We start from the raw sequence: 44,867 nt of genomic DNA on the forward strand, positions 1-44,867 counted from the left end.
CCTAGGACGTTGCCGAACGGGTCGGCCACCGAGGCGGTGACGAACCCGGGGCCGTGCTCGGTGAGGGGCAGGTACGGCGTCGCCCCCATGGACAGGAGCCGGTCCAGGGCAGCCCGCACGTCGTCCACGTGCCAGTGGAGGATGGCGCCGCCGGGCGTCCGGGACGCGCCCGGCGGGGCGTACCGGCGGTCGATGAGGCCGAGCTCGGCCTGGTGGTCGCCGATCCTGAACTCGTAGTAGGCGGCCGGCAGCCCTCCGCCCGGACGTTCGAAGTACGGCTCGACGCCCAGCAGGTCGGCGTACCACTCCTTGGCCGCCTCCAGGTCGTCGGCGAAGAAGTTGACGGTGGCGGGTCCTCGAAGCATTTCGGGCTCCCCTTCCTCCAGTGGGACTCGGTCGTATGACCATCCTCCGGCTCAAAGTGCTCACCGATTGAGCACTTTTCCGGAGAAGATGAGGCATGCGCGCCGACCGTCTCGTCGCCGTCCTGCTGCTCATGCAGACCCGCGGCCGGGTGACCGCGGCCGAGCTGGCCGAGGAGCTCGAGGTGTCGGTCGCCACGGCCCGCCGCGACCTCGAGGCGCTGTCGGCGGCCGGGGTGCCGGTGTACCCGCAGCCGGGACGCGGCGGCGGGTGGTCACTCGTCGGCGGCGCCCGCACCGACCTCACCGGCCTGTCGGCGGCGGAGGCGCGGGCCCTGTTCCTGCTCCTCGGCCCGGCCACGGCTGTGTCGGACGAGGTCAGGTCGGCGCTGCGCAAGCTCCTCAGGGCGCTGCCGCCGACCTTCCGGGCCGACGCGGAGGCGGCCGCCGGAGCGACCATGGTCGACCCCGCCGGCTGGGGCGAGCGGGACCGCCCGCGGCCCGGCCTTGTCGCCCTGCTGGAGACCGCCGTGATCCGCCGGCGCAGGGTCCGTCTCGCGTACGTGGACGACGCGGGCAGGCAGAGCGAACGCCTGGTCGACCCGTGGGGGCTGGTCGACAAGGACGGTGTCTGGTACCTGGTCGCCGGGACCGACCGGGGACGGCGGACCTTCCGCGTCGACCGGGTCGCCGGGGCCGAGCCGACCGACCTGCCCGCCGAGCGCCCGGAGGACTTCGCCCTCGGCGCCGCCTGGCGGCAGGTCGTCGGCGAGGTGGAGGAACGCCGGTCGGGCACCTGGGCGACCGTGCTGATCGGGGCCCGGTTCGCGCCGATCCTGCGCGACCGGTTCGGCCGCCACTTCCGCTTCGAGGGCGAGCTTGCCGACGGCCGCGTCCGGGTGCGCGTGGCCGCGCCCGCCCCGCTGGACCTCGCGCGCACCCTCGCCGGCTGGGGCGCCATGATCGAGGTGGTGGAGCCCGGGACGGTCCGGGACGAGCTGGCGCGGATCGGCGCCGAGCTCACGGCCCGTTACTCCTCCCCCTGATCCACGGGCCCGCACGGCGTCCGCGTACGGGCAAAGGTCTTGCCCCGGCGGACGCGGAAGCCGGAGGGCGTGCCTACCATGAGACCCGGGGGGGTTCCGTGGGGGATGTCAGGACCAGGCGATCAGGTAGGTGGGCGCGCCCGCGGGGTGGTGGCGGCGGGTCGTTCGCCCTGTCCTGCCTGCCCCGCATGCCCCGCCTGGCCGGGCGCCCGGACGCCGTGGGCGGGCAGGGGCCGCTCCGGTCGAGGTGCCTGCCCGTCCTGCTGGGCCTGACCGTCGCCGTCGCGGTCACCTGCAAGCTCACGGAGCGGCGCACCCGCCGCGTCATGGCCGCGATCAGCACCGCCCTGTCGCACGCCGGCGAGGAGGGGCGGGAGGTCGCCCTCGCGGACCGGTCGTACGGCGAGGAGGTCGAGGACCTGCTCACCGCCACCGAGGCGACCCTCGACGTGTGCCGTCGCATGCGCTGGTTCGCGGCCGACCTGTCGCACGAGCTGCGCACGCCGCTCACCGCGCTGCGCACCGAGCTGGAGGAGGCCCAGCTCCATCCCGGGCACGTCGACGTGCCCCGCCTGGTGGACATGGGCCTGCGCAGCATCGAGCGGGCGGACGCCGTGCTCGCCAACATGCTCATGCTGGCCCGGCTCCAGTCGGCCGGCAGCGACCCGGAGCGGTTCGACCTGCTGGAGCTGGTGCGCGAGGAGACCACGTCCGCGATCGGGCACCACGCGGTCCACCTGCGGCCGTCCGAGGCCGTGACGGTCAGCGCGGTGCGCGAGCAGATCCGGCAGGCGCTGGCCAACCTGATCGACAACGCCCAGCGGCACGCCGCCGGCCGGGTGGACGTCGAGGTCCGCCACGACGACGGCATGGCCTGCCTGATCGTGGACGACGACGGCGACGGGATCGCGGTGGACGACCGCGAGCGCGTGTTCCAACGCTTCACCCGGCTGGACGGCGACCGCCGCCACGACGAGGGGGGCGCAGGTCTCGGGCTGAGCGTCACCCGGGTGATCGCCGAGGCCCACGGCGGCACCGTCCAGGTCGAGGACTCCCCTCAGCGAGGCGCCCGGTTCGTGTTGCGCCTGCCCGCCGGTTAATTGACCGATCGATCTCGAATAGCTACAGTCCTGCCCGTGGCGAGGACCAAGGAGTTCGATCCCGACGCCGCCCTGGAGCGGGCGCTGGAGCTGTTCTGGGAGCGCGGCTACGAGGCGACGTCGATGGCCGACCTGGTCGAGCGTCTGGGCGTGGCCCGGGCCAGCCTGTACGCCACCTTCGGCGGCAAGCACGACCTCTACGTGAGGGCGCTCGACCGGTACACGGAGAGCCGGGACCGCCGGGTCGTGGAGGCCCTCTCCCAGCCCGGCCCCGCGCTCCCCGCCGTCCGCGCCCTGGTCGAGGCGTACGCCGAGGAGTCCGTGCGCGACGAGCGCAGACGCGGCTGCATGGTGGTGAACGCGGCGGTGGAGGTCATGTCCCGCGACCGGAAGGCGGCGCGCCGGGTCGAGGCGAGCTGGGACACCCTGGAGACCGCCCTGACCTCGGCGCTCACCCGGGCCCGGGCCCAGGGCGAGATCCCGCCCGGCCGCGACCCGCGCGCCCTGGCCCGGCTCCTCCTCGTCGTCCTGCAGGGCATGCGCGTCCTCGGCCGGGCCCATCCCGAGCCCGGCCGGCTGCGCGACGCCGCCGAGCAGGCCCTGGCCGTCCTGGGCTGAAGACGCGCTCACCGTGACCAGACGCGTTTTCGCCTGCCCGAATACGAGAACGATCGGTCTTGAAAGTTCCACGTGAACCCCCGTACCGAGAAGGAGCAGACGTCATGACCGCACGTTTCGCCGGGAGGGTGGTCCTCGTCACCGGCGGCGGATCCGGCATCGGCCGGGCCGCCGCGCGCGCCTTCGCCCGGGAGGGCGCGGCCGTGGTGGTGGCCGGGCGCGGCGCCGGGCCGCTGGAGCGGACCGTCCGGCTCATCGCGGACGAGGGCGGCACGGCGAGCGCCGTGACCGCCGACGTCTCCTCCTCCGGCGACGTCGCCCGGCTCGTCGCGACCGCCGTGGAGCGCCACGGGGGGCTGCACGTCGCGTTCAACAACGCGGGAGTCCTGGAGGCCGGACCGCTCGCGGACATGGAGGAGGACGCCTGGCACCGCCAGCTCGCCGTGAACCTGACGGGGGTCTTCCTGAGCATGAAGCACGAGATCGCCCACATGCGCGCGAACGGCGGCGGCGTGATCGTCAACACCGCCTCCAACCTGGGCGCGCACATGCGGCTGCCGTTCCTCGGCGCGTACGCGGCCTCGAAGGCGGCGGTGAGCGCGCTGACCCGCGCGGCCGCGAGGGAGTGCATCGGTTCCGGCATCCGGATCAACGCGATCAGCCCGGGCCCCTTCGACACGCGGATGTCCCTGCGGCCCGGCGAGGCCGAGGCGGACCGGGCCGAGCGGGTGAAGGGCGCGCTGCCGATCGGCCGGGTCGGGACGCTCGACGAGGCGGCCGCCGCGGTGCTCTGGCTCGCGTCCCCCGAGGCGGGCTTCACCGTCGGACACGACCTCGTCGTCGACGGAGGCGCCACGGCCTGAGCCATGGGACTCCGGGCCTGACTTATACTTGGACAAAGTACAAACAAGCCGGAGGACGACACGGTGGCGGGCGAGGCCGGGACGCGGATGCGGGAGGCCGGGCTGCGGGTCACGCGGCCGCGGGTCGCGGTGATCGGCGCGCTGGAGGCGATGCGCGGGCACCACACGGCCGACGAGGTGCACGCCCACCTGGCCAGGAACGACGTCGCGCTGCCCCGGACGAGCGTCTACAACTCCCTGACGGCGCTCGCCGACGCCGGTCTCGTGATGCGGGCCGACGTGGGGCGCGGCGCGATCGTCTACGAGGTCGCGGAGACCTGGCACCACCACTTCGTGTGCGGGCGGTGCGGCGGAGTGAGCGACGTTCCCTGCCTCGCCGGGGCGCGTCCCTGCCTCACGCCGGGCGAGGACGTGGGAGCCGTCGACGAGGCCCAGGTCGTCTTCCGGGGCACCTGCCGCCGGTGCCTGGACGCGGACGGAGGAGGAGACACAGCTCATGAGCACTGAGACCCGCGACATCCCCGCCGGGCGCGACCGGCGGACGGCCGCGCGCTACCGCGACCTCCTCCGGTCGGAGCGGCGGAGCGCGGCCCTCTACCGGGGTCTCGCCGCCGGGGCCGCGGGCGAGCGGCGGCGCATCCTGACGGAGCTCGCCGCCGTCGAGGAACGGCACGCCGCCCACTGGGCGGCCAAGCTCGCCGCGCTCGGCGAGCACGTCCCCGGGGCCGGGCGTCCCGGGTTGCGCGTCCGGCTGCTGTCCGCGCTGGCCCGCCGTTTCTCGGCCGACATCGTGCTGCCGCTCGTCGAGCGGGCCGAGCACGCGGACGCCGGCCTCTACGACGGCGACCCCGACGCCGCGCCCGGCATGGCCGTCGACGAGCGGTCCCACGCGCGGGTCCTCACCCGGCTGCGCGACGCGAGCGGCGCCGGAGGCCGCGAGATCGCCCGTCACGAGCGATGGCACCGGGGCGACCGCTCCGGGACGCTGCGGGCCGCCGTCTTCGGCGTCAACGACGGCCTGGTCTCCAACACCTCGCTCGTCATGGGCTTCGCCGGGTCGGGGGCCGCGGCCAGGACGGTCCTGTTCGCCGGGCTCGCCGGTCTGCTCGCCGGGGCGTTCTCGATGGCCGCCGGGGAGTACGTCTCCATGCGCAGCCAGCGGGAGGCCTACGAGCGCGAGATCGCCCTGGAGTCGGCCGAGCTCCGCGACGACCCGGAGGCCGAGGCGGAGGAGCTGGCGCTGATCTACCGGGCCAAGGGCCTGGACGCCGACGAGGCCGAGCGCGTCGCCACGACGATCATGAAGGACCGCGAGGCGGCCCTGGACACGATGGCCCGCGAGGAGCTCGGCCTCGACCCCGACGACCTCGGGTCGCCCTGGGGGGCGGCGCTGTCCAGCTTCGCCGCGTTCGCCGCCGGGGCCGTCGTCGCCGTCCTGCCGTACCTGTTCGGCGCGGGCCCGGCGGCGCCCGTCGTGGCGATCGGCCTCGCGGCGGTCGCCCTGTTCGCGGTCGGCGCCGCCCTCGGCCTGCTGAACGGCCGCGGCCCGCTGCGCTCCGGCGGTCGTCAGCTCCTTGTGGGGGGAGGCGCCGCCCTGGTCGTGTACCTCGTCGGCCACCTCATCGGGACCACCGGCGCCTGAGCTCCCGAAGGCGGGTGGTCGTATGCCGCGCCGACCCCCGCGCCGTCAGAGGCGCGGCAGCCGCACCACCTGGACGAAGAACTCGTCGATCTGCTGGACGGCGGAGATGAACCGGTCGAGGTCGACCGGCTTGGTGACGTACGCGTTGGCGTGCAGCTTGTAGCTGCGCAGGATGTCCTCCTCGGCGGCCGAGGTGGTCAGCACGACGACGGGGATGTGCGACAGGTCCGGGTCGGACTTGACGCGCTGCAGGACCTCCCGGCCGTCGTACTTCGGCAGGTTGAGATCGAGGAGGATGAGGCCGGGCCGCGGCGCGTCGGCGTGCTGTCCCCGCCGGTAGAGGAAGTCGAGCGCCTCCTCGCCGTCGCGGACGACGTGCAGCTTGTTGCCGATCTTGTTGTCCTCGAACGCCTCGCGCGTCATGAGCTCGTCACCCGGGTCGTCCTCGACGAGCAGGACGTCGATGGGCTCGGTGGGGGCCGTCATTCGGATGTCCCTTCGATGCCGGCGGCCGGGGGGCGGGCCTGTGCTGTGGTCACGCTGGCGGTGGTGGCTGCTGTGGTGGCTGCGGTGGGCGTGGTGGTGGGTGCGCTGATGGGCATAGTGAAGCAGAAACGGGTGCCGCCGGTGTAGCCGGTGTCGATCCAGATGCGGCCCCCATGGTGCTCGACGATCTTCTTGCACAGCGCGAGGCCGATGCCGGTGCCGCTGTACTGGTCGCGGCTGTGGAGCCGCTGGAAGATGACGAAGACCTTCTCGTTGAACTCCTCGGGGATGCCGATGCCGTTGTCCGCGACGCCGAACACCCAGAAGGCCCGCTCGGCGTCGGGCTCGCAGTCGACGCGTACGACGGGCGGACGCTCGGGGTGCCTGAACTTGACGGCGTTGCCGATGAGGTTCTGCCACAGCATGGCGAGCAGGGCGGGGTCCCCGACGACGCGGGGCAGCTCGTCCGGCCGCTCGATCCGGGCGCCGGACTCCTCGACGGCCGCGGCGAGGTTGGTCAGCGCCTTGTCCACCACCTGGTCGAGCGCCACGTCGGCCTGGGCGTCGTTGAGGCGGCCGACCCGGGAGAAGGTGAGCAGGTCGTTGATGAGGACCTGCATGCGCTTGGCGCCGTCCACGGCGAAGTCGATGTACTGGACGCCGCGTTCGTCGAGCTTGTCGCGGTAACGGCGTTCGAGCATCTGGCAGAAGGACGCCACCTTGCGCAGCGGCTCCTGCAGATCGTGGGAGGCGACGTAGGCGAACTGCTCGAGCTCGCCGTTGGAACGGCGCAACTCGGCCGCCTGGGCGTCGAGGTCCGCCGCCTGGCGGGCCAGGGCCTCCTGCTGCGCCTGCGACGCCTGGAGTTCGGCGACGATGCGCCGCCGCATGTTCTCCACGTCGTCGGCCATTGCCCTGAGGTCGGCCGGTCCCTGAGGGGTGATGCGGTGGGTGAACTCGCCGTCCGCCACCCGCCGGGACGCGACGCGCAGCCGCCACAGCGGCCGCGCGACCAGCAGGTGGAGCAGCACGCCCAGCACGATCGCGGCGAGGACGAACACGGCGACCAGCGCGCCCAGCACGTAGCTCCGGACGGTGCGGATGTGCCGGAGCTGCTCCACCCCCCGGGTGCGCGCCTGGTCCAGGTGGGCGGTCTGCGTGTTCAGCAGGACGCGGATGCGGTCGAACGCGGCCTTGCCGCGGTCGGCGGTGGCCGTGTCGATCGGCCGGGGCGCGCCCACCGTGACCGAGGCGATCAGCGGCTCGGCGTACGACCGCCGCCACCCGGCTCCCGCCGCCTCGATCGACTCGAGGTCGGCCAGCAGGGACGACTGGCCGCCGAGCAGGGCCCGCAACCGGGCCGCCGCCTCGGCCTCGGCCTGCTTGCCCGCCGTGTACGGCTGGAGGAAGGACGGCTGGGCGGCGATGGCGTAGCCGCGCGCCCCGGTCTCCTGGTCGAGCAGCGCGGTCTGCAGCCGGTACGCGTCGACCCTGGCCGGTCCGAGCGTCGAGATCACGTAGTCGGACACCCGGGTGGTGTCGGCGAGCAGGCGCGCCCCGACCACGGTGCCGGCCACCACCAGCAGGATCATCAGGCCCAGGACGATCTGGAACCAGCCCTGGACCGTGGTCCGCCGGAGCAGCGGGACCGGCCCCTGGGCGTCATGGGGCGCGGCGTCCGGCGGCGAGGCCGGTGGCGGGGACGCCTCCGGGCCCGTCGGCGCGGCCGACGTCGCCGGCGTCGAGGGTGTCAGGGGTGTCGATGTCGAGGGTGTCGTCATCGGGTGATGTCCGCTTCCTTGCTCCACTGCAGATGCACGAGGGCCACGTCGTCAGCCAAACCGCCGTAGTCCTCCGACAGCGCCTCGGCCCGGCGGAGCAGCGTGTCGACGAACTCCTGCGGGGGCAGCCCGGCCGCCTCCCGCGCCAGGGCCAGCAGCCCGTCCTCGCCCAGCCGCTCCCCCGCGGGGCCGACGCGTCCCTCGTACAGGCCGTCGGTGAACAGGACGATCTCCGCGCCGGGCGGCAGCTCCATCTCGTGGACCGCAAAGACCTCGGCGCCGGGGAGCAGCCCGAGGGCCGGGCCACCGGGAGGGATGACGAGGTCCACTCCCGCCGGTGAGCGCACGAGCATGCCGGGGTGGCCCGCCCGCAGCACGGTCGCGGCGTGCCTGTCGGGTGACAGCACGAGGCTGGTCACGGTGGCGAAGACCTGGCCGCCGGGCCGCTCCGCGATCAGCAGCTCCTGCAGCATGTCCAGCTGCCGCGGGCCGAACGTCCCGTTGATCACGAGGGTGCGCCAGGCGATCCGCAGCCCCACGCCGAGCGCCGCCTCGTCGGGGCCGTGCCCGGACACGTCGCCGATCAGCGCGTGCACGCTGCCGTCTGCCAGCTGGACGACGTCGTAGAAGTCGCCGCCCAGGAGCGTCTGGGCGCGGCCCGGCCGGTAGCGCGCCACCACGTCCACGTCTCCGGCGCCGCGCAGCAGCGGCACGGGCAGCAGGCCGCGCTCCAGGCGGGCGTTCTCCTGCGCGTGGATCCGGCTGGCCTGCAGGGCGGCGGACACCTGCTCGGCCTGCTTGCGCTGCATCGCGTACCGCACGGTCCGGCCGAACAGGTCGGGTTCGACCTTGCCCTTGACCAGGTAGTCCTGCGCGCCCGCGGCCACCGCGTCCAGCCCGGCCGACTCCTCGGCGAGGCCGGTGAGCACGACGACGGGGATGTGGGCGGCCTGCTGCCGCAGGGTGCCGAGCGCCTGGAGGCCGTGCGCGTCGGGCAGGTGCAGGTCCAGCAGGACGCAGCGGGGCGAGTTCGCGGCCAGCAGGTCGCGTGCCTGGTCGAGGCTGCGCGCCCAGAGCAGGCGCATCTTCAGCCCGCTGTCGGCCAGAAGCTCCTCCACGAGGAGGGCGTCGCCGGCGTCGTCCTCGACGAGCAGCAGCGGCGGCGGCTCGTCCGAAGGGGGTGGCTGCGGCTCCTCTGTCACGGGCAGGCGCGGGCTGATGGACACGTCCAGACGGCCCGGGCCCGCGTGCCCGCGCGCCTCGGGAAGGACGGGCAGCACGCTCGCGCCGCGCGGATCGCGGGGCTCGGGTCTCACCGAGAGTGACACCTTCCCGCCCCTCATTCCGCCGGCCCGATAACACAAGAACAATACCGGCGAACGTGAGTAGGGCCACACGCCGTCCCGCCGGCATCGGGGCTTTCGCGGGTGCGGCGCGCGCATCGGACCGTTCGCGAGGAGCGCGGGGTGACGGTACGGCCTCCGCACGCCCGCCGGGAACCGGCCTCACCCGAGCGGAGGCGGCCACGCCCTCCCTCAGTCGGCGGTGCCGGCAGCATTCCCGAGCGGGAACGGGGACTTCCTCCCTCAGACGTGCGGCGGCCCGGGAACGCCCGCTCGTGCCATGTGCGGGACGGCGGCGCCCGCCGGGGTCGTGGGGTACACGACCTCGGCGGGCGCGCCGGCCTTGGTCTGCGGAACGCCCCGGCGGGCGCGGCGGCCTGGCATGCGATCTCCTAACCCTGGCCCGCCTTCTTCTTCGCCGCTCCGGTGTCCAGCTTCTTGGCGGGCGGCGGAGCGGCGTTCTCCTCGTCGTCGCTCTCGTCGTCCGAACCGTTCGAGTCGTTCGAGTCGCTTGAGTCGCTTGATTTGATCTCGACGACGACCCGCCTGGGGCGAGGGCTGGGAGGAATCGGGGGCCCAAAAGATCGGCCTCGACCGGGTCGATCAGAGGGGACGCGGGACGTTCTCGACGTACCGGCCGATGACGTTGCCCCCCGGGGCGTACACGGCCACGGCGTACCAGCCGCCGTGGGCGCTCCTGGCCAGGCCGACGCCGAGTCGGGTGCTGCTCTTCCACACGACCTGCGTGAACGGGCCGGACATGCGGTCGTAGCCCGGCTTGCTCCAGTCGTAGGAGGCGATCCGGTCGTACCAGGCCTTGACGATCGCGGCGGGCGTGGGCTGGGCCGGCGTCCCCCAGTAGAGGTTCTCGCCGTAGCCGAGCTGCGGGGCGTTGGAGTGCTTCAGCGTGCCGGCGGCCGCGATCGTCCTCGCCCAGTCGGCGGCGAAGGCGGTCAACGCCGGGTCGAGCGACAGCGGGGGCGAGCCGTGCCGGGCCCGGTACGCGTTGTGCTGGGCGAGCATGCCGGCCGCGAAGGCCGCGTCAGCCGAGGCCGGCGGCGGCGCCGTCGAGGGCGCGGGCGCGGGCGCGGGCGCGGGCGACGGCGTCACGGTGGCGCGCGCCGAGGGCGACGGCAGCGGTGTCATGATGGCGGGCGTACGGGACGACGCCCAGACCGGTGCCGTACCGGATGTCGCCAGGCTGAGTGCGGCGGCGAGCCCCGCGACGGCCGTGACCGGAATCCCCATGTGCGCATTCCCCCGAAGACGCGGACGACGCGAGCACGATCGGCCCGCGCTGGACGCACCCCATGATGCGGTGCGACCTGCGGATTCCGGATCGGTGACACGCCGGAGGCGCAGGAGGTGCTCCTGACCCGGGATGAGGAGCGTTCGCCGACGCCGGCCCGGAACACTAACTAGATCGACATCTTGTGGACCGGGATGTCAGACTTCCCTACCGGAGATCGGACCCGGGACACGTAGTGGGGAGCGTGCCATGGCGCAGGTGAATCTGGCTTTGGGAACGATGTACTTCGGCACCCGCCTCGACGGGCGGGCCTCGTGGGAGGTGCTCGACCGGTTCGTCGACGCGGGCGGCACCCTGATCGACACCGCGGACTGCTACTCCTTCTGGGCCGACCCCAGCGGCTACGGCGGGCAGAGCGAGCGCGTCATCGGGGAGTGGCTGGCGAGCCGCCCCGGAGTGCGCGACCGGGTGTCCATCAGCACGAAGGTGGGCGCCGAGCCCACGACCGGAGCCGACGGATGGCCCGCCAACCGGGAGGGACTGTCGGCTCCGGCGATCAAGGCGGGGATCGAGGGCAGCCTCCGCCGCCTCGGCGTGGAGCACGTCGAGATCTGCTGGGCGCACATGGAGGACCGCTCCGCGCCCCTGGAGGAGACCGTCCAGGCGTTCGCCGAGCTGGTCGAGGCCGGCACGGTCGGCCGGCTGGGCGCGTCCAACCACCCGATCTGGCGGGTGGAGCGGGCCCGGAACATCGCCGGGGCCGCCGGGTGGGCGGGGTACACGGCGCTGCAGCTGCGCACCTCGTACATCCGGCCGCGGCCCGACTCACCGGTGCCCGACCAGAACCACCGCTTCGGCTGGGTCTCCGAGGAGGTGCTCGACTACGTCGACTGCCACCCGGAGATCGACCTGTGGGCCTACACGGCCCTGCTCAACGGCTTCTACGTGCGGGACGACCGGCCGCTGCCGGAGGCGTACGACCATCCGGGGACGGCGCGGCGCCTGGAGGCACTGGCGGAGGTGGCCGGTGAGCTGGGGGTCACGCGCAACCAGGTGGTGCTGGCCTGGCTGACCGGCGGGTCGCCCGCCGTCACGCCGATCGTCGGGGTGAGCGGCGTGGCGCAGCTGGACGAGGCGCTGGCCGGGGTGGCGCTCGAACTGCCCGAGGAGCTCCGCCGCCGGCTCGACCAGGCCGGGTGAGCGCCGCGGGGGACGGCGCTGCCGCCCCCCGCGGCGGGATGAGAACGACGACGACCTCGGGGTGGCCTCGTCGGCCCGAGGTCGTCGCTCTTTCCGGGGGGCGACGATCAGGGTGGAGTCGGTTTAGGCTAGCCAACCTTGTTCCGACCCGAGGAGAGCAGGTGCTCGACGCCCTGACCGGCCACCTGAGGAGCCTGGAGAGCGAGCGTGGCGGCGTGCTCGGCGTGCTGCCCGGGCTGGTCGCCGGCGACGCCGCCGGCTGGACGCCCGTCTCCGAGCTCGTGCGGGAGCCGTACGACAAGCTCCTCGCGCTGGTGGACGAGACGGCGGACCGGTGGAAGGCCCCGCGCCACGTGGGGGCGGCGCTGCTGTGGAAGACGTACGGCTACTGGCACACGATGCCGATGGTCCTGGGATGGGCGCTCGGCCGCCGCGTGCCGCTGATGCGGTTCGCGGACACGCTGGTCCGGCCGTCCGCGGCGGGCGTGACGATCGCGGCCACGGCGGTGACCGTGGCCGTGCGGCCGGACGACCCGGTGGCGGGCGAGCCCGGGACGCTGGTCGTGCCCGACCTCCCCGGGGTGATCCGGCAGGCGCTCCTGGACGGCCAGCGCCCTCTGATCACGGCGCTGGGCGCGGTGGCGCGGGTGGGCGATCGGATCCTGTGGGGCTCCACGGCGGAGGCCGTCGTCCACCCGCTGCTCGACCTCGGGCCGTACGCGGAGGCGGCCCGGCTCCTGGAACGGATCGGGCCGCCGGTGGCGGGACTGGTCACGGCGGACGGCGAGGGCTACCGGCGCCGCACCTGCTGCCTCTGGGTCACCCTGCCGGACGCCGACGCCTGCTCCACCTGCTGCGTACGCTGATCCCTCGCCGGAGTCAGGCCAGGCCGGCCGCCCCGCGCACGTCGCCGCCCGACCGGTCGAGCCGGGCCGCCGCCTCCGCGGCGTCGCAGTGCGCCAGCAGCATCACGACGGCCGTCTTCGCGTGGCCGCCCGCCGCCTCGAGCGCGCGGGCGGCGGTCTCCGGATCGGCGCCCGCGGCCTGCGCCACGATCCGCCGGGCCCGGTCGGTGAGCTTGTCGTTGGTCGGGCGGACGTCGACCATGAGGTTGCGGTAGACCTTGCCGAGGCGCACCATCGACGCGGTCGAGAGCATGTTGCACACCATCTTCTGGGCGCTGCCGGCCTTCAGCCGCGTCGACCCGGTGAGCACCTCGGGACCGGTGACGACCTCGATGGCGACGTCCGCGTGCCCGCTGACCACGGCGTCCCGGTTGCAGGACACCGCGACCGTGCGTGCGTCCAGCGAGCGGGCGTGGTCCAGGCCGCCCACGACGTACGGCGTGCGGCCGCTGGCGGTGAGGCCGACGACGGTGTCACGGGCGCCCACGCCGATCCGGTCGAGGTCGGCCACCGCGCCGCGCGGGTCGTCCTCCGCGCCCTCGGCGGCGACGGCGAACGCGTCCGGCCCGCCCGCGACCAGCGCCACCACCTGGCCGGGCGGCGTGCCGAAGGTGGGCGGGCACTCGACCGCGTCGAGCAGCCCGATACGGCCGCTGGTCCCGGCCCCGAGGTAGACGAGCCGGCCGCCCTCACGCAGCGAGGCGGTGATCAGTTCGACGGCGGCGCCGATCCGCGGAAGGGCCTCGCGCACCGCGAGCGCCACCGAGCGGTCCTCGGCGTTCATCGCCTCCAGCAGGTCGGGCACCGGCATGCGGTCCAGGTCGGCCGTCCGCTCGTTGCGGGTTTCCGTGCCGAGCGCGCTGAGATCCACGGCGCGGGCGTCCTTTCTGGCTTCTCCGGTACGGCGGTCGTGCAGAGGAGAGGGGTCACTCGTGCGCCGGCGTCCGGCGGGCCGCCGAGCGGCGCGTGCGCCAGTGGATGGCGCTGTAGGTGCTCTCCAGGGCGGCGGCGGCCTCGTCGAACCGCCGCTGGGCCACGCCGACGAACAGGCAGTCGATCACGGCGAGCTGCGCGATCCGGCTGACCGTCGCGCCCGACCGGAACGGCGTCTCGCGGGCCGACGTGCTCAGCACCAGGTCGGCGCCCTCCCCGAGAAGCGAGTTCGGGTAGTTGGTGAGGGCGATGGTCGTCGCCCCCCGCTCGCCCGCGGCCTGGAGCGGGTCGACCGTGTCCAGGGTCGCCCCCGAGTGTGAGATCCCGATGGCGACGTCGCCGGGCCCGAGCAGCGCGGCCGCGGTCAGCGCGGCGTGCGCGTCGGTCCAGATGAACGCCATCATGCCGATGCGGTGGAGCTTCTGGTGCAGGTCCTGCCCGACGAAGGCGCTCGCCCCGACGCCGAAGACGTCGACGCGCCGGGCCCGCGCGACCGCGTCGACCGCCCGGCCCAGCATCCGGACGTCGAGCCCGGCGCCGGTCTCCTCCAGCGCGCGCACCTCGTTGAAGATGATCTTGTTGACCACCTCGTCGAGCGAGTCGGTCGCGCTGATGTCGGCGCTCACCCGGGGCCGGTCGCCGCCGAGCGCGTCCTCGCGGGCCGCGGCGCCGGCCAGGGCGAGGCGCAACTGGGGGTAGTTCCCCAGCCCGACGGCCCGGCAGAACCGCATCACCGTGGTGACCGACGTCTGCGCCCTGCCACTCAGCTCGCTGATCGACATCTGGGCGGCCCTGGCCGGGTCGACGAGGACGGCCTCCGCGACGCGGCGCTCGGCCGGCGCCAGCGAGGGCAGGGCCGCCCGGATCCGCACCAGGACCTCCGCCGCGGGCGACCCGGGCGACTCCGCAGGCCCGGACGTCTCGGCGGATCCCGATGACCCGGGCGATGCCCCCGACGTGGGAGGCGCGGCCGGCATGAGAGACGCGGGCCGCACGGGAGACGCGGGCGGCCGCTCGGCCGGATCGCCGGGCGAGGCCGGGGAAGACATGCGTTCCTCCAACGGAGCGGGGACGAGCGACAGCGTAGCCGGGGCCACTTGGGTGGTCAAAAATGTACCAAGGAGAGGATTTCGCGTTACTTATTGACATCCACAGTTCGCCGCTCGGATACTCGCTGGATCGTGCGAGCCCCCCACCGGTGGTCCCGCCGGCTCGTCGCAAGGAGGCACCTGTGCGAAGTCTCGACCTCGTCGTCCTCGTCGTGTACCTGGTCGCGATCGCCGTCATCGGGCTGCGCCTGTCCGGACGGCAGAAATCGGCGAAGGACTACTTCGTCGGCGAGGGCCGCATGCCGTGGTGGACCGTCTGCTTCTCGGTCGTCGCCACGGAGACCAGTGTGCTCACCGTCATCAGCGTCCCCGGCGGCGCCTACAGCGGTCAGGGCTTCGGCAACGTGGAGCTGGCGCTCGGCTACGTCATCGGCCGGGTCGTCGTCGCCACGGTCCTGATCCCGCTGTACAAGCGGGGCGGCTTCGTCAGCGCCTACCAGTACCTCGGTGACCGGTTCGGGCTGAAGCTGCAGGGTCTCGCCTCGGTGACGTTCGTCGTCACGCGGCTGCTCGCCGAGGGCGTCCGGCTGTTCGCCTCGGCGATCCCGATCAAGCTGCTGCTCGACGAGTTCGGCGTGCACACGAGCTTCCAGATCATCATCGTCGTGCTGACCGCGATCACCGTGGTCTACACGTACCTGGGCGGCATCAAGGCCGTCATCTGGACCGACGCCATCCAGATGCTCCTGTACCTCGGCGGCGCGGTCCTGGCGATCGCGGTGCTCGCCGGGCACGTCGGCGGCCAGGGCTTCACCGACGCGCTGGACGCGGGCCGCTTCCGGCTGTTCGACACCGACTTCGGCTTCGCCCACATCCTGACCAGCACCTTCGCCCTGCCGACGGCGATCCTCGGCGGCGCCATCTTCGCCATGGCGAGCCACGGCTCCGACCAGCTGATCGTCCAGCGCATCCTGGCCACCCCCAGTCTGCGCGACAGCCAGAAGGCGATGATCGGCTCCGGGGTGTTCATCACATTCCAGTTCGCGGCGTTCTCGCTCGTCGGGGCGCTGCTGTGGTCGTACAACCAGGGCCGGACCTTCGGCCAGCTGGGCCTGAAGAGCTCCGACAACCTCTACCCGAACTTCATCCTGCACGCCCTGCCCGCCGGCATCTCGGGGCTGCTGGTGGCCGGGATCCTCGGCGCGGCCATGGGCTCGCTGTCGTCCGCTCTGAACTCCATGTCCAACTCGACGGTCTCGGACGTCATCCACAACTTCTTCCGCCGTACGCCGTCGGACCGGACGCTGCTGACGCTGGCCCGGGTGATGACACTGGTGTGGGCCGTGCTGATGGCCGTGTTCGCGAGCGCCTTCAGCGACAGCACCGGCAACGTCTACCTGACCGGCCTCACCATCGCCGGGTACACGTACGGCGCGCTGCTGGGCGCGTTCCTGCTGGGACGGCTGGTGCGGCGCGCCAACGAGATCGACTCCGTGATCGCCTTCCTCGTCACCGTGGCCGTGATGACCTTCGTCGTGCGCGGCGTCAAGATCGACGTGACCACGGCCGGGACCACCACGTCCGCCGGCATCGCGGCGCAGTGGCTCGTCCCCATCGGAGTGATCGTCACCCTCGTCGTGGGAGGCGCGCTGAGCCTGTTCCACCGCGCGCCGGAGCGGGAGCCGGCCACCGCCCTCGACGGCGCCGCCGCCGGAGGGGCGGCCCGGCCCTGAGGGCCGTACGGAGGCAGCCATGTCGACAGCCGAGGTCGCCGGAGGGGGGCCGCCGTGCGCGTGATCGGTCTGATGTCGGGCACGTCGTACGACGGCATCGAGGCGGCGGCGGCCGGCCTGACGCTCGCGGGCGACGCCCTGGTGATGCGTCCGATGGGCGCGCTCAGCCTGCCGTACCCGGACGGGCTGCGGGGACGGATCGCCGCCGTGCTGCCTCCGGCCGACACGACGGCCGAGGAGGTCTGCCGGCTGGACGCCGAGATCGGCCACGCCTTCGCCGGGGCCGCCGGCCGCGCCATCGCGGAGCTGTGCGGGGGCGCGGCCGACCTGGTCGTCTCGCACGGCCAGACGGTGTACCACTGGGTGGACGGCGGGGTCGTCCGCGGCACCCTCCAACTGGGGCAGCCGGCCTGGATCGCCGAGGCGACCGGGCTCCCCGTGGTGTCCGACCTGCGCAGCCGGGACGTCGCCGCAGGCGGGCAGGGCGCGCCGCTCGTCAGCATGCTCGACACGCTCCTGCTGCGGGCGCGCGAGGGCGTCCCGGCCGCCCTCAACCTCGGCGGCATCGCCAACGTCACGGTCGTCCCGCCGGAGCGCGACCCGGTCGCTTTCGACACCGGCCCGGCCAACGCGCTGCTCGACGCGGCCGTGCGGCACTTCAGCGGCGGCGCCAGGGACTACGACGAGGACGGCCGGGGAGCGGCCGCCGGCCAGGTGAACAGGGGCCTCCTGGCCGCGCTGCTCGACGATCCGTACTATCGCAGGCCCGCGCCGAAGAGCACCGGCAAGGAGCACTTCCACCTGCCGTACCTGCTGGAGGCACTGGCCGGGCACCCCGTGCCGTCCCCGGACGACGTGCTGGCGACGCTCACCCGGCTGACCGCCGTCACCGTGGCGGACGCCTGCCGCGCCCATGGCGTCACCGAGCTCGTCGTGTCGGGCGGGGGCGCCCGCAACCCGGTGATGACGCGGATGATCGGCGAGGAGCTGCCGTCGGTGCGGCTGCTGTCGAGCGACGACCTCGGCGTGCCGTCCGCCGCCAAGGAGGCGCTGGCCTTCGCGGTGCTCGGATTCCTGACCGTGCACGGGCTGCCCGGCCAGGTGCCCTCCTGCACCGGAGCGCGGCGCGGCACCCCGCTCGGCTCTCTCACGCCGGGCCGCGCCCCGCTGCGGCTGCCCGCCCCGGCGGACGCGGCTCCCCGGACGCTGCGGGTGATCACAGAATAGGCGGGAGCCGCTCCCCCGGCGGCGATCCGCCTGGGGACTGGGTGGCCGGGCCGCTCCTACCTAAGCACGCTAAATACGACATAACGTACGAATATGGACGGTGACCGACTTCTGGGTGAGTTCCTCCGCGCCCGCCGTCACGCCACGAGTCCGGACCAGGTTGGCCTCAGCGCCGGCAGGCGGCGCACTCCGGGCCTCCGCCGTGAGGAGGTGGCCATGCTGGCCGGCGTCAGCTCGGAGTACTACACCCGGCTGGAGCAAGGCAGAGAACGGCGCCCTTCGGAGCAGGTGCTGGAGGCCCTGGCACGGGTGTTCGACCTCGACGCCGAGGCCGTCGACCACCTCTTCGAGCTCACGCGGCCCCGGCCCCGCAGACGGACGTCCGGGCAGATCTCCCCCAACCTGCTGCGGCTCATGGCGGGCTGGGACCACCTGCCGGCGCTCATCCTGAACGACCAGATGGACCTGCTGGCCCAGAACCCGCCGGCCGCGGCCCTCCACGAGGGGCTGCTGGAGCCCCTAGGCAACGTGATCCGGATGACCTTCCTCAACCCCGCCTCGCGCGACTTCTATGTGGATTGGGAGCGCGAGGCCCGGTCCAACGCGGCGCATCTGCGCACCGTCGCAGGCGGCGACCCCCAGGACCCGCGCCTCCTGGCGTTGATCGAGGAGCTCCTGGACGGGAGCGAGGACTTCCGCCGCCTGTGGACCCGCTACGAGGTGGGGATGAAGGTCCCCGGCACGATTCGGATACGGCACCGGCGGGTGGGCGAGCTGACCCTCCATTTCGAGGCGCTCGCCGTGCGGAGCGCCCCCGGCCAGTACCTCGTCCTCGGCCAGGCCGAGCCCGGCGCGTCCGAGCACGCCGTGGCCGGGCTCAGGAACGGGCGGGCCGGAGGCCGGGAGACCTCCCGGGCCGCCTCCTTTCCCGTCGGCTGACGCTGCCCCCGCCTCCCGTGCCGGTGGCGGGCGATCGGCTCCCTCTGGAACGCCGTCCGTCGGGCCTCAGCCGTGCGGCGGCGGGGTCACCCACCACCTCGTCAGCCGGCGCCGGCGGTGGCCCGGTCACGGCCAGGATCCCGGCCGAAGACCGGGACGGCGCCGGCGCCGATGCACACGAAGCCGGCCGCGGCGGCGGCCGTCCGCGGGTCGCTCCCCCGGACGGCCCGCTGGGCCTCGGCGAGGGCGGCGGCGGGGGGGCGCCCGGCGGCCAGCCGTTCGTGGAAGGCCACCATGACGGGGGTCGTCGTCGCGTCCGGGATCGGCAGCACCGAGGCGACGAGCTGGGAGGTGCCGCGGGCGAGGAACGCCACGGCGAGGCCCATCAGCTCGTCGCCGGTGCGCACCACGGAACGACCGCTGTCGCAGGCCGCGAGCACGAGCGTGTGCGGCACCCGCGGCAGCCGTTCCACGTCGTAGGCCATCAGCGGCCCGTCGGCGAGGGCGATGCCGGAGAACAGCGGGTTCTCGGCCGACAGGTGGCCGTGCGCGGCGAGATGCGCGAGCCCGGCCCGCGACAGGGCGGCCGAGACCGCCTCGACCGACGCCGCGGCTCCGGCGAGCACGACGCCGTCGTGGATGGCGCCCACCGCCGCCGCCTCGGGCCCCGCCGCCGGCAGCCGCGGGCCCGCCACCGCGACCACCCGTCCCCCGGGTGCGGCACCCGCAGGACCCGCGCCCGCAGCACGACCCACGTCGGCGCCGTGCGCGCCGTGCACGGCGTGGCCGTCCGCGCCACCCCTGCCGTCACCGTCCGTTCCGTCCGGAGACGCGAGGCGGGTCCGGGCGAGGTGCCACAGCGTCGCGGACGGCGCGACGGTCACGGGCCGTCCCGCGCAGGACGGCAGGAGGGACCACGGCAGACTGTGCAGCGGCCCAGTGGGCACCACGACGAGCGGGCGGCCGCCGATCTCGGCCAGCGGCCCGAGCAGCAGCGCGTCGAGCCGGGCGGCCGCGGCGTCCAGCAGCGCCGCGGACGCGGCCAGCACCTCGGGCCGGGCGTCCGGGCGCGCGTTGCGCCGCACGGCGAACGTCAGCCGCTCGATCAGGTCGGCCGCCTCCGCCGTCGCCCCGAGGCGCCGGACGCCCACGCGGCCGTCCACCACGGTGAGCACGTGCAGGTCGGCGCCCCGGCGGACGTACTCGACCAGCGCCCACGAGCCGAGTGAGGCGGCGAGGTCCCGGGGCGTGACCGGGGCGGCCGGCGCGCCGCCGGGGGTGCCGGCGAGGCGGCGGCTGTGGTCGCGGATGCGCCGTTCCAGGTCCGCCTGCCGGGCGAGCAGCGGGGCGGGCGCCGCCGCCTGACCGGCCAGATCCCTCGTGACGGAGCGCAGCCGGGCCAGCAGCGCGGTCAGCACCGGATCGTCGGGCGGACGGACCGGCGCGGCCAGCAGGCGGCTGGCGCGGGCGCGCTCCGACCATTCGAGGAGACCGTCGGGGCGGCCGGCCTCGAAGGCCACCTCCAGTCCCAGCGCCACCAGGTCGGCCCGGTGCGCCGCCGCGTGCACCCGCAGGTCGGTGGCCCCCATGGCCGAGGCGTGCTCGTCCAGGACCCGCAGGCCCGTCCGTACGGCGGCGAGCACACCGCGGGCGTCCCCCTCGGCGCGCCGTTGCAGCGCCCGCGCGTACCAGCCGCGCGCCCGGACGAGCGCCGGCCCCCGGGACCGGGACGCCGCCGCGGCCCGGCTCAGGTAGCCGGCGGCCACGTCCGCCGTCCTGACGCGCCGCTCGGAAGCCAGCTCGGCGTCCGCCCGCGCGTCACCAAGGGCTCCGGAGCGGTGAGGTCCTTCGTCGCCCCGCCGGGCGCGGCCCTCGGCGGTCGGCTCGGCGTCCGCCCGCACGCCGTCGCCCGGCTGGTGGGGCCCTTCCTCACCCGGCCGGACCCGGCCCTCGGCGGTCACCTGGGCGGCCACGATCGCGGCGTCCAGCGCCGCCGCCGGCCATCCCGCCGCGTCCAGGGTCGCGACCATGACGTCGATGACCGCCGCCTGGAGGCGCGGCCGGCGGCCGGCGGCGCGCTGGGCGGACAGGACGGACAGCCGGGCCAGTTCCGTCCATTCCCGCCGCCCCTGGGCGCGGAAGCGGCGCAGCGCCGCCCGGGCGTGGCCCAGCGCGGCGGCCGGGTCGCCGGACAGGATCTCGGCCTGCGCGAGCAGCACCTGCACCTCGGGCACCTTGAGCGAGCGGCGCTCGCGGCGGTAGGCGTCCACCGCGCGGGCGGCGGCCGCCTTCGCCTCGGCGGTGAGCCCCACCGACAGGAGCAGCTCGGCCCGGTCCTGGTGCAGCGTGCCCAGCTGCGCGCCGTGCGCGCCGATGATGCGCTCGGCCCGGTCGAGGTGGCGCAGCGCGGCCGGGACGTCGCCCCGCAGCGTCTCCATGAGACCGAGGTTGTTGGCGATCAGGCCGATCGTCAGCGGGCGGCCGAGCTCGCGCGCCAGTGTCTCCGCCTCCAGCAGGTCGCGTTCGGCCGCGGTGAAGGCGTGCCGGTCGGAGTGGACGAGGGCCCGGTTGATCAGCATCCGCTGCACGCCGAGCAGGTCGGCGTGGTGGCGCAGGACCTGCAGCGCCACCTCGAACTCGGCCAGCGACTCGTCGAGGCGGCCGATCACGTGCAGCACGATCGCGCGCTGCGCGCGGGCGCGGGCGGCCGCCACGCCGGTCAGATCCGGCAGGGCGGCGTCGATCTCGCGCAGCGCGGCCTGCGGCCTGCCGCGTTGCAGAACCGCGAAGGCGAGCTTGTACCGCGCCTCGCCGGCCAGGTCGGCCCGACCGGCCCGCACGCCCCACGCGGCGGCGCGGCTCAGGTGCCTGATGGCGTTGTCGAGCTCGCCCACGTGCAGGAGCGCGTGCCCCCAGGCGCGTTCGGCCGTGGACGCCGCCACGGCGTGGCCCGCGCGGGCCGCGCGCCGGGCTGCCTTCTCGGCCGTCGGGAGGCCCGAGACGGGGTCGCGGTCGACCGCGGCCAGCGCCGCCTCGGCCTCGGCCAGCGGCTCATCCGCCGACTCCGGCGAGCCGTCGCCGTCGCCGTTGTCGCGAACGGCGGGGGCGCCTGCTGGAGCGTTCCCGTGGCCCCTTGCGCCCGGCGGCGTTTCCTGCGTTGGATGTATCACGGCCAGGCCCTCGTGGTTCCGTCTGAGGAAGTTCGCGTTCCGGACGAGTCATGACCCCCGGGAAGGACACTATCCAGATGCCAGTCGACGCGGGCACCACATCGCACCAACCGGACCAACTCATCGTCGACCTCCTGCACCTGGAGGTCGTCGAGCGCATGCTGAACGACTTCGGCGTCGTGCACGCCGCCCTCGCCGCCGACGACCGGGACGAGCTCCTCGGGCTGGCCCGCCTGCGCGACCTCAGGGACGCCGACGACGATCCCGTCGAGGTCGGCGAGCTCCTCGCCCTGCTGCGGGAGAAGGCGGCCGCCGACCGCGGCGGCTGGGTCCCGACGATCGGCAAGAACCGGGTCGTGGACGCGGTCATCGGCGACGGCCACAAACCCATGTCCCTGCCGGACGGCGCCGTCCTCGCGACCGGTCACAAGCCCATGCACCTGGTGAGCGGCGGGTTCTCCACCCTCGGGCACAAGCCCATGTCCCTGGGCGAGTTCGACGTGCTGGGGCACAAGCCGATGAGCGGCGGGCAGCCCGAGCCCGCCGGCGCCGCCGACGTGCCGCCGTCCCCCGCCGGGCACGAGGACGCCGGACGCGGCGTGCGGGTCGGCGTCGTCGACACCCCGCTCGCGTCCTCGGAACCGGGCTCGGCGGAGCACCCGCTTCCGTACCGCTCGGGCCACTCGGCGTTCGTGCGCAGCCTCATCCAGCGGGAGGCGCCGGCCGCGGAGCTGTCCGTCGAGGGGGTCCTCGACCCCGGCACGGGACGGGCCGACTCCTGGGACACGGCCCGGGCCCTGCTGCGGCTGGCGGCCGCCTTCCAGCCGGACATCCTCAACCTCTCCCTCGGCTGCTTCACGCTGTCCGGGGGGCCGCCGCTGGTCATCGCCCGCGCGATCGAGCGGCTCGCCCCGCGCGTGCTGGTCGTGGCCGCGGCGGGCAACCACGGCGCGCTCCCCCACCTCAGCTCCGGACGCAGCCGGCGCTCGGCCTGCTGGCCGGCCGCCGTCCCGCCCGTCGTCGCGGTCGGCGCGTACGGCACGGTGGACGGGCGCCCGGAAATGCCCGACTGGAGCCCGGACCTCCCGTGGGTGGCGTGCCTGGCGCCCGGGAAGGGGGTCGTGGGCTCGTACCTCACCGGAGAGGTCGACATCGACGGCGAGCGGCAGACCTTCCAGGGCCACGCCCGGTGGAGCGGCACCTCGTTCTCGGCCGCCCTCGTCAGCGGCGCGGTCGCCGCCCGCACGGTCCCGGGCTCGGTGACGCCCCGGCAGGCGCTGGACAAGCTCCTGGCCGAGGCCGCCGAGGTCCGGCCGTACCCGCTGGAGGGCTGACGGGCCATGCGCGACGATCAGGTCGTCGTCGACCTCGTGCTCCGGGCGCGCGAGGGCGACGCCGCGGCGTGGGACGCCATCGTCGAGCGGTACGCGCCGCTCGTCTGGGGGGTGTGCGGCCGGTATGGCGTGACCGGCAGCGACGCGGACGACGTCGCCGGCGGCGTCTGGCTCCGGCTCGTGGAGCGCCTCGACACGCTGCACGAGCCGGCGGCCCTTCCCGGCTGGCTCGTCCGCACCACCCAGCGCCAGTGTCTGCAGCTGCTGCGCGCCCGGAAGCGGCAGGTGCCGGTGGACGACCCCGAGCCGGGCCCCGGCGGGGAGGACGACGGCGTGGACGGCGAGATGCTGGTGGCGGAGCGGCGGCACGCCCTGCGCACGGCCTTCGCCGAGCTGCCGGCCCGGTGCCGGGAGCTGCTGAGCATGCTGTTCGCCGAGCCGCCGGCCTCCTACGCCGAGATCAGCGCCGCGCTCGGCCTGCCGGTGGGGGCGATCGGCCCCACCCGGGGGCGCTGCCTGGACCGGCTGCGCAGGAGCCGGGCCCTGACCGCCCTCCAGCTGGCCTAGGCGGTCGACGTGGACGGGAGCGGCGGCGTGACGGACGTGCCGAGCTGGTGGGACGACGACGACCGGCTGCTCGAGGAGCTGGGGCACGCGGTGCGCGAGGCCCGGGTGCCCGAATCCTTCGTGCGCGCCGGGAAGGCGGCCTTCGCCTGGCGGACCGCCGACGCCGAGTTGGCCGAGCTGCAGCTCGACTCCCTGCTCTCGGCGCGGGAACCGGCGGGCCTGCGCGACGAGCCGCGGCCGGACGGCTCGGGGCCGCGCGTGCTGAGCTTCGCCGCCGGCGAGCTGTCCGTCGAGGCCGAGATCCATCCCGACGCATTGCGCGGGCAACTGGTGCCCGCGCAGCCCGGCGCCGTCCTCGTGCGGGACGACGAGGGCCCCGTCCGGGAGGTCCCGGTCGACGAGGTCGGCTGGTTCGTGATCGAGCCGGTCCCGGCCCGGCGCTTCCGGCTGCACATCCGCACGTCCGCCGGGGCCGCCGTCATCACCGGCTGGATCGACCCCCGGCCGTAGACGGCCGCGCCGGCTCCCGCTGGAGACGCCCGCGCCGGCCGCCCGGATCGGCCCCCGGCCGTGACGACCGCGGGCCGCCGGAAAACTCGCGGAGATTCGCTGTATCACCGGTCCGCCCCGCGCCATCCGTCGTGCGACAGACCACCGCGTCAGCGGTGACGTACCGCACCGGAAGGACCAGGATCGTGAGCGATCCCGCACGCGCCATGAGCAAGGAAGACGCCTACGCCGAGCTGCTCGACCTGCAGTCGAGCGACGTGATCCGGCTGGAGGGGGAGGGCAGCCCGGACGGGGTGAGCCTGGACGGCTGGGACGGCGAGCAGCCCCAGGACGGCAACGTCGCCGGAGCCGTCGTCCGCTACCTGGCGTCGGGCACGGTGAAGTTCGGGCAGCCCAGCCACCCGGCGGCCCCCGACCGGCTGGACCCCCGCAACGCGCTCGCCCTGGTGCGGCTGTGCCAGTGGCTGAAGGACACCTACAACGTCGTCGAGCTGTACCACCTCGGCATCTCCGGCGGCGGCGTCGACAACCAGGGGCGCCCGCGCATCGACTGCCACGGCCAGGGCCGCGCCGTCGACTTCGTCGGCGTCAAGGCGGTCGCCGAGGACGGCGAGGAGTGGACCCTCACCGTCAGCGACGACTGGGGGACGGTGTCGACCGCCGCGACCCCCGGCGGGAACTGGCCGCCCGGGACCGGGTCCGACACGTCCTACCGGCTCGACGACGAGGACGCCGACCCGTTCACGCGCGACTTCTGGCGCGCCGTGTACGAGTTCGTCGCCTCCGAGTGGCAGGACCGCACCGACGGCCCCGACGGGCTGGACACGCCCACGTCCATCGGCGAGCGCAGCTTCATCATGCACCCCGACCACCCGGCCACCGCCCCAGGGACGCCGCACGGCCGCGAGGCCCACAAGAACCACATCCACATGCAGATCGGCGTGACCGGAACGGCGGCCTGAGCATGCGCAACCTCACCTTCTGCGACATCCGGCTGCACCCCTCGACGGTGGACTCCGCCTTCCAGGAGGCCATGACCGGCGACGTCATGCCGGGCGCGGGCGACCTGCCGCACCCGCCCGGCACGCTGTTCGTGCGGAGCCTGTACCGCGAGGCCGGCTACGGGTTCCCGCCGGCGTACCGCTGCATCGTGAACTCGGTCCTGGTGAGCGACACCGGGTTCTTCGGCATGCGCCACCGGATCGCCCGGCTCGGCGCCGACACCAAGGAGCCGCGCTTCCGGCTCGTGGCGGGCGCGGTGCCGGACGACGAGGCGGCGCTGGACGTCCTGCGGATGCGGGACGGCCACTCGCTGGTGATGGCCGCCGTCCACCTCCCGCTGCGGATGATCCAGGAGACCTTCGAGAAGGAGCTGGTGGCCGCGCTCGAGGAGGAGGTCGCCGTGCCGTCCCGGTTCAGCGCGCTGACCGGCGCGATCTGGACCCGCGACGACGAGGCCGTCCCCGGCCGCGTCGAGTACCTCGTCGCCGCGACGGGCGACTTCGCCGAGCTGCGGCTGCGGCCCCGGACCCTCGAGCGGATCGAGGCGGCCGGCGGCAGGCTGGTCGAGTCGCGTGGGTTCCGCCACGTCGGCACGGTGTCGGGCGATCCCGTTCCTCAGGCCGGGGGGTGACGGCCATGGACAAGCTCTGCGGGTTCGTCGCCCCGTCCGGGGCGAAGGCGTACTTCTTCACCGGCGAGCGCTACATCCGGTACGACGTCGAGGCCGACGGCGCCGACGAGGGCTACCCGCTGGCGATCGCCGACCAGTGGCCCGGCCTGTTCGAGGCGGACATCGACGCCGCCCTGCCGTGGAGCGACGGCTCGGTCTTCTTCTTCCGGGGCGACCAGTGCCTGTCGTACGACGTGGAGAACGGGGTCGTGCTGGACGGCCCGCGGCCGATCGCCGAGATGTGGCCCGGGCTGTTCGAGTCCGGCATCGATGCCGCGATCCTGTGGGGCAGCGGCAACGCCTACTTCTTCTCGGGGGAGCAGTACCAGGAGTTCGACGGCGCCACCGGCCAGATCGACCCGGAGGCCAAGTCGATCGCCGACGACTGGCCTGGAACGTTCCAGCCAATCGAGACGGCGCTGTGGTGGCCGAGCGGCAACCCGTACATCTTCTCGGGGAACGAGTACGCGAAGCTCGACCCGGACGACGGCTCCGTGGCCGAGGACTTCCCCCGGCCCATCGACGACTGGCCGGGGCTGCCGATCGGGCCGCTGGCCGAGGACGTCCCCGAGCCCGTCACACCCGACGGGCCGACCGGTTCCGCGCGGTCGGTCAGGGACTTCTTCCCCGAGTTCAGCGCCCCGATGGAGGGCCGGCTCCCCTACCTGTACCAGGACGTCAAGGGCCTGGTCACCACGGGCGTCGGCAACCTCGTCGACTCCCCCGAGGAGGCGGCCGCCCTGCCGTTCGTGCACAAGGACACCCGGACGCCCGCCACCCGCGCCGAGATCGTGGCCGAGTGGCACCGGATCAAGGACGCGCCCGACCTCGCGAAGAAGGGGCACCTGGCGGCGAAGGCGATCCACACCCTGGAACTGCCCGACGCCGCGATCGACGATCTCGTCCGCAAGCGGTTCGACCTCAACGAGGCCCGCCTGTCGGCCTTCTTCCCCGGGTGGGCGGACTGGCCCGCCGACGCCCGGCTCGGGGCGCACAGCATCGCCTGGACGGGCTCGTTCTTCCCCACCCGCTGGCCGGGCTTCAACGCCGCCGCGAACGCGGGCCGGTGGGAGGACGCGGCCGCCCAGTCCCACCTGCGGGAGGACGGCAACCCCGGCCTCGCCCCGCGGAACCGGGCCAACCTCCGGCTGTTCCACAACGCGGCCGCCGTGGTCGCACGCGGCCTCGACCGGTCTCTCATCTACTACCCCGCCGCCCTGTGAGCGGCCTCCCCACACACGTCAGGAGCCAGCGATGGTGAACCCAGCAGGACCGATCATGGCCGGCGGTTTCGAGACCGTCACCCTCAACGACGCCGGCGTCGAGTACGCCCTCGTCTTCCTTCCCGACAAGCACAACGACGAGCTCCAGGCCCAGGGGTCCAACCCCGTCTTCTACTGGCTGCCGGAGCGGATGCGCCTGGCGCGCAAGCCGAACGGCGATCTCAGGCTCAGCTTCCTGCATTTCATGGGCGTCCAGGACGGCGAGACGAACATCGGCGTGCTCCCCGGCCAGACCCGGGAGACCTCGGGCGGGGTGCTCAGCTTCGCGATGACCGGCGCGCCGCCCGACGGCGTCCTGCAGGCCGCGCACAAGCAGATCCTGGAGCGGATGCAGCAGGGCAGCCGCGACCGGTTCTGGCAGGTCAAGCCGGGCATGGCCGACCGGTCCACGATCGCGGACATCCGGCCGATCCCGATCAGGAGCTCCACGCTGCGCCTGATGATCACCGACCAGGACGGCACGCAGGGCGGCAACGCGGGCGACCCGTTCTTCGTCACCGCCCAGGGCGCCGGGCCCGGCAGCCTGATCCCCACCGCCGAGCACCCGTTCGTCGTCAACCTCGGCACGTTCGCCGCGGCGCAGGTGGAGCAGGGTCTGCTGAGCACCGAGGTGCCCATCGGGGTGACGGCCGACCTCACGCTGCCGCTGTGGGCGCCGATCACACGGCTGCACATGACCGCCAACTGGGAGCGGGTGTTCAGCCACTTCACGGCCCAGGCCAGCGCCAGCTACTGGTGGAGCTCGGCCGACCTCAAGGCCACCTGGAACACGCTGCGGATCAACGGCGACATCCAGGTCGAGCTGGAGATGGACCGTACCATTCCCGGCGCGGACAACAAGGAGGCGATGGTCACCAAGTACATCGACATGCTCGTGGCGATGTGGCTGGACCAGGCGAAGCAGGTGATCTTCCAGCCGATGCCGGAGGTCCAGGACCCGGCCCCGCCCAAGCCCGGCGGGCTGCTCAACCTCTTCGGCTGGGGCTTCAACGCGGGGTTCAACCTCAACTTCCGGCGCGACCGGGTGGAGATCGCCAACTCCTTCACGTTCGAGGTCGACGAGATGTACGCGCAGCCGAGCACGATGGGCGGCAACGTGGACGGCGTGGCCGACCTGCTGGCCGCCCACCCGGAGCTCAAGAGCCGCTACATGCGCACGCTGTACCTGGACAACTGGGAGCGCAAGATCACCACGGTCTGCCGGCCCGTCATCAAGTGGCCCGACCCGGCCCACGGCGTGAGCGGCGACCCGGTGAAGTTCGCCAGCGTCCAGATCGGCTACCCCAGCGTGAACGGCGAGATCGCGTGGTCCGCCCACGACTTCCTGCCGCCGCCGCGCCCCCAGGACGTCGACGCGACGACCGACGTGCACAGCGAGGGCGCCCCCGTCGGCGAGACCACCCCGCTCGCCCCCGCCTCCTCGCCGACCCTGGTCTACGCCAGCGGCGCGACCAGCGAGGTCTTCTTCGCCCGGCAGACGCAGAAGAAGGCGGAGGAGGTCGCCGGCGCGCCGGAGGGATGGCGTCCGGACAAGGTGTTCGTCCGGCGCACCATCCAGTTCGACGAGTCGCCGTCCGCCCTCGACGACCGGTTCTCCCGGATCATCGTCGAGGCCAACGAGGTCGACCTCGACCCGGGACCGTTCGGCACGCTCACCGACAGCCTCGACGTGGCCGTGCGCGCCGACAACGCCGGTGCGCTGGTGCTCGCCCCCATCTCGATCAACCGCGACCTGACGGCGAGCAACCAGATCGTCGAGGTGCAGGTGCAGCCCAAGGGCGAGGGCCCCGACGGCGGCGAGCGCCCGATCTCGACGTTCACCTTCACCATGGCCGACACCGGGGAGGACTACAAGGAACGCCGGTTCGCCCTCTACACCGGGCAGCCGGGACGGCCGCCGGCGTACCGGTACCGCGTGCGTGTGATCATCAAGGGCACGCTGTTCGAGGACGGGGACGAGTGGATCGGGCCCTGGACCGACGGCGAGGGCAGCGGCGACCTGGCCGTTCGAGTGCCGAAGAAGACCGCCCCCGGCGTCACCGTCGTGAGCCAGGACTGACCGGGATGAACACGCCAGGAGTCCCGGCCGACGAGCCGGGCCCCCGCGTCGGGTCTGCCGACCGGAGCGAGCCCCTGCTGCCCGACTCGCAGCTGGGCTCGCCCTGGTGGGCGCCCGCGCCGGAGCTCGTGCCCGCCGCCGAGGGCACGTTCCGGTTCCTGTTCCGCGTCACCGGTCACGACGACGAGGGATCGCCCGTGCTCACCGCGACGGTCACCACCGTGCTGCGCTTCCCCCCGCCGCCCGCGGGCGCCCAGACGGTCCCGTGGACGGATGTGAGCGTACGGCTGCGCATCCCGTTCGTGGACGCCGACACCGGCCGGCCGACCTCCACGGAGCTGCCGGTCGACGTGGACATGCGCGACGGCGTCGTCCACTGCCGGGCCGAGATCAGCGGAGCCGTGGCCCGGGCCGCGTACGGCGCACTGAGCACGCCGGGCTTCCAGCCGGACGACGGGGCGGGGCTGGTGGTCGGCACCAGCTTCGTCGGCGTGCAGGAGACGCTCGCCGCCTGGGCCACCTCCATGGTGAACCACGACAGGCTGGACCGTCCTCTGGACGCGGGCCGTCTGGAGGTCGTGCCCATCCGGGCATGGCCGTTCGAGGAGCCGCCCCGCGAGGAGCACCCGATCCCCGAGGAGCATCCGAACTGGGCGGAAGTGGTGACCACCGAGGTCCGCGTCCCCGGTGAGCTCACGACGGCCGGGCAGGGCGCCGTCCGGCTGACCCGGGTGTCGACGCCGTTCACGGAGTCGGCCCTCACGGAGTCGTCTCTTACCGAGTCGGCCCTCGCCGGGTCCGCTCTCAGGGAGTCGGCCCTCAGGGAGTCGTCTCTCACGGAGTCGGCGCTGACGGAAACGTCCGCGGCGGCGCGGGCCGCGGTGGAGGCGTCGATCGCGGACGCGGCGGTGGCGGGGCCGGCCCTTTTCGCGGCGTCGCCGGCCGAGGTGCGGGTGGAGGACGTGGCGGCCCCGCTGACCCTCGCCCGGGTGCCGCTCCCCCTGCCGCGCGCCGGAGGGCGCCTGGTGCTCCGCGACGACCTCCGCGGACGGCGCGGCGACATTCTCACCGGGATCGGGAGATCGGGCGGGCTCGCCACGGACCCCCCCTCGTTCACCATGGACATGGGCGTGTCCGTGACCCGCTCGCACCGCCTGCCGCTGCTGGTGCCGTGCCGGGACAACCCCGGCCTGTACCGGCAGGACGTCGGGGGCCCGGAGCCCGTGATCGTCGGCTGCCAGGACGCCTTCCAGCTCGGCCGCGTCCCGGCCCGGCGGTTCGCGCCGGCTCCGCGCCTGGACCGCGACCACCGGTACTCGGTGTGGGAGTCGCTCCAGCAGCCGGCCACGTACCTCGTCGTGCCCGCCCACTACCGGGTGGCCCGCGACGTCGCCGGGCGCCCACAGCTGGAGTGGCTGCAGGTGTTCGACGCCACCGTGGACGCGGGCCTGCCGTGCCGGCTGCAGGCCCGGTGCGTGCCCGACCTGTCGGCGGCCGAGCTCGCCGAGCTGGAGTCGCTGCTGCGCGCGGACGCCGGCGGGCGCGACGTCCGCGTGCTGCTCCCGACGTCCCCCTCGGTGGGGTCGACCGGGGTGTCGGTGCGGTCGAGCACATTGGAGGGCGGCCTGCGCGCCGTCCTGGACGACGACGCGATCCGTCTGGCGCTGCACGTGGACTACGACGACGCCGTCGTGGCGGTCACCCAGTTGCGCGGCGGCGACGCGGTCTCGCAGGTCGTCTTCGACACCGGCGACTCCTCCACGTCGATCGCGACCACCGTCCACCTGGACGTGGACGAGCTGGCCGGCCCGTACCCGGGCGGGCCGGTACGGGTCACCGCGACCGGGCTGCGCAACGACGCCGACACGGCGGCGACGGTGACGGCCCTCTGGGTGCGGCCGGCGGTCGGGGGGTGGCAGCGCGTCGCGCTCGACCCGCCGGTACGCGTGGCCGCCCACGGGGACGTCACGCTGCCCGCCGCCGTCCGGGACGGCGCCGTCGTGCCGCAGGCGGTGCTCGACCCCGCGGACCCCGCCCAGCTGGTCGTCCGCAACGTCTACCTGGAGAACCTGCACACGGCCGTCCTGATCCGGCGGGACGTGGACCTGCATGCCGCCGGCGTCGCCGGGGTGGGGCTGGTCTTCGCGGTGTCCGGCATCGAGGTCGCGCGGGCCGTCCTCCCCGCGGACGCGCCCACGCTGGAGGTCACCCTGGTGCAGCCGCTGGTCGCCGATCGTTCGACGTTCGACCGGAAGGTCGCCGTGTCGGTCACGCTCACGCGGGACGACGGCACGGTACGGCCGGCGGCGTCCGGCCCGGTGGTCGTGGACCTCGCGGCCGGCGCGATCGTCCGGCTGTCGCGGCTCATGGGGGTGTGACGCGGCGACGGACGCACGAGCCCTGGTCACGTGGCCAGGGCTCATCCGCGTCCGGCGGCTGACGTTCCCGTTACCGTGGGCGGGATCGCAACGGCCGAATCGGGGAAGGCCGAGAGGGGACGCCTCCGGCAACCGGGAGCCACGGATGGATCAGGTGGGGAAGGCGCTGACGATCGCCGCGACGATGGGCTGGACGATCCTGTGGGCGCTGATCCTGGGGTTCGCCCTGTCGGCGGTCGTGCAGGCCGTGGTGCGCCGCCAGGCGGTGACCGCCGTCCTGGGCGACGACTCGCCCAAGGCCCTGGCCGCCGCGACGGGCCTCGGCATGGCCTCCTCGTCCTGCTCGTACGCCGCCGTCGCCCTGGCCAGGTCGCTGTTCCGGAAGGGCGCGAGCTTCACCGCGGCCATGGCCTTCGAGATCGCCTCCACCAACCTGGTCCTCGAGCTCGGCATCCTGCTGGCCCTGCTGATGGGCTGGCGGTTCACGGCGGCCGAGTTCGCCGGCGGGCCCATCATGATCGTGCTCCTCGCCGTGCTGTTCCGGCTGTTCCTGCGCCGCCGCCTTGTCGAGGAGGCCCGCGAACAGGCGGACAGGGGCGTCTCCGGATCGATGGAGGGCCACGCCGCCATGGACATGTCCGTGACCGGCCCCGGCTCTTTCTGGCGGCGGCTGACCTCGGCCAGGGGGTTCACGGCCGTCTCGCACATCTTCGTCATGGAGTGGGCCGCCATCTGGCGCGACATCGCGGCCGGGCTCCTCATCACCGGCGCCCTGGCCGCCTGGGTCCCCGCCGGCTTCTGGCAGGGCTTCTTCCTGACCGGCCACCCGATGCTGGCGGCGCTGTGGGGACCGCTCGTCGGGCCGCTCGTCGCCATCGTGAGTTTCGTGTGCTCGGTGGGCAACGTCCCCCTGGCGGCCGTGCTGTGGAACGGCGGGATCAGCTTCGGCGGCGTCGTCGCGTTCATCTTCGCCGACCTGATCATCCTGCCGATCCTGAACATCTACCGGAAGTACTACGGCTGGAGGACGGCCGCCTTCGTCTTCGGCGCCTTCTACCTCACCATGGCCGCGGCCGGCTACCTCGTCGAGCTCCTGTTCTGGGCACTGCGGCTCACCCCGCACGCGCGGTCGGCCCGCGTCGTCGAGGCGCACATCGCCTGGGACTACACGACCTGGCTCAACCTGGCCTTCCTCGCCCTGGCCGCCGTCCTCGCCGCCCGCTTCGCCGCCACCGGCGGGCTGCCCATGCTCGCCATGATGGGCGGCACGCCGGGCGGCCACGACCGCCACGGCGACGACGGCCGGTGAATCCCGCCCATCGGCGAGGGGAGGAGCGCCCCCGGCCCGGTGCGGGCGGCGCCTCCCCTCAGCCGGTCAGAGGGCGTTCGGACGGAGCAGGACCTTGGTCCAGCCGCCCATGCGCTGGTCGAAGCGGTCGTACCCGGTCGGCGCCTCGTCGAGCGGGAGCTCATGCGAGACGAGGAACGACGGCTGCGCCCGCCCGGAGACGATCAGGTCGCGCAGCTGCCGGTTGTAGCGCACGACCGGGCACTGTCCGGTGCCCATGCGCTGCCCCTTCTGGAAAAACGTGCCGTAGTCGAAGCCGATCCGCCCCTGTTTGGCGGCCTCGTTGGCGGCCCGGGGGTCCTGCGGCACGTACACGCCGACGACGCCGATCCCGCCCGTGGACCGGACCACCTGCACGAGGTTGTCCAGCACCAGCTCGGGGTGCTCCTCGCCCGAGGGGTCGTGCGCCTGGTAGCCGACCGCCTCCGGTCGCCCGGCCGCATGCCGGCCAGCTCGGTTCCGTGCCATCCGGTCGGGAAGATGTCCGACAGCATGGCGAAGTCGTTCTCGTGCTCGGTGCCGGGCGGCAGTTCGAGCAGATTGACGTCGGCGTAGGGGACGCGCAGGTACTCGGCCTGCCCACCGTCGTACGGGCCCATGTTGGCGTAGCCGTACGCGGCGCCGTCGACGCCCTCGGTCGGGTTCGTGCGCAGGCAGAAGCTCGTCCAGCCGTTCAGGCAGTTGCGGCACGTGCCGCAGGCGATGTTGAACGGCACGGAGACGCGGTCGCCGACCTTGACGCGGCCGACCGCGTCGCCGACCGCCTCGACCACCCCCATGTTCTCGTGGCCGAGGACCTTGCCCTGCTCGACGCCGGTCCTCCCCTCGTACATGTGCAGGTCGGAGCCGCAGATGTTCGTGGTGGTGATGCGGACGACCGCGTCGGTGGGAGCCTGGATCGCCGGGTCAGGCACCTCTTCGACGGCGACTCGCCGGGGGCCCTTGTAGACGACGGCTTTCACGGTGTCACCTCCCTGTTGGAGAACGTCCGCCGCCCCTACCCGCTCCCTGCCGGGGCAACCGGCGACCTCGATGTCCCCGGCGGCCGTCGCGCAGCGCGGCCACGGCCGCGGCGGACGCGACCGCGCCCAGGACGACGAGCAGGTCGCGCCCGTAGTCCAGCGGCAGCAGCGACGGGTTGTCGGGCCGCCTCCCGATGCCCAGCACCATCGGCAGCGCCACCAGCGCGAGCACGCCGCCCACGGCGAGCGCGGCCCTCAGCCAGAACCGGTACGGCTCGCGCACCCTTCCGGCGAGCACGCCCGCCGTCACGACCAGTGGCGCCACGATCCCGTCGTGCGCGGCGATCAGCCCCCCGAACCACAGGGCCCACCCGAACGGATGCGTGTGGCGAGCGTCGGCGGCGAGGCCGGCCAGTCCGGTGACCACCAGTGCCGCGCCGGCGCCGTAACCAGCCAGGCGCCACGCCCGGGAAGGAGCGGCCCTCTCCTGGAAGGGAGCGGCCACCTCGCGGGAAGGAGCAGCCCCTTCCTGAGAGGAAGCGACCCCGGCCCGCGCTCGCTGAGAAGGGACCTCTCCCGCCCGCCCTCGCCGGGCCGCCCCGGCCGGATCCCGTCCCGCGCCTGTCCCGGTCACGACACCACCACCCTCGTCACCCACTTCGTCTGGAGCACCCCGGGCCGATCGGGGGCGATGAGCCGGACCGGGAAGCCGTGGTCGGCGGCGAGCGGCGAGCCGTTCACCCGCAGGGCGAGCAGCGTGAGCGGGTCGTGCCAGTGCGGCGGCCGGACCTCACTGGACCGGTAGGCCCCGCCCCGTTGCAGCGACTCGACCGTGACCACGGCGTCCGCCGCCGCGCCGGCCCGGGCGAGCAGCGCGCTCAGGCGCACACCGGTCCACTCGGCCTCGGCGCTCCACCCCTCCACGCAGGAGATCGGCAGCCGTACGGTGTGCTGCGGCAGCCGTACCAGGTCGGCGTAGGTCAGGGACAGCTCGGCGCGGACCGCCCCGGTCACCGTCAGCCGGTAGCCGGGGTCGCCGATGAGCGCGGCCACCCCGGCAGCGGCCGCGGTCGTGTTGACCGGGAGGCCCTGCGGGCCGATGCGCGGGTCGCGCGGGGCGAGGAGGGCCAGCCGGGCGAGCGGCGCGTAAGTCTCCCCCACTGTGAACAGCACGGTGAGCCCCGAGGCGGCGGCCACCGTGCCGAGGAACCGCCGCCTGGCCGGGGCCTCCGGGTCCACCTCGTCCCGCGTCCGCAGCGCCGCGCGGACCTTCGCCCACTCGTTGACCACGTGGATCAGCAGCGCGCCGTAGACGAGGTACGCCGTCCAGTAGTGGGCGACGGTGAAGGAGAAGGGCCACAGATAGGCGTAGGAGATGTTGAGCAGCCCGGTGAACAGCTGGAACAGCGCCCCGCCGACGAGGACGAGCACGAGCGCGCGTTCGACCGCGTGGGACGCCGACCGGAACGGCGGCCACTGGAACAGCCGGGGGTACACGGTCCAGAGCTTGGCGAGCAGCAGCGGGATCGTCGCCAGCCCGCCGATGACGTGCAGGCCCTGCGTGACCCGGTACAGGTTGACCGGCCGGGACGGCCAGAGCAGCCACGACGGGGGGTGCTGCATGAAGTGGCTGACCAGGCCGGTGACGAACGCGACCGTGAACATGCCTCCGAGCCACAGGCCGAGGCGGGCCGCGACGCGCTCGGAGTGCAGCCCGCTGCGGAAACGCCCGCCGACGCCCCGCGCCACCGCCTCCGCGCGGTCGTTCAGGCCTCTCAGGTCCGGGCGGGTCACCGCCGTCCCGCCTCATATCCGTGCCTCGCGGGCGGGAGGCCGCAGCGGTCCTCGACCGGGCTCACTCCGGTGAGCGGGAGGACGTCCGCGGGGGTGTCCAGGTCGCAACGCTCGATCACGTCGCGACGCTACACCGGGGCTCGTTCACCGCTCCTTACGAAGGTGTGACGGCGTTCCCGCTGCTCAGGGGCGCCGATGAGGAGACGGGGGCACGATCGGCGCCGGCGGCCGGCGTGGTGACGTCCTTGGTGCCGATCGGCTGATGGGCGGCACCGTTCCGCGCAAATCGGGGTTTTCGCATTAGTCGGACAATTAGCCGCCTTTCTGTATTTTTAGCGGAATGCCAATAAGCGCGGAACGACGCGCCGAACAAAAAGTTGGCGATATCCCTCACGTACATTCTCTGTCCCGTCATACTGTCCACACGCCGAGCTGTCAGCGAAATCTGACGACGGCGAATCGTCGGCGGAGGCGCAACCGGGAGGTACGTCTTGGCAGGTCTCCATGCGAACCGATCCACGTCCCGTTCTAGGAAATTCCGAGCACTAAGCCCGAATTCGGGGGCCCGGCATGCGTCGGACGGAGTGACGTCCGCAGCGGAAGAACGCCGGGCCCTCCAGGGCGAATCCGAAAGGAACCGTCTGTTGACGAAGAAAGTTCTCGCCACGGGCTTCCTGGCCGTGGCCGCGCTGGCCGCGCCGATCGCCTGGCACATGCCCGCCACCAGCGCCGCGACGCCCGTGCCCCAGGCCATGCCCGGCGTGCACATCCGCGAGGTGGCGATCCCGAAGGCTCCCCAGGGCCCGAGCGTCCTGGCGGCGCCCTCGCGGCACGGCCGTCCCATCGTGCTGCCGATCGACCCGCTCGGGGACGACCCTCACCAGATCTTCATCGGCGGCCGGATCTACCAGCTGCCGGGCTGCCAGTACGTGGTCAACGACGGCGTCTACATCGACCCCTCGTGCGGACCGCGCTACCGGACCCCGGTCTACGTCGTCAACGGCCGGGTCTTCCCGCTGCCGGGCGACTGGCGCCTCCAGCCCTTCAGCCCGGGTCTGCCGGGCCGGTGGTACGCCCTGGCCGACTACGACAGCGGCCAGCGGGTCCACGAGTACATCTGGGAAGGCCGCGTCTACTTCCTCCCGAGCTGCCAGTGGGTGGTGAACGGCGGCATCTACATCTCGCCCACGTGCGAGCCCCAGTTCAGCACTCCGGTGTACCTGGTCAACGGCCGCGCCTTCCCGCTGCCCGGCTCCTGGCGCCACCAGCCCGTCGGCCTGCCGGGCCGCTGGTTCGGCCTTTCCGGGCGGCACTTCGGGCAGGGATGGGGCCGCAACTGGGGTGACCCGCGGCCGGGCCGGGATGACCACGGCGGCTGGAACCACGGCGGCCACGGCGGCTGGGACGGACACGGCGACCGGGACGACCACCGGGGTCCCGGCCGTCCCGGTGACCACGACCACGACGGGCACGACGGGCACGGAGGCTGGGACGGCCGCGGAGGCTGGGACGGCCGGGGCGGTTCCCGCGACCACGACGATCGGGGTGGCTGGGGCGGCAACGGCCGCGGCGACCACCGGGACCGCGACCACGACGGCCCCGGTGGCTGGGGTGGCCACGGTCACCAGGGCGGCCCGGGCCAGGGCGGCAACGGCGGCGGCTGGGGCGGTCACGGCGGCTCCGGCAATCCCGGCACCCCGGGCGGCTCCGGCGGCTCCGGCGGCTCCGGCGGCACGGGCGGCACCGGTGGCGGAGCCGGAGGTGCGGGCGGAGCCGGGGGCACGGGTGGCACGGGCGGCGGCGCCGGAGGTACGGGCGGCGCCGGTGGCACGGGCGGCCTGCCCGGCGGTTCCGGCGGCGCGGGCGGTTCCGGCGCTCCCGGCGGCGGCACCGGCAACCCGGGCGGCGGCAGTGGCGGCTCCGGAGGCTGGGGCGGCCAGGGCGGCGGCCAGGGCGGCTCGGGCGGCCACGGAGGCCAGGGCGGCTCGGGCGGCTGGGGAGGCGCGGGCGGCCCCACCGGCAGCCCCGTCGGCGGACACTGACGACAGCACGGAGCAATCCGGCAACCCGGCCGGTGCCGACACCGGCAGGGGAGGGGCGGAGCCGCCGGGCAGGCCTGCTGCCCGGCGATCCCGCTACGGGACCGGCCCGGACGAGGACGGCGTGGGCGGAGCCGTCGGGCGGGTCTACTGCCCCTCTCCTCCCCCGCCGGTGCGCGGTCGTCAGCGACGCCAGACGACCGCCGTAGGGGTGGCGGCGTCGAGGGCGTGACCGCGGCGGATCTGGACGTGCCGGGCGTGGCCGCCTGGTCCCGACCGGCCGATGACGGGCGACTTGTCGCCCTACGCCTGTGCGGGAGGTCAGGCCGGATCGGCCGCCGTCCTCGGCGGGCGCCTGCGGCCGCCGGGCTTGTAGACGGCCAGGACGGTCGCGACCAGGAGCAGGGACCCCTGCACGGCCATCAGCATGACGAGGGTGCGGTGGCTCTGCGCGAGATCCGCCGCCTCGGGCGCCTGGCTGAGGACGGGCCCGATGAACAGCGCGCCCGTCGCGATGATCGCGAGCTGGATGCAGAGCTTGACCAGCACCCAGGGCCGCCGCAGCCCCCAGCCGCCGAGGATCGCGAGGACCAGGCCCGTCACGAGGGAGATCAGGCTGAGCGGCACACCCCCGGCGGACACCATCAGCGAGGTGAACCTGAACGCCGCCCTGCCGACGGGGAGCGAGCCCGACGCCGACGCCGCCATGTGCATCAGCGCGAGTCCCCAGACGTCTCCGATGACGGCCACTCCGGCGACGATGTGGACGACAGTGAAGGCGCGGCGGGTACGTGGAGACAGCATGGTGGCCATGCTCCCCGACACGCCGGCGCCGTCCATCTGCCCCGGGTTGGCGGCCGGTGTACGCCCGATGACGTACGTCCCGCCTATCCTGGGCGAATGGAGATCGGCAGGCTCGGGCTGGCGGGCGGCGTCCTGACGGCGGCCGTCCTTTCCGGCTGCTCGGCCGAGGGCGCCTCGTCCCCGGCGGCCCTCCGGGTGAGCAGCACGGCGTTCGCCGAGGGCGCCGCGATCCCCCGGACGTACGCGTGCGCCCGGCAGGGAGGCCGGGACGTGTCGCCGCCGCTCAGCTGGAGCGGCGTCCCCGGCTCCGCCCGGGAGCTGGCGATCGTGGTGGACGACCCGGACGCCCCCGGTGGCACGTACATCCACTGGATCGTGACCGGCATCCCCACGTCGGCGACGGGCGCGGCCGAGGGCCGGGCCCCGGGCAGGGTACTGCCGGGGAGCGACGGCACGGCGGCCTACGCGGGCCCCTGCCCGCCGCAGGGCACGCACCACTACCACTTCATCGTGTACGCCCTGCCCGGCCCCGTCACGCCGGAAGGCGACCCGGCGGCGGTGCACCGGCGGATCAGGGACGCGGCGATCGTCTCCGGCGAGACCGTCGGCACCTGGGCGGGCTGACCCGAAGCGACCGCGCGTGCGCCGCACCCGGGCCGTCCCCGCGGACGTGCGCACCCTCCGACCGGCCGGGGGTCAGCGGCGCAGCAGCCGTACGACATTGAGGCCGGCGAGGACGCCGACCGCCAGGTGCGCCGTGACGAGGGCGATCTGGAAGGCCCGCTGGCCGCCGGTGAGGTCCGCGGCGTAGCCGCCGTCGTAGAACCCGGACATGAAGGCGAGCACCCCGGCGACGGCGAGCAGGGCCGAGGCGGGGACGGCGACCCCCCGGTGGCGCCGGGTCGCGCCGACGACCAGGACGACCTGGGCGATCATCATCGGGATCGGCGCGGACAGCCGCGCCTGCGGCCCGAGCGCGTCGAGCAGGGTCGCGTTGAGCCCCGCGGACAGGCTGATGAGGGCGCCGGCGACGTCCATGGCGAGCAGCAGGGCGACGCCGGAGACGAGGACGGCGTCGAGTGAGTGGACGCGGGCGGCGGCGGTTGCGGACATGGTCTTCTCCCTGGAGGTGTGACGATCGGTTGCGGGTCCGAGCGTCGGCCACGGGACCGCCGGGCGTCATGAGCCGCGGGTCCTCCCCGGGACGGGACATCTCGTCCCGTGACGACGGGACGGGCGGATGACAGGATGCGCACCATGATGGACAGATCGGCCCGGCGCGCCGCCCCGGCGGCGGGCGTGCTGCTCGTCCTGGTCGCGGGGGCGCTCGCCGTCGAACCCAGGCTCGGGCGCCTCGGCGTAACCGGGATCGTGGAGCGGTTCGACGCGTTCCGCGCGGTCGCGGCGCTGTCGTTCGGCCTGCCCGGCCTGTTCGTGGTGTCCCAGCGACCGGGCAGCCGGGTCGGCTGGGTGATGGTGGTCGTCGGAGTGGCCCAGGGTCTCGGGCTGGCCCTCGGGACGTACGGACTGCTCGGCATCAACAACGGCGCCGGCGGCGCCAGCGGTGCCGGCGCGGGAGTCGCTGGCGGTGCCGGCGCGGGAGTCGCTGGCGGTGCCGGCGCGGGAGTCGGTGGCGGTGCCGGTGCGGGCATCGGCCAGGGCATCGGCGGTGTCGGCGCGGGCGCCGGCGGTGCCGGAGGACTGCCGGGCGACGACTGGGCGATGTGGGTGTCCAACTGGCTGTGGGTCCCCGCCTACCTCCTGGTGCCGACGATCTTCCTGCTGCTCTTCCCGGACGGCCGGCTCCCCTCCCGCCGCTGGTGGCCCGCGCCGGCCGCGGCCCTCGCCGGCCTCGCGATCGGCACCCTCGACTGGATGCTGCGCCCGGTGACCTACGAGAACGTCCCCGGGCTCTTCCCCGCCGGCTACACGGGTGTGCTGGCCGGCCTCACCGGTGTGCCGGCGCCCCTCAGGACCGCCGGCACCGTCTGCACGATCGGCGCCGTGCTCGCGTCTGTGGCCTCGCTCGTCGCCCGCTACCGGTCGGCGGGCCCGGAGGTGCGCAGGCGGCTGCAGTGGGTGCTGGCCGCCGCGCTGGTCACGGTGAGCCTGCTCGGCGTCGCCCTGGTCGTCCCCTGGGGGCCGGTCATCGTGGCGCTCGCCGCGATCCCGCTGCCTGTGGCGGTCGCGGTGGCCGTCGTAGCGCACCGCCTGTGGGACCTCGACCTGCTGCTGTCCCGCGCGCTCGCGTTCGGCGCCGTCACCGTCGCCCTGCTGGCGGCGTACGCCCTGGTCGTGGCGGCGCTCGGGAACGCGGTCGGCTCCGGCGCGTCCGCCGTGGTCGTGGCGCTCGCGGTGCATCCCCTCTACTCGCGGGTCTCGTCGGCCGCCAACCGGCTCGTGTACGGCGACCGCGACGACCCGGCCCGGGCGCTGCGGCGGCTCGGCGTGCGGCTGTCGGACGCCGGGGCGCCGGGCGACCTGCTGGAGCGGATGGCGGCGGAGGTCGGCCGCATGCTGCGGATCCACTACGTGGCGGTCGAGGAGTCGGGCGCCGTCGTGGCCTCCTGGGGCACCGCCCGCCGCGCGGACGAGCCGGCGGAGAGCGTCCCGCTGCTCCACCAGGGCGAGCGGGTCGGCACGCTGGTGGTCGGGGAACGGCTGCGCCCGAAGGACCGGACCCTGCTGGCGGAGCTCGCGCCGCAGCTGGCGGTGGCCGTGCGCGCCCACCGGCTCGGGGCCGACCTCGAGCGGTCGCACGGGCGGCTGCTGGCGGCCCGGCAGGAGGAGCGCGACCGGCTGCTGTACGAGCTCCACGACGGGCTGGGCCCGACCCTGGCGGCCCTCGCCCTGCAGGTCGACCGCGGCCGGCGCCTGGTCGACACCGACCCGGACGGCGCGAAGCAGGTGATGGGGGAGCTGTCCGGCCGGATCCGCGGCACGGTCGAGAACGTCCGGGCGATCGTCAACGACCTGCGTCCTCCGCCCCTCGACGACCTCGGGCTCGCGGGCGCGCTGACCGAGCTCGGCAGGGGTTTCGCCGGCGACCTCGCCGTCGAGGTCGAGGCGCCGCCGGACCTGCCCGCGCTCCCGCCGCCGGTCGAGCTCGCCGCTTACCGGATCGCGGCCGAGGCCATGACCAACGCCGTACGGCACGCCATGGCCTCCCGGTGCACGGTCAGCCTGCGGACCGGCGACGCCCCCGAGCCGTGCGTCCTGGAGCTGCGGGTCGACGACGACGGCGTCGGCGTCGGCTCCCCCTCACGGCACGGGTTCGGCCTCGCCTCCATGCGGCGCCGCTCCGAGGAGCTCAACGGCAGCTTCGAACTGCTCGACGACGCCGGGACGGGCACGCACCTCGTCGTACGGCTTCCGCTGGCGGTCCCGTGATCCGGGTCCTGGTGGTGGAGGACCACCCCGTGTTCGCCGAGGGGCTCGTGGCCCTGTTCCGCGACCTGCCCGAGGTGGAGGTCGCGGGGGTCGCGAGCACCGGCGAGGACGCCGTCGAGCTCGCCGGTCAGGTCGCCCCGGACGTCGTCCTCATGGACCTCCACCTGCCCGGCATCAGCGGGATCGAGGCGACGTCCCGCATCACCGCGCGGCACCCGGGGGTGGCCGTGCTGGCGCTGACCATGCTGTCCGACGACGAGACGATCCTCGCCGCCGTACGGGCGGGGGCCCGGGGCTACCTGCTCAAGGAGGCGACGCCGGCGGACATCGTGCGCTCGCTGGAGGCCGTGGCGTCCGGCCAGGTCGTGTTCGGGCCGGCGACGGGGAGCCGGGTGCTGGCCGCCCTGTCCGCGCCGGCCGTGCGGCCGCGGCCCCTGCCCGAGCTGACCGACCGCGAGGTGGAGGTGCTCGACCTGCTGGCCGCCGGTCTCACCAACCACGCCATCGCGCAGCGGCTGTTCCTGAGCGAGAAGACCGTACGCAACCACGTGTCGAACATCTTCGCCAAGCTGGGCGTCTCCGATCGCGCCGCGGCGGTGGCGCGGGCCAGGGACGCCGGCCTCGGCGCGCGGTAGGCCCGCGCGGACCTGACCGCGCGGACCTGACCGCGCGGACCTGACCGCGCGGACCTGACCGCGCGGCCCCAACCGCGCGGACCCAACGGCCCGGTCCTAACGAAGCGCGGGGAGGTCGTAGTCGGGCAGGGCGATGTTCCCGGCCTTGGCGAACTGCGCGGCCAGCATGTTCCGCACCGGCCAGCGGGTCATGGCGCGCATCGAGGCGGCCCGCATCCGGATCGCGAGCGCGGACGACGGCGCGAAGCCGCCCACTCCTCCCGGCGGCAGGGTCTGCGCCTCACTCACGTAGGGACGCATGAGGCGGTCGTAGTTCCGCAGGGCCGCCCGGTGGTCGCCGCAGGTGGCGAGCTCGCCAGCCAGGACGTACGCGCCGACCAGCGCCAGGCTGGTGCCCAGTCCGGTCAGCGGGGTCGGGCAGTAGCCGGCGTCGCCGAGCAGCACCACCCGGCCCCGCGACCAGTGGTCGAGGCGCACCTGCCCCACCGGCTCGAAGAAGAAGTCGGACGCGTCGGCCATCGCCCGCACGAGCCGGGGGACCTCCCATCCGGCGCCCGCGAAACGGCGGGCGACGATGTCCTTCTGTGCGGCGATGTCGCGGCGGTCGTACGCGATCGGACCGGACCGGAAGCTCAGGCCGGCCTTGACCTCGCCCGGCAGGCGGCCGGGCCGCGCCAGGGCGACGAGACCGCCCGGCGCGTTGTACATCTGGGCCCATCCGCCGAGGTCCATGTCTTCCATGACGGTGAACCACGTGGTGTAGAGGCCGAGCGGGCGGACGAGGTCCGACTCCGGGCCGAAGGCCAGCGCACGCACGGCGGAGTGCAGCCCGTCCGCGCCGACGACCAGCCCGAACCGGCGCGGGGCGGACTTCTCGAAGGCCACGCTCACGCCGTCGTCGTCCTGGTCGAGGCCGGTGACCGTGTCGTCGAACAGGTACTCCGCGTCGGGCAGGGAGGCCTCGTAGAAGATCCGGGCCAGGTCCCCGCGCAGGATCTCGATCTCGGAGACGATCCCCTCGCCGCCGAAGCTGTCGGCCGGCAGCCGGGCCTTGAACCGGCCGGCCCGGTCGACCATGGCCATCCCCCGTTCGTGGACGGTGACCGCCCGCGCCCGGTCCAGCAGTCCCATCCGGTCGACCACGGTGCGGCCCGCGCCGCGCAGGTCGACGGTCTGACCTCCCGGCCGGGGAGCGGGCGCCCGCTCGACGATCGTCACGGCGAAGCCGGCCGCGCGTAGCCAGTACGCCAGCACGGGTCCGGCGATCCCGCCGCCGGAGATGAGCACGTCGGTGTTTCCCATGAGACGCAATGTACAGCGTACGCACACCTCCTGAGAAGGGGGATCTCCGCTAACATCAGGATTGGTGAGACCAGGAGCACTAGTGCACATGGTGCGGTGTTCCCGGGGCGGCGGACGTCGGCGCAGCATGGCGGCTACAGTTGGCGCACTAGTGCGGGAGGCGTGATGGACGGTTCGGGCGGGGCGCGGTACCGGGAGATCGCGGCGGACCTGCGGCGGCGGATCGAGTCCGGGGAGCTGGGGCCGGGCGACCGCGTGCCCTCCACGCGGGAGATCATGCGGTTGCGGGGCGTCGCGATGGCGACCGCGACGAAGGTCCTGACCGAGCTCCGCCGTGAGGGGCTCGTCCGCGCGGTGCCCGGTGTCGGCACGGTCGTCGACGCGGGGGAACGCCCGCCCCGCGACGCATCACCGCACACAGCCGGCCCGCACGCCGACACAGCCCAGCACGGGGACCGCCCACCCCGCGGCGCGTCGCCACACGCCGACGCAGCCGCCACCGGGGGACGTGTGCCGCGCGACGCATCGCCGCACGCCGGCGGCTCGCCGGCTCCCGCGTCCGGCGGACGCCAGGGGGACCACTCGAGGCGGAGGAACGCCCCGGACGGGCCGCTCACCTCCGCGCGGATCGCCGCGACGGCCGTGGCAATCGCCGACGTGGAGGGGCTGGCGGCGATCTCGATGCGCCGGGTGGCCGCCGAGCTCGGGGTGGCGACCATGTCGCTGTACCGGCACGTCGCCGACAAGGACGACCTTCTCCTCCAGATGATGGAGGCGGTCTTCGCCCGCGTGCACCTCCCCGAGGATCCGCCGGACGACTGGCGGGCCCGGGTGGAGATCGCCGCCCGCACGCTGTGGGCGTCGTTCCGCCGGCATCCGTGGCTCGCGCCGGCCATGTCGGTGACGCGGCCCCAGCCCGTTCCCAGCGCGCTGCCGATCACCGAATGGGTGCTCAGCGCCCTCGACGGGCACGGCCTCGACCTGCCGACCATGCTGACCACGCACATCACGGTGTTCAACTACGTCCGCGGGACGGCCGTCAACCTCGAGCTCGAGGCGGAGGCCGAGGAGCTGACCGGGCTGAACGCCGACGAGTGGATGGACACCCAGGGACCGGCGCTCAAGGCGATGCTGGCGGGCGCCC

General features: G+C 74.2%; 41 protein-coding genes and 1 pseudogene. 25 read left to right on the forward strand and 17 right to left on the reverse strand.

Annotated elements, in window-relative coordinates; translation table 11 throughout:
* Positions 1-365 (reverse strand): VOC family protein (locus Mco01_RS31120; protein ID WP_204060419.1); only part of this gene is annotated, 365 nt, incomplete at its 3' end.
* A 95-nt stretch (positions 366-460) separates the two neighbouring features.
* On the opposite strand from Mco01_RS31120, the gene Mco01_RS31125 reads away from it, so the two are divergent.
* From Mco01_RS31125 to Mco01_RS31150, 6 genes are all read left to right on the forward strand, one after another.
* Positions 461-1,408: a helix-turn-helix transcriptional regulator gene (locus Mco01_RS31125; RefSeq protein WP_204060420.1), complete on the forward strand. Its 948-nt coding sequence runs from the start codon at positions 461-463 to the stop codon at positions 1,406-1,408.
* A 188-nt stretch (positions 1,409-1,596) separates the two neighbouring features.
* Positions 1,597-2,508, forward strand: a complete 912-nt coding sequence (locus Mco01_RS31130; RefSeq protein WP_204060421.1) for a sensor histidine kinase — start codon at positions 1,597-1,599, stop codon at positions 2,506-2,508.
* A gap of 36 nt (positions 2,509-2,544) precedes the next feature.
* Positions 2,545-3,126, forward strand: coding sequence for a TetR/AcrR family transcriptional regulator (locus tag Mco01_RS31135; protein ID WP_204060422.1), 582 nt, complete (start codon positions 2,545-2,547; stop codon positions 3,124-3,126).
* Between the two features lie 104 nt (positions 3,127-3,230).
* Entirely contained in the window at positions 3,231-3,989 is a 759-nt protein-coding gene (locus Mco01_RS31140) for an SDR family NAD(P)-dependent oxidoreductase (protein ID WP_204060423.1), read from the forward strand.
* A 63-nt stretch (positions 3,990-4,052) separates the two neighbouring features.
* On the forward strand, positions 4,053-4,496 hold the full coding sequence (locus tag Mco01_RS31145; protein ID WP_239104035.1) for a Fur family transcriptional regulator: 444 nt from the start codon (positions 4,053-4,055) through the stop codon (positions 4,494-4,496).
* Positions 4,486-5,631, forward strand: coding sequence for a VIT1/CCC1 transporter family protein (locus Mco01_RS31150; protein ID WP_204060424.1), 1,146 nt, complete (start codon positions 4,486-4,488; stop codon positions 5,629-5,631). Before Mco01_RS31145 ends, Mco01_RS31150 begins: the two co-directional genes overlap by 11 nt.
* Positions 5,632-5,676: 45 nt before the next feature.
* On the opposite strand, the gene Mco01_RS31155 is transcribed toward Mco01_RS31150, so the two are convergent.
* The 5 genes from Mco01_RS31155 to Mco01_RS31175 all read right to left on the reverse strand — a co-directional run bounded on the left by Mco01_RS31155 (position 5,677) and on the right by Mco01_RS31175 (position 10,489).
* Positions 5,677-6,117 carry a response regulator gene (locus Mco01_RS31155; RefSeq protein ID WP_204060425.1) on the reverse strand — a complete coding sequence of 147 codons (441 nt, stop codon included), beginning with the start codon at positions 6,115-6,117 and terminating at the stop codon, positions 5,677-5,679.
* Positions 6,114-7,898 (reverse strand): sensor histidine kinase, encoded by a 1,785-nt coding sequence (locus Mco01_RS31160; RefSeq protein WP_204060426.1) that lies wholly within the window; start codon positions 7,896-7,898, stop codon positions 6,114-6,116. Before Mco01_RS31160 ends, Mco01_RS31155 begins: the two co-directional genes overlap by 4 nt.
* Positions 7,895-9,214: a PP2C family protein-serine/threonine phosphatase gene (locus tag Mco01_RS31165; protein WP_239104036.1), complete on the reverse strand. Its 1,320-nt coding sequence runs from the start codon at positions 9,212-9,214 to the stop codon at positions 7,895-7,897. Before Mco01_RS31165 ends, Mco01_RS31160 begins: the two co-directional genes overlap by 4 nt.
* 270 nt (positions 9,215-9,484) lie before the next feature.
* Positions 9,485-9,625, reverse strand: a complete 141-nt coding sequence (locus Mco01_RS31170; RefSeq protein WP_204060428.1) for a hypothetical protein — start codon at positions 9,623-9,625, stop codon at positions 9,485-9,487.
* Positions 9,626-9,844: 219 nt separating this feature from the next.
* Positions 9,845-10,489 carry a CAP family protein gene (locus Mco01_RS31175; protein WP_204060429.1) on the reverse strand — a complete coding sequence of 215 codons (645 nt, stop codon included), beginning with the start codon at positions 10,487-10,489 and terminating at the stop codon, positions 9,845-9,847.
* Between the two features lie 250 nt (positions 10,490-10,739).
* Between Mco01_RS31175 and Mco01_RS31180 the strand changes: the two genes are divergently transcribed.
* Positions 10,740-11,690 carry an aldo/keto reductase gene (locus tag Mco01_RS31180; RefSeq protein ID WP_204060430.1) on the forward strand — a complete coding sequence of 317 codons (951 nt, stop codon included), beginning with the start codon at positions 10,740-10,742 and terminating at the stop codon, positions 11,688-11,690.
* A gap of 161 nt (positions 11,691-11,851) precedes the next feature.
* Positions 11,852-12,556 carry a (2Fe-2S)-binding protein gene (locus tag Mco01_RS31185; protein ID WP_204060431.1) on the forward strand — a complete coding sequence of 235 codons (705 nt, stop codon included), beginning with the start codon at positions 11,852-11,854 and terminating at the stop codon, positions 12,554-12,556.
* A 13-nt stretch (positions 12,557-12,569) separates the two neighbouring features.
* Here the strand turns inward: Mco01_RS31185 and murQ are convergent, their stop codons facing one another.
* Both murQ and Mco01_RS31195 read right to left on the reverse strand, forming a co-directional pair.
* On the reverse strand, positions 12,570-13,511 hold the full coding sequence (gene murQ, locus Mco01_RS31190) for an N-acetylmuramic acid 6-phosphate etherase (protein WP_275410628.1): 942 nt from the start codon (positions 13,509-13,511) through the stop codon (positions 12,570-12,572).
* A gap of 10 nt (positions 13,512-13,521) precedes the next feature.
* Positions 13,522-14,400: a MurR/RpiR family transcriptional regulator gene (locus tag Mco01_RS31195; protein ID WP_239104037.1), complete on the reverse strand. Its 879-nt coding sequence runs from the start codon at positions 14,398-14,400 to the stop codon at positions 13,522-13,524.
* A 359-nt stretch (positions 14,401-14,759) separates the two neighbouring features.
* On the opposite strand from Mco01_RS31195, the gene Mco01_RS31200 reads away from it, so the two are divergent.
* The 3 genes from Mco01_RS31200 to Mco01_RS31210 all read left to right on the forward strand — a co-directional run bounded on the left by Mco01_RS31200 (position 14,760) and on the right by Mco01_RS31210 (position 18,476).
* Complete coding sequence (locus tag Mco01_RS31200) at positions 14,760-16,310, forward strand: sodium:solute symporter (protein WP_204060433.1); 1,551 nt, start codon at positions 14,760-14,762, stop codon at positions 16,308-16,310.
* Positions 16,311-16,364: 54 nt separating this feature from the next.
* Positions 16,365-17,537 (forward strand): anhydro-N-acetylmuramic acid kinase, encoded by a 1,173-nt coding sequence (locus Mco01_RS31205; protein ID WP_204060434.1) that lies wholly within the window; start codon positions 16,365-16,367, stop codon positions 17,535-17,537.
* Between the two features lie 93 nt (positions 17,538-17,630).
* Positions 17,631-18,476 carry a helix-turn-helix transcriptional regulator gene (locus Mco01_RS31210; RefSeq protein WP_204060435.1) on the forward strand — a complete coding sequence of 282 codons (846 nt, stop codon included), beginning with the start codon at positions 17,631-17,633 and terminating at the stop codon, positions 18,474-18,476.
* A gap of 101 nt (positions 18,477-18,577) precedes the next feature.
* On the opposite strand, the gene Mco01_RS31215 is transcribed toward Mco01_RS31210, so the two are convergent.
* On the reverse strand, positions 18,578-21,646 hold the full coding sequence (locus Mco01_RS31215) for a CHAT domain-containing protein (protein WP_204060436.1): 3,069 nt from the start codon (positions 21,644-21,646) through the stop codon (positions 18,578-18,580).
* Between the two features lie 77 nt (positions 21,647-21,723).
* Between Mco01_RS31215 and Mco01_RS31220 the strand changes: the two genes are divergently transcribed.
* The 9 genes from Mco01_RS31220 (at position 21,724) to Mco01_RS31260 (ending at position 32,758) form a co-directional block, all read left to right on the forward strand.
* Positions 21,724-22,980: a S8/S53 family peptidase gene (locus Mco01_RS31220; RefSeq protein WP_204060437.1), complete on the forward strand. Its 1,257-nt coding sequence runs from the start codon at positions 21,724-21,726 to the stop codon at positions 22,978-22,980.
* Between the two features lie 6 nt (positions 22,981-22,986).
* The gene (locus Mco01_RS31225) at positions 22,987-23,547 is read left to right on the forward strand and encodes an RNA polymerase sigma factor (protein WP_204060438.1); all 561 of its coding nucleotides are present in this window, start codon (positions 22,987-22,989) and stop codon (positions 23,545-23,547) included.
* 27 nt (positions 23,548-23,574) lie between these two features.
* The gene (locus tag Mco01_RS31230; RefSeq protein ID WP_204060439.1) at positions 23,575-24,057 is read left to right on the forward strand and encodes a hypothetical protein; all 483 of its coding nucleotides are present in this window, start codon (positions 23,575-23,577) and stop codon (positions 24,055-24,057) included.
* Between the two features lie 185 nt (positions 24,058-24,242).
* Positions 24,243-25,019, forward strand: a complete 777-nt coding sequence (locus Mco01_RS31235) for a hypothetical protein (protein ID WP_204060440.1) — start codon at positions 24,243-24,245, stop codon at positions 25,017-25,019.
* A gap of 2 nt (positions 25,020-25,021) precedes the next feature.
* Entirely contained in the window at positions 25,022-25,690 is a 669-nt protein-coding gene (locus Mco01_RS31240; protein ID WP_204060441.1) for a hypothetical protein, read from the forward strand.
* A 5-nt stretch (positions 25,691-25,695) separates the two neighbouring features.
* Positions 25,696-26,952, forward strand: coding sequence for a hemopexin repeat-containing protein (locus tag Mco01_RS31245; RefSeq protein WP_204060442.1), 1,257 nt, complete (start codon positions 25,696-25,698; stop codon positions 26,950-26,952).
* 31 nt (positions 26,953-26,983) lie between these two features.
* Positions 26,984-29,071, forward strand: a complete 2,088-nt coding sequence (locus Mco01_RS31250; RefSeq protein ID WP_204060443.1) for a hypothetical protein — start codon at positions 26,984-26,986, stop codon at positions 29,069-29,071.
* A 5-nt stretch (positions 29,072-29,076) separates the two neighbouring features.
* The gene (locus tag Mco01_RS31255) at positions 29,077-31,449 is read left to right on the forward strand and encodes a hypothetical protein (protein WP_204060444.1); all 2,373 of its coding nucleotides are present in this window, start codon (positions 29,077-29,079) and stop codon (positions 31,447-31,449) included.
* Positions 31,450-31,594: 145 nt separating this feature from the next.
* Positions 31,595-32,758, forward strand: coding sequence for a permease (locus tag Mco01_RS31260; protein ID WP_204060445.1), 1,164 nt, complete (start codon positions 31,595-31,597; stop codon positions 32,756-32,758).
* A gap of 66 nt (positions 32,759-32,824) precedes the next feature.
* Here the strand turns inward: Mco01_RS31260 and Mco01_RS40085 are convergent, their stop codons facing one another.
* The 5 genes and pseudogenes from Mco01_RS40085 to Mco01_RS39925 all read right to left on the reverse strand — a co-directional run bounded on the left by Mco01_RS40085 (position 32,825) and on the right by Mco01_RS39925 (position 35,672).
* Positions 32,825-33,265, reverse strand: coding sequence for an MDR/zinc-dependent alcohol dehydrogenase-like family protein (locus Mco01_RS40085; RefSeq protein ID WP_307825704.1), 441 nt, complete (start codon positions 33,263-33,265; stop codon positions 32,825-32,827).
* Positions 33,266-33,399: 134 nt separating this feature from the next.
* Positions 33,400-33,630 (reverse strand): annotated as a pseudogene (locus tag Mco01_RS40310) (alcohol dehydrogenase catalytic domain-containing protein); the annotation flags it as partial.
* A gap of 133 nt (positions 33,631-33,763) precedes the next feature.
* On the reverse strand, positions 33,764-34,264 hold the full coding sequence (locus Mco01_RS31270; protein WP_204060446.1) for a hypothetical protein: 501 nt from the start codon (positions 34,262-34,264) through the stop codon (positions 33,764-33,766).
* A gap of 125 nt (positions 34,265-34,389) precedes the next feature.
* Positions 34,390-35,553, reverse strand: a complete 1,164-nt coding sequence (locus tag Mco01_RS31275; protein ID WP_239104038.1) for a molybdopterin-dependent oxidoreductase — start codon at positions 35,551-35,553, stop codon at positions 34,390-34,392.
* The gene (locus Mco01_RS39925) at positions 35,550-35,672 is read right to left on the reverse strand and encodes a hypothetical protein (protein ID WP_275410627.1); all 123 of its coding nucleotides are present in this window, start codon (positions 35,670-35,672) and stop codon (positions 35,550-35,552) included. Before Mco01_RS39925 ends, Mco01_RS31275 begins: the two co-directional genes overlap by 4 nt.
* Positions 35,673-36,197: 525 nt before the next feature.
* Between Mco01_RS39925 and Mco01_RS31280 the strand changes: the two genes are divergently transcribed.
* Complete coding sequence (locus Mco01_RS31280) at positions 36,198-37,595, forward strand: hypothetical protein (protein WP_204060447.1); 1,398 nt, start codon at positions 36,198-36,200, stop codon at positions 37,593-37,595.
* 318 nt (positions 37,596-37,913) lie between these two features.
* Here Mco01_RS31280 and Mco01_RS31285 read toward each other — a convergent pair whose 3' ends face one another.
* Complete coding sequence (locus Mco01_RS31285) at positions 37,914-38,396, reverse strand: DUF2269 family protein (protein WP_204060448.1); 483 nt, start codon at positions 38,394-38,396, stop codon at positions 37,914-37,916.
* A 96-nt stretch (positions 38,397-38,492) separates the two neighbouring features.
* Between Mco01_RS31285 and Mco01_RS31290 the strand changes: the two genes are divergently transcribed.
* The gene (locus tag Mco01_RS31290) at positions 38,493-39,020 is read left to right on the forward strand and encodes a YbhB/YbcL family Raf kinase inhibitor-like protein (protein ID WP_204060449.1); all 528 of its coding nucleotides are present in this window, start codon (positions 38,493-38,495) and stop codon (positions 39,018-39,020) included.
* Positions 39,021-39,092: 72 nt separating this feature from the next.
* Here Mco01_RS31290 and Mco01_RS31295 read toward each other — a convergent pair whose 3' ends face one another.
* On the reverse strand, positions 39,093-39,509 hold the full coding sequence (locus tag Mco01_RS31295; protein WP_204060450.1) for a hypothetical protein: 417 nt from the start codon (positions 39,507-39,509) through the stop codon (positions 39,093-39,095).
* A 144-nt stretch (positions 39,510-39,653) separates the two neighbouring features.
* Here Mco01_RS31295 and Mco01_RS31300 point away from each other — a divergent pair, with 144 nt between their 5' ends.
* Together Mco01_RS31300 and Mco01_RS31305 are read left to right on the forward strand one after the other, a co-directional pair.
* Positions 39,654-41,786 (forward strand): sensor histidine kinase, encoded by a 2,133-nt coding sequence (locus tag Mco01_RS31300; RefSeq protein WP_204060451.1) that lies wholly within the window; start codon positions 39,654-39,656, stop codon positions 41,784-41,786.
* Positions 41,783-42,421: a response regulator gene (locus tag Mco01_RS31305; protein WP_204060452.1), complete on the forward strand. Its 639-nt coding sequence runs from the start codon at positions 41,783-41,785 to the stop codon at positions 42,419-42,421. Before Mco01_RS31300 ends, Mco01_RS31305 begins: the two co-directional genes overlap by 4 nt.
* A gap of 96 nt (positions 42,422-42,517) precedes the next feature.
* On the opposite strand, the gene Mco01_RS31310 is transcribed toward Mco01_RS31305, so the two are convergent.
* Entirely contained in the window at positions 42,518-43,723 is a 1,206-nt protein-coding gene (locus Mco01_RS31310) for an FAD-dependent monooxygenase (protein WP_204060453.1), read from the reverse strand.
* 165 nt (positions 43,724-43,888) lie between these two features.
* On the opposite strand from Mco01_RS31310, the gene Mco01_RS31315 reads away from it, so the two are divergent.
* Positions 43,889-44,867, forward strand: a 979-nt coding sequence (locus Mco01_RS31315) for a GntR family transcriptional regulator (RefSeq protein WP_204060454.1), incomplete at its 3' end; no start/stop codon positions are given.

The organism is Microbispora corallina (assembly GCF_016863035.1).
GTDB classification, from domain to species: Bacteria; Actinomycetota; Actinomycetes; order Streptosporangiales; family Streptosporangiaceae; genus Microbispora; species Microbispora corallina.

Bases quoted from the DNA above. Each gene is read 5' to 3' on its own strand.
- Mco01_RS31125 (WP_204060420.1), top strand. From the start codon at position 461: ATGCGCGCCGACCGTCTCGTCGCCGTCCTGCTGCTCATGCAGACCCGC.
- Mco01_RS31130 (WP_204060421.1), top strand. From the start codon at position 1,597: ATGCCCCGCCTGGCCGGGCGCCCGGACGCCGTGGGCGGGCAGGGGCCG.
- Mco01_RS31140 (WP_204060423.1), top strand. From the start codon at position 3,231: ATGACCGCACGTTTCGCCGGGAGGGTGGTCCTCGTCACCGGCGGCGGA.
- Mco01_RS31150 (WP_204060424.1), top strand. From the start codon at position 4,486: ATGAGCACTGAGACCCGCGACATCCCCGCCGGGCGCGACCGGCGGACG.
- Mco01_RS31155 (WP_204060425.1), bottom strand. From the start codon at position 6,117: ATGACGGCCCCCACCGAGCCCATCGACGTCCTGCTCGTCGAGGACGAC.
- Mco01_RS31160 (WP_204060426.1), bottom strand. From the start codon at position 7,898: ATGACGACACCCTCGACATCGACACCCCTGACACCCTCGACGCCGGCG.
- Mco01_RS31170 (WP_204060428.1), bottom strand. From the start codon at position 9,625: ATGCCAGGCCGCCGCGCCCGCCGGGGCGTTCCGCAGACCAAGGCCGGC.
- Mco01_RS31175 (WP_204060429.1), bottom strand. From the start codon at position 10,489: ATGGGGATTCCGGTCACGGCCGTCGCGGGGCTCGCCGCCGCACTCAGC.
- Mco01_RS31180 (WP_204060430.1), top strand. From the start codon at position 10,740: ATGGCGCAGGTGAATCTGGCTTTGGGAACGATGTACTTCGGCACCCGC.
- Mco01_RS31210 (WP_204060435.1), top strand. From the start codon at position 17,631: ATGGACGGTGACCGACTTCTGGGTGAGTTCCTCCGCGCCCGCCGTCAC.
- Mco01_RS31220 (WP_204060437.1), top strand. From the start codon at position 21,724: ATGCCAGTCGACGCGGGCACCACATCGCACCAACCGGACCAACTCATC.
- Mco01_RS31225 (WP_204060438.1), top strand. From the start codon at position 22,987: ATGCGCGACGATCAGGTCGTCGTCGACCTCGTGCTCCGGGCGCGCGAG.
- Mco01_RS31240 (WP_204060441.1), top strand. From the start codon at position 25,022: ATGCGCAACCTCACCTTCTGCGACATCCGGCTGCACCCCTCGACGGTG.
- Mco01_RS31245 (WP_204060442.1), top strand. From the start codon at position 25,696: ATGGACAAGCTCTGCGGGTTCGTCGCCCCGTCCGGGGCGAAGGCGTAC.
- Mco01_RS31250 (WP_204060443.1), top strand. From the start codon at position 26,984: ATGGTGAACCCAGCAGGACCGATCATGGCCGGCGGTTTCGAGACCGTC.
- Mco01_RS31255 (WP_204060444.1), top strand. From the start codon at position 29,077: ATGAACACGCCAGGAGTCCCGGCCGACGAGCCGGGCCCCCGCGTCGGG.
- Mco01_RS31260 (WP_204060445.1), top strand. From the start codon at position 31,595: ATGGATCAGGTGGGGAAGGCGCTGACGATCGCCGCGACGATGGGCTGG.
- Mco01_RS40085 (WP_307825704.1), bottom strand. From the start codon at position 33,265: ATGGCACGGAACCGAGCTGGCCGGCATGCGGCCGGGCGACCGGAGGCG.
- Mco01_RS31285 (WP_204060448.1), bottom strand. From the start codon at position 38,396: ATGCTGTCTCCACGTACCCGCCGCGCCTTCACTGTCGTCCACATCGTC.
- Mco01_RS31290 (WP_204060449.1), top strand. From the start codon at position 38,493: ATGGAGATCGGCAGGCTCGGGCTGGCGGGCGGCGTCCTGACGGCGGCC.
- Mco01_RS31295 (WP_204060450.1), bottom strand. From the start codon at position 39,509: ATGTCCGCAACCGCCGCCGCCCGCGTCCACTCACTCGACGCCGTCCTC.
- Mco01_RS31300 (WP_204060451.1), top strand. From the start codon at position 39,654: ATGATGGACAGATCGGCCCGGCGCGCCGCCCCGGCGGCGGGCGTGCTG.
- Mco01_RS31310 (WP_204060453.1), bottom strand. From the start codon at position 43,723: ATGGGAAACACCGACGTGCTCATCTCCGGCGGCGGGATCGCCGGACCC.